The sequence below is a fragment of the Schaalia sp. ORNL0103 genome, from assembly GCF_019429565.1.
Taxonomy (GTDB): Bacteria; Actinomycetota; Actinomycetes; order Actinomycetales; family Actinomycetaceae; genus Pauljensenia.
Genome location: NZ_JAHXSA010000001.1, coordinates 284353 through 340948, shown reverse-complemented (window position 1 = coordinate 340948; position 56596 = coordinate 284353). Strand labels below are relative to the sequence as shown.

Below are 56596 nucleotides of genomic sequence, written 5' to 3'. Positions count from 1 at the left end.
GATCAGCAACGCGGTACCCGCAGCACGCGACCTCAACGAAGGACCCCAGGCCAGGACAGTCGCCTCGTGTTACTTCGACCAAAGTCCGGTGAAGAGCTCACCAACAAACACCATCCCGAGCAGCTATCAGAACGAATTCAAGATGACACTCGACGACAAGAGCAAGCTTGTCCTCGTCATCAAAACAGAAAAACGGGATGAGTTGCAGTCGGCATCGGGTATCCGCGGCACCCTCTACAACGGATGCTTGTCGCACCACCCCTCATCGAAGAAACTGGTCCTCGACCTGTATCCGCGCACGCAGATGATCGCTGACGCGCGCATCGTCTAGCGAGTACCGTCCATGAACGAATGCCCCTGCCAACTCATCAACACCTATCAGTCAGGTGTCCCCGCGCTCGCGCGCACCCATAGTATTGTCGGTGCACGCCCAACATTGAGCCAGCCTCCGCACGAGGACACAACCCCATCGACCAGCGAGACACGATGAGCAACCAATACCCCCACGGTTATCCTCCACAGCAGCCCTTCTCGGGCCAGGGCCCGATGCAGCCGCAACCCGGCCAATACCAGGGCGGCATGTACCCCCAGCAGCCCTTCCCGGGTCAAGCCCCGATGCAGCCGCAACCCGGCCAATACCAGGGCGGCATGTACCCCCAGCAGCCCTTCCCGGGTCAGGGGACCGCTGCGCCGCATGGAGGCACTAACATGGGCCGCCCGGTCATGAACACGAACTACGCGACGGCGCTCAACGTCCTGAAGATCCTCACGATCAGCGGTGTCATTGCCTATTTTGTGCTGAGCAATTTCTACGACGTGGGCGACATCAAACTCAAGTGGCAAAGCATCGCGAGCGCCGTGGGCACCATCAGTATGCTCATCTGTGCGGTCATCATCGTCGTGACAGCTCACCGCATGAACCGAGCAAAGCGCGCTGGCGACAGGACGAACATGCGTAAGCCAATCGTCTCGCTCGCGGTTCTCTCCATCCCCGTCCTCGTCGTCGGGACGATGTCGATCATCGGTTCCGTGCAGTCGGTTGCGGACACGATCGAAGGAACACAGACCGTCACCGTCAAGTCGTGCAGCTACAGTGAGCTCAGAACGCGCTCGCGACGGAGAGGCACCTCGACGTCCTACAGGTTCGATCTCACCCTCACCGACGGCTCGAAGCACACGACTCGCTTGGGCAGCGCCTACGACGCGGCCGGCGTCTACAGCACCCTCTACGAAGCGTGCGCCGACAAGAAGGGCGCCTCACCTCTGACACTTGAGGTCTATCGCCACAGCTGGATCATCGTCAACGCACGGATTGAGTAGGATGCTGCGCGTTCTCACCGACGAGGTGGGTGCACCCGCCCAGCCCACGCCTCGTCGTCACGAGGCCGCGCGGCACCATCACCGAAAAACTCCCCGCCTTCAATCCACACCACGCCACCTATGCAGGTGGGCAGTGACACGGAATGAACAGTCTCGTCCGTCTCCATCCCAGTTGAAACGGTTCTTATGAGCAACGAAGCGCCCCTCTCCCCCGATCACCCCTCCGTTGATGAACCCCGTATCTCGCGCACTGCCATCGCGGTAGCGGCGGGGAGCCTCACCGCAATTGTGTGCTGGATGATCATCCAATTCGCACGCATGTCACCCATCGCCGTTCCCGTCATCATCCCCATCTGCGCGGCTATTATCCTGAGCGGGATCATTGGATGTGCCATCTATTATTCAATCGGTTTCGCTATACGAGACTCGCATAGGCCACGTCGGCACCGCAAAGAACGCGACTGAGCACCGCTACCCGCAGTACCACCGTTGAGGCACCCCATGAGCAAGCGTAAGAACACGTCTACCACACCCGAATCCCGAACAAGTTCGCTGACGAAAGAGCAGAAGCGCTATGGGACAGCGTTCTGGATCGTCCTCACTCTCATCTTGTATGGTTTGGGCCATTTGGCAGACACAATTTCCCCTCATGGCCCCTCTCGGTTCCGCTGGCTGGTTTTCTCCTACGGCATAGCATTTCTCTTCATGTTCGCATGCATCGCCGCCATTTCCTACTTGTTTCAATGGTTCGACAAGCGCGAGAGAGCTGGCACTGCAATGGGCTTGCACAAACGAGCCACAGCCCTCGTGATACCGGTGCTTATTCTGATTCCAAGCGCCTACAACGCTCTAGGTTACGGGACGCGTGTCGTCTTCGATCTCTTCACCGGTCCGCAGACTGTGACCGTCTCATCGTGCACACGCGAAATTGTTTCGCGCCGAGAAGCACATGGACGCTACCGAACCGTGTCCGTAGCTGACTATCACTTCATCATGACCCTGGCCGACGGAACCACCCGTCAGACAGTCATCGATAGCCGCGTATTTCTCGATGACCGACGCGTCGACGAAGTCCTGTACAGCGCTTGCATCAAGAATCCAGGGACAACGTCGATGACACTCGACGTCTACTACTACTCGTGGATCATTGATCAAGCAAGGCTGGATTGACGAGGCTCGCCGTCGCTCCGACCGCGAGTGCGCTTCGGTTGCTTCTCGTCCTCGATTAACGAGGCATGAAATGGGTCGCCTCACGCCTGGATGAGGATCCCCGAGATGAAGCGCGCACTGTGGTCGAGGGCGGCCGCGAGCGGTACTGTGAAGACTGACGAGCACGTCGGCACCTGGTCGCTCACCGCGCACCTGGATCCTCCTGGAAGCGCACCCGTTCCCGAGGAAACACCCTAGGCTCGTCGTCATGCACCCGTCCGACAGGTAGCAGCCATGAGCAATCAATACCCTTATCTCTCCCCCTACGATCCGTCCACTGACGGCACTCAACCCGCCAACCAGCCGCAGGTGCCGCAGCCGCAAGCGGGTGACGCGCAGCCTTCCTTGCCGCCGCTCTCGTACCAGGGTTGGGAATACCAGGGGTCCCCATACGGGGAGGCGTATGCCGCGTCGTCCGACGCCGACGAGGCCTCTCAGAGTGTTCCTTCCCCCACCGATCCTTCCGGCGAGGACGCAGCGCCGAAAAAGCACACGGGGTGGTGGCTTCTCCTCCTGCTCGTCGGACTCCTCGTCGGCATGGTCTTCTATTTCTTCGGCGAGATGTTCGACTTCGGCACGGAACGGATCGTCTGGACCCTCATCAAGTGCGCCGTCGCGCTCGTCTTCGCCCTCGCTATGATTCCCCTCTATGCCGCTACGCGGCGCAACTACCTCATAGCAAGCGCACGGGGCGACGAGAAAGTGGCACAACAACGCCAGCTCGGCCTGGGCATGGTCGGTGTCTTTGGCGTCGGATTCGCCATTTACGCGCTGTCGAACGGCGTTCCCGCGGTGCTTGACGTCGCCGACGGCCCACACACTGTCACGGTCACGTCATGCAGCTTCGACCAGTACAAGACGAGTCGGTCACGCCCCCGCGGCGGAGTCTCGACCGTGTATAAGAACCAGTTCATCATGACGTTTGAGGACGGCTCGACCCACACGCAGACCGTTGAGACGGACAGCAAGGATGAGATTGCGAGGCAAGGGGACGTGACAGCCGTCCTCTACGAGGCCTGCGCCCTGCGCTCCGGCAACGCGACCATGACCATCGGTTACTACACGCATTCGAGGGTCGTCGCGAGCGCGAGGATCAACAACTAATCCGTCGCCCCACACACCCGGCATGCCCGCGCACGCGCCCCGGCCTCGTCCCAACCACTGCGACCCGAAAGGGAACCCATGTCACGCAACCCCGCTTCCTCTCCTCGTCGGGCGTCCTCACCCGCGCAAGGATCGACAGGCGCAGGCGTCCTCAAGAAGATCGCCACCGCCATCGGGGTCATTCTCATGGCTCTGGTCATTGCTGCCATCGCCCTCTTCTGGTTCATCGGAGATCACACAGATTTCGGCCGCGATCGCGTCGTGTGGAAAGTGCAGGCCTGCGGCGGTGGGCTCGTCCTCGTCGCCGGGCTCCTCATCGCGTGCGCGTTCGCGTACCTCGGTGTTCGGCGCGCCAAGCGCGACATCGATATTGAGAAGTACAACCAGCGTTCCTTCGCCATCGTCGTCCTGTGCGTGACCGCGTTGTTCGTGGGGTTCCAGTCGATCAGCCGCGGCCTTCCCGCCTTCCGCGACCTGAAGGAGGGCACCACCACCGTCACTGTCACCTCGTGCAGCTTCGAGCAGACGCCACGGTCACGCAACTGGACGAGCGCTAATCACAGTCCCGATAACGGATGGGACAACGACTTCACGATGACCCTCGCTGATGGCACCAAGCGCGCCACGGTCATCAAAACAGACAATGCTGACGACATCGCCTCGCGCGGCGGTCTCACGGGTGTTCTCTACGAGGCCTGCGCTCGGCGCTCCGGGTCCGCCTCCATGACCATGGAGGTCTACCCCCACACGTGGTCCATCGTCGAGGCACGCATCGACTGAGGCTACCCGCAACCGTCGTCCTCAATCGACGAGGCCGTGAAACAGCGCGTGAAACGGGCGGGACTACGCCTGGGTGAGGATCCCCGAGATGAAGCGCGCGCTGTGGTCGAGGGCGGCCTCGGCCTCGGGAATGGTGGGAACGCCCAGGACATACACGTGGAAGCCATCCGGCTCCACCCGCAAACGCACGTCGACGCCGGCGCGAGCGGCCTTACGCGCAAAATCGATCACGTCGGGGCCCACGATGTCCGCGTCTCCCTGGAAGATGCGCATCGGCGGCAGTCCCGCCGGGTCACCATACAGGGGGCTGACACACCAGTCGGTCGGATCCAGGTCGCCCGCCCACGCGCGGCCCGCCCACGCCAGGCCGGGGACACGCAGGATCTTGTCGCGGAGCTGCACCTTCTCGATCTCGGGGTTCGTCATGGTCACATCCACCCACGGCGCGTACAGGACGAGGCCGTCCACCTGACGTTTGTCCGCGTCGCGTCGCTGCATGGCGAGGGACAGCGCCAGGCCTCCACCCGCCGAGTCGCCGAAGATAACGACGCGGCCGAACTCAGCCTGGGCCTCGTCGACGATGGGCTGGACGAAGTCGAAAGCTTCGGTCGCGGTGTGCTTGGGGGCGAGCGGGTAGTCGGGAATGATGACGGGCAGGCCCGTGCGGTCGATAAGGCCCTCGACGATGCCCCACTGGCCCACGACCATCGGGTACACGTACGCTCCGCCATGCAGATAGATGAGTGCACCGCCCGAACGCAGGCCCCGCTTCGGAAACACGCGGGTAACGCCATTTTCGCTCGTCGCGGTGAAACGCGCACGCATGCGTCGAGGCATCGGATGCGGCTTCGGGGCGTGGAGCGCCATCTGCTCAGTTGCCGTCTCGCTGTGGAGCAACGGAGGCACAAGACCCATACAGAAGTGAACAACGCGCATCTGGAGGGACATGGGGCCTCTTTCGTATCGACGAATCAGTCTGTGCGCGCCGGGACGCACCCGCGCGCCAACATGTACCAGGATACGCTGCGAGGGAGGTTTCCTGCCTCTCGCACAGGCTCGTCGTTGCTCCACAGGGCACGAGTCCAACGTCAGCCGCAGGGGCACTCACTATCATCCGCGCCGAAGCCAAGGCGTCTGTGTTTCCCACAGGAGTACGAGACCCTGTTGTCTCAGGATCGCCACGAGTACATCGGCCGATATCTGGTTCCTCGTCCAGGTGTCTCGCGCGCGTATTCGGCTCACTGGAAATAGTTGCGTTGGCTTATGGATAGGAAACGTCGTTCTGGATAGGAACTACTCATCTGGATAAGAAAATAAGCTATCCAGAACGCAATAACCTATCCCGATTTCCGTTTCCTATCCAGATGGTGTGCGGGGCTTCTCCTCGTTGATCTCTATGGGATGCTCCTCACGCCAACAGCGTGCAATCAGATGTCAGCCCCCTCATACACCCCATCGCTAACAGCTCTCCGCACGCGAGTCCAGCCACCCATCCTGACAGACGACTCCCAACACCTCACTCCTTGCCGTTATGCACAGGGGTAAATCAAGAGAGCCGGTTATCCACAGGCCCTCCTTTTCGACTACGCCCAACTCGAGGCTCTGTTCGAAGCTAGATGCATGAACCAGGTACCTGTTGTCGTCACCGATATCTTCCAGACGCCAAAGAGCCAAGCGTATTCGCCCGTCACCGTGCGCATCATGCGCGGCATTGCAGCTGCTCTCCCACTCCATCCAGACAAGTCAACTCCATGGGAAATATGGAACGCAGTTGCCCTCGCCCGAATCCATGTAGTGAGTGCATCCCTGCAGCACCAAGCACTGTACGTAGGACGTAGTTGCCTTCTACTCAACGGAATTCAGGGATGGTCCGCGAATCCAAAGATAACCATCTACAGGCCGACAAGACGATCTACTTCCCGACTTCCAGCGTGTTCGATCGGCTCAACGACAGTACCCGAAACATGTGTCACCTGTTCCACCATCCCCCCGCTCTCCGAGGAACGCAGACGCACTAACGGATTGGAAACGGAACACCCGTACGATGCACTCATCCGTTGCGTTCAGCAAGAGGAGCCATTGGAGGCTTTCGTCCTCGGATGCATGGCACTGCATCAGTGGAGCAACTTTTCAATGTTTGAGCAGATGGAATCACGTGAACGGGCAGAAGAAATCCGCGTAGCGCTCCTCAAGCGCCTCGAACATTCCCCCACAAAACGAGGACTACGCCGAGCACGTGCCATTCTTCACGCGATTGATCCTGGATGCGAAAATCCTGCTGAAGCAGCCTTGCTTTGGCTTGTGCGCTCGATCAGCCCATTCCCGTCACTGACTCAAGTACATATCGAGGTCCGGGGTCGTCACTATTACGCAGATATTGTCATCGCAGATCTTCGAATCATCATTGAATTTGACGGCATCGGAAAACTAGGCGACAACCAATCCGATCTTGCGCGTGCAAAACGGGAGTGGATCCGCAGGGATGAGGATCTTCGCGATGCAGGGTGGAACATTGTTCGTGTCAGCTGGCCGGACTACAACGACTGGGAGGGTCTACGGTTGAGGCTCATGAGAGCGCTAGGGCGTACGAGCTCATCACTCGATCATCGCCTTCTATGGAGCCCTCCCACCGAGCGTTGTGATGGTCGAAATAGACGTTTCCGGATCGGACGCACCCCACAAGGAGTTCATGTTCTGGATAGGAAACAGCGTACTGGATAGGTTATCGCGTTCTGGATAGCTTAATAACCTATCCAGATGAGTAGTTCCTATCCAGAACAGCGTTTCCTATCCAGAACGAGGGCCGGTGGATTGACACCACCCATAGATGGGTTGCTCACGCTACCACGCGCGCTCTCGGCGTCAGCCCAGTACACGGACAACCTGTTCGCATGAGCGGGCGCGCTTACGATCGGCGGCGGATGAGCCCGCCGCACGTCGCTTTCCGTCGCACAGGGGACGCAAACCAAGCTGCGCGCACCCCGCATGCCACGCGTGCCTCGCGAAACCGCACCTGGCTCCCGCCGGTGACGCAAACAAAACGCATACACGACGCGCATACAAAACGCGCCCGGACCAACCGGTCCGGGCGCGCAACGTATTCGGCTCAGGCGTTAGGACGCTTGCCGTGGTTCGCGCCGTGCTTACGACGATCGCGACGCTTACGACCCCGCTTCGACATGTCATTCTCCTTGGGTTTGTTGTCTAGACTGAAGCATTTTTGCACACATTGGCCCAAACCACCAAGGCACAGGCCGTTCGCGGCGACGAAGGTCACCGAAAAACGGGCGGCAACCCCGTCCTCGTCAGCCCGCGCGGCGCGACGCGATCACGCACTGTCGTAGCGCTCCTAGCGCCAGGTGACGGACATGCTGGTGATCGAAGCGACGACGCGGGCGCGCAGCGCATCGGAGGCCTGCTCGGTCTCGTAGCAGCCGCGCATGAGGGCGCGCACGTGGCGCTCGGCGTCCAGGGCGTCGGTGCAGTGCGCGCAGGTGGCGACGTGCTTGATCATGAGGGCGCGGGCGTGGGCATCGGGCCCGGGCACGGATCCGGCATCGATGAGGCCGCTGCGGCGGTCGCATTCCTCGCAGTCGATCAGTTCGTACAGGGCGTCCAGGACGTCCTGGCAGGTCACGTGAGTATTCACTTGGCTCCTCCGATCCCGTATTCCGCGGCGACGTCGGCCAGCGCGGAGCGCAGGTTCTTGCGCGCCCGGTTCAGTCGGCTCATGACGGTCCCCATGGGAACTCCTAGTTCTTCGGCGATTTCCTTGTAGCTCATACCCTCAACGTCAGCCATGAGGACAACCATCCGGTGTTCCTCTGAGAGCGAATCGAGGGCGTCGCGCAGCTGAGCGGAGGGAAGCGCCTCGAGCGCCTCGACTTCCGCGGATTTGAGGCCGACCTCCGAGTGGGAGGCGGCGTCGGCTAGCTGCCAGTCTTCGACCGTGTCGCTGGAGGCACGCTTGGGCGAGCGCTGCGCCTTGCGGTAGCTGGTGATGTAGGTGTTGGTGAGGATCCGGTAGAGCCAGGCCTTGATGTTGGTGCCGGGCTGGTACTGGTGGAACTTCTGATAGGCCTTGAGGTAGGTCTCCTGAACCAGATCCTCCGCGTCGGCGCGATTGCGGGTCATGCCCAGTGCCGCGCCGAAGAGTTGGTTCATGAGGGGCATCGCTTCGTCCATGAAGCGTGCCTCGAGCTCGGCACCATCCGGGGCGGACGAGGCCGGGGCGGCCTCGGGTGCCTGGGTCGTCGTTGAGGGGGTTGTCGTTTCCATCGCCTCCCAGAGTAGTCGCGCGGGCGTGCGGCGCGAATGGGAGTGGTCGATGGGCAGTCATACTGAGGGCAACGCCTCACGCCCCTCTTTATTCCACAACCCTCTACAATTGTGCGTTGCGCCACTTTCATCCCGTTCTTTGGGAGTGGGTAGGCCGTTCGGCTTCCCCCAGGGGCAAAGGTGTCGAACAATAGGGGTATGAATCTGCTGCGCGTTGTTGCCCGTCCCCTGCTCGCCGCCCCGTTCATCGCCGACGGGGTTGATGCCCTCATGCATCCGCGTTTCCACGTGGAGCGCGCCGCGGGCGTTCGTCCCCTCATCGACAAGGCGACCGACGCGGTCGGCCTGGAGCCGCTGACGGATCAGCAGCTGGCCGTCGCGACCCGTGTGACGGGTGCGGTGACGGTCGTCGCCGGCCTGCGTTTTGCGCTCGGCCGCAAGCCCCGCGTGGCCGCCCTGACCCTGGCTGCGATCGGCGCGCCGATGGCCCTCGTGAACGCTCCCCTGCCGGGCACGACGCGCGGCCTATCCAAGGAGCAGATCAAGCGCCGTCGCTACCGCACGCTGAATAAGGCGGGCCTGGCCGCCGGTGTCCTCCTCGCGTCGACGGACCGCGTCGGTCAACCCTCGGCCCTCGTCGCCCACGCGATGCGCCGCGACCAGCGCCGCGCGATCGCTGCGGCCGAGGCCGCCGTCGTGGAGCGTCTGAGCGGCACCGCTTCGTGAGCGCGCCCTGGCCCGCTCCCCTGGCCACCTCCCCCGTGGATGCCACGGTCGAGGTGCCGGGTTCGAAGTCAATCACGGCGCGTGCCCTGTACCTGGCGGCCGTCGCCGATTCTCCCTCCGTTATTCGGGGTGCCCTGGACGCGCGCGACACGCGCCTGTTTGCGGCTGCCCTGGAGGTGATGGGCGCACGCGTCGAGGACGAGGGGGCGGGCATCCTGCGCGTCACCCCGATGTCGCTGCCGCCGCGCGGCGGTCGCATCGAGTGCGGCTTGGCCGGCACCGTCATGCGTTTCCTGCCTCCCCTGGCCGCACTGTCCCCCGAGGAGACGCTCTTCGACGGGGATGAGCAGGCTTACGCGCGCCCGCTGGGTCCGCTCCTGGACGCCCTGGTGCGCATGGGCGCGACCGTTACGTATCACGGTGAGCGCGGGCACCTGCCCTTCACGATTCAAGGCCCGATCCACACGCCGCTGGGCGCGCAGGCCTGGGTGGACTCCTCGTCCTCTTCGCAGTTCCTCTCCGCGTTGCTGCTCGTCTCTCCCCTCGTGGGTGATCCGCTCTTTGTGTCGGCTCCGGGCGTCGTCCCGTCGATGCCTCACGTGGAAATGACGCTGGCGTCCCTCGCGGGCGCGGGCATCGACCTGGAGGTCGTGGACGAGGGGCGCGCGAACCTGTCCACCTGGCACATCTTCCCGTCGCGTCCGCGCGGCGGCGACATCACAGTCGAGCCGGACCTGTCCAACGCCGGCCCCTTCCTGGCCGCCGCAATGGTGACAGGCGGGCGCGTGCGCATCCCTGCGTGGCCGGGGGCGACAACGCAGGCGGGCGACGCCTGGCGCGCGCTGCTCGGTCACATGGGCGCGACCATCACTCAGGACGAGGAGGGCCTGACCCTGAGTGGTCCCGGCGCCGGCAACTACCCGGGCATCAAGGCAACCATGGCCGAGGTCGGAGAGCTCACCCCCACCCTGGCCGCGATCTGCGCATACGCCTCGACTCCCTCGCACCTGAGCGGCATCGCGCACCTGCGCGGACACGAGACCGACCGCCTGGCGGCCCTGGTCGCCGAGATCAACCGCGCGGGCGGGCAGGCCGAAGAGACCGAGGACGGCCTGATCATCACACCGCACCCGCTTCATGCCGCGCAGATCCGCTCCTACGCGGATCACCGTATGGCGACCTTCGGCGCGATCCTGGGCCTGGTGACGCCCGGCATCACGGTCGACGACATCGCCTGCACGTCCAAGACGCTGCCCACCTTCGAAGCCATGTGGGCCTCGCTCGTGAGCGCTCACGGTCAGGGAAGCACCCAGGCTGCCCCGGCCTCGTCGATCGAGGAGGAGCAGTGATGGCGCGACGCGACACCGGAACCGACGACCCGCGCGTGCGCGTGCGCGCCGGCAAGGGCTCGCGCCCCCGCACCAAGGATCGGCCGGACTGGTCCTCCAAGCCGCTGGGCCGCGTCATCGGCATCGACCGCGGCCGCTACCAGGTGAGCCAGGAGGCGGACGGCACCCGCGTGGTCGCCGTGCGTGCCCGCGAGCTGGGGCGAGGCTCCGTCATCATGGGCGACCGCGTGCGCCTCACCGGCGACCTGTCCGGGCGCCCCGACACGCTCGCGCGCATCGTCGCCGTCGAGGAACGCTCCTCGGTGCTGCGCCGCTCCCTCGAGGACGCGCCGGATCAGCGCGGCGAGAAGGCGATCGTCGCGAACGCCGACACCATGTGCATCGTCGTGGCGCTGGCGGATCCGCCGCCGCGCACCGGCATGATCGACCGCTGCCTGGTCGCCGCCTTCGAGGCGGGCCTGTCCCCGATCCTCGTGCTGACGAAAGCTGACCTGGCCAGCGCGGACGAGCTGATCGCCGCCTACGAGGACTTCGACCTGCGCGTCGTGCTCACGAGCGCCGAGGCCGGGCAGGCCGATCCGGGCGTCGCCGAGCTGCGGGACCTGCTGGCCGGCCACTGGTCGGTGCTGGTGGGGCACTCGGGGGTCGGAAAGTCCACGCTCATCAACCTCCTGGTGCCGGGCGCGGGCCGCGCGACGGGCCATGTCAACGAGGTGACGGGGCGCGGGCGCCACACGTCCACATCTTCGGAGGCCTTCGAGCTGGAGGCGGGCGGCTGGATCGTGGATACGCCCGGCGTACGATCCTTCGGCCTGGGGCACGTGAGCGTCGCCGACGTGCTCGGCGTCTTCCCGGACGTCGCGGAGGCGACTGCCTGGTGTCTGCCGCTGTGCTCGCACAACGAGGAGGAGCCCTCGTGCGCGCTTGACGCTTACGCGCGCGCCACCGGTCCCTTCACCATCGACGAGGCCGGGGATGAGGACGCGGAGCGGGTGATGTCTGAGCGCGCTTCCCGCGTGGCGTCGGTGCGCAGGCTCCTCGAGGCCGTGGCGACGGCGGAGGCTGCCAGCAAGGCAGCCCGGTAAAGAAAAGTGCGCACCGAAAGTACTTGACAGTGCTCCCCCTGCGTGGACAATGAGGGTATAGCGATGGTCGCTATCTCTGGTTCACAAGGTCGTGATCGCTATGTCCACCATCGAGCAGAACCTCATCGGCAACACCGCAGGGCTTTCGCGGGTCGACAAGGTCCTCCGCTACTTCTTCTTCGCGCTGTTGATCGGTACGGTCGTCTATTCGATTGGCGGCACCTTCTTCGGGAAGGACAACCGCCTAACCGACTACGGGCTCGCCGACGCTGCGTTGCTCCTCGCTTCAATGGCCCCTGGCTATTCGCGTCACATTCCTGGCGCACACCGGGCGCTTCGGGCCTGCGAGTGGGTGGTGATGGCTTGTTCCCTCGTATGTACCGCCGCTGTCATCGTCGGTGACGTCACGGACCACGGAGTCCGCCCCGAGCCCTACAACACGCCACGGAACGTCGCCATGGGCGCTGCGCTTGTAGCCTTCTGCTTCTTTACGATTCTCCTCGTCTCCAAGGAGCGGGCGCGCCGCCGCGGGCTGATTCCCCCGTCCCGTTAGACACGCAGACAGGCACCCACGGCGAGAGACCACGGTGAGGGCGCCCCTCGCCCACTAGCTGGCGAGGGGTGCCTGCCTCGCGCCGCGTCCCGCTAGAGTGGTGGGCATGTCGAATCCCGAAAACTCCTCCCCGGAGCGCCCCGACAGCGAGCGAATAATCCGCGTTCTCTTCATTGTTGCTCTCGGCACCATCGTGTTTCTCATGGTGTACTCAATGACCGAACTTGGCCATTTGAGGCCTTCTTCCTTCACCTTGGGCATCTGCGCAACCACCTTCGGCGGGCAGCTGCCGGGATCTGCGCGCCGCATCTTTTGGACAACTCCGGCTTATTTCGTCGTCGAGCGTATCGGCCTCGTCTGTGCGGGCCTGTGCGTCGTCACCTCGATGGTCAGTGCCTTAGTACCCCTGCCAGACAACATGACGGCCTACCGCCACTCAATGATGACGACTTCCGTCCTGGCCATCGTCACCATGGTGATCTTCTTCTACCTACGCCGCAAGGCCCGCTAACTGCACCGCGCAGCGCGGCCCCGCCCGCCGGGCGGCACTCAGCGCTGGAAGCGGCGCACGAAGTTTTGGAGCACGAGGCGCGAGGGATCCGTGTCCACGCTCGCGACCTGGGCGCGGATCGCCTCGGCTTTCTCCACCGGGTAGTAGCGGCCCGCGTACTGGTCGATTCGCACGTTGACGCCGTCGAGGTCCATCTCGGGGTGGAACTGGGTCGCCCACGCGGCCTCGCCCACGCGCACCATCTGGATCGGAGTGTCGTCGCCGGCCAGGAGGACCTGCATGCCGGGGGCCAGCTCGCGCACGGCCTCGTGGTGGCCGACGTAGGAGTGGAAGCGGTCGGGCGTGCCCTCCAGGAGGGGGTCTTCGCGCCCCGCGTCGGTCTTCGTCAGGGCGATGCCGCTGATTTCCTCGCCGTGGTGGGTGTCGATGACGCCGCCCAGGTGCAGGGTGAGGGTGCCCAGCCCGTAGCACAGTCCCAGGATCGGGAAGGACTCGCCCAGCGCCCGGTCGTAGAAGGACCGCAGCCATGCCTCGGCGCGCACCTGGCGTTCTTCCTTGAGGTGGTCGTCGGCGTTCGCGTCCCACGGGGACCCGCACACGAAGGCACCCGAGTACTCGGACAGGTCGAGGTCGGGCAGCTCCCTTTCCATGCGCACCTGGCGGACCTGGTCGGGGGTGAGTCCCGAGAAACGAGGCAGGTCGGCGCACTCGGCAGCCAGAACGGGGCCGTCGTCGCGCGAGGTCAGCATGAGGAAGGGCTTGGTCATGCCCACCATGCTATCGACTACCTGCGCGCATGCAGAAGGTGTCCGTCTTCCAAGCGTGTGTGACGGACGCAGATGTAGGCGGCCTCTGCCACACTGGATACATGTTGATTCTGCACACCTCCGACTGGCACCTGGGGCGCACGCTGCACGGCGCATCCCTGGGAGACAGCGCTGACGCGTTTATCGAGTGGTTGGTGGCCCTGGTGCGTGAGCGCGGCGTGGACGCCGTGCTCATCTCGGGCGACGTGTTCGACCGCGCGGTTCCGCCCGTGGATGCGCTCGCGCGGATGCGCCGCGCCCTGCGCGAGCTGACGGAGATCACGACGGTCATCCTGACGTCGGGGAACCACGATGGGGCCGCGCGCCTGGGGCTGTTCGCCGACATGCTCACCCCCTCGCTGCACGTGGTGACGGACCCCGAGGCGATCGGCACGCCGGTCGAGGCCGGGGGTGCTCTCGTGTACCCAATGCCCTACCTGGAGCCCGACCTCGTGCGTCAAAGCCTGTCGGACCTGGCCCCGCAGGGGGAGGGCGGGTTGCCCGCTCCCCTGCCACGCTCCCACCAGGCGGTTCTGGGGGCGGCGTTGCGCCGGGTGCGCGCGGACCTTTCGGCTCGGCGAGACGCGGGCGACGAGCGCCCGGCCATCGCGATGCCGCACGCCTTCGTGACGGGCGCCCAGTCCTCAGACTCCGAGCGCGACATCCAGGTGGGCGGCGTTCCCTCCGTATCGGGGGACCTGTTCGACACGCTCGGGGACGAGGAGCCCCTGGCCCACGGCCTGGACTACGTGGCGGCCGGGCACCTGCACCGCCCGCAGGACATCTCGGGTGCAACCGTCCCGATCCGCTACGCGGGCTCCCCCATCGCGTATTCATTCTCCGAGGCCGGGGCCACCAAGTCGATCACCCTCGTGACCACGGATGCCACCTCGGTGACCGACATCGAGGTGGTGCCCATCCCGACGCTGCGGGGCATCGCGGTGCTTGAGGGAACCATGGATGAGCTGCTCACGGATCCCGACGAGGCCACCACGGCCTCGTACGTGTCGATCACGGTCACGGACGACGCGCGCCCCGAGCGTATGGTGCCGCGCATCCGAGAGGTCTACCCGCACGCCCTGGTCGTCGTGCACCGTCCCTCCCAGGCGCCCTCGCTGGCTCCCGCGATGGCCGTGCGCGCGTCCCGCGATCCGCGCGAGGTCACGGAGGAGTTTTACGAGGCCGTGGGCGGGCGGGCACTGAGCGCTCAGGAGCGCGAGCTTGCGCTGGACGTGTGGGCGCAGCTTCGAGGAAAGGACATGCAGTGAAGATTCGGTGGCTGCGCATTACGGGCATCGGCCCCTTCGCGGGCGAGCACACGGTTGACTTTTCGGCCTTCGAGGACTCGGGCTTGTTCCTCCTGGACGGCCCCACGGGCGCGGGCAAGTCCACGCTCATCGACGCGATCACCTTCGCCCTGTACGGCGACGTGGCGCGCACGAAGGACGCGTCGAAGGACCGCCTGCGTTCCAACCACATCACGGATTCGGATCCGTCGGAGGCGGACCTGGTCTTCGAGGTGGCGACGGGCATCTACCGGGTGACGCGCACCCCCGCGTACACCCCGGCGGGCAAGAAGTCGCAGCGCAATTCGAAGTCGACGCTGGCGCGCGTCGTGGAGGATCCGGACGCTCCGGACGGGTGGCGCACGGTGGAGCCGATCGCATCGGGTCCGCGCGACGTGGGCTTTGAGATTCCGGCAATCGTGGGCCTGGATAAGGACCAGTTCCTGCAGACAATCGTGCTCCCGCAGGGCAAGTTCTCCCAGTTCCTTAACGCCACGTCGGATGCTCGCGAGCAGATCCTGCGCGACATTTTCGACACGCAGATCTACGTGGACTTTACGAAGGCCCTCGTCGATGCGGCCGCCTCGTCGAAGCGCGGCATCGAAGAGCGGCGCGTGGCTGCCATCGGCGCTTTCGAGCGCGTTTGGTCGCTGGACGCAGCCTTTGCCGAGAACGGCGCTGAGGACGGGTCCGCCGCCGACGGCCGGGCGGCCGCCGCCGAGGAGGCCGATCAGCTGGATGCGGGCGCGGAGGATTCCAGCGCCGTGACGCGCTGGGCCGAGGACGCATGCGAGCGCGCACGCGAAGCGCACGCGCAGACCCTGCGCGTTGCCGAGGTGGCCACGGCAACCGCTCGGGAGGCTTCCCGCGCCCTGTCCGAGGGACGAGCCCTGGCTGAGGCCCAGGCGGAGCACGCGCGCGTGAGCGCGGCACTCGCTGAGTTGACCGCATCGGAGGGAGCAATCGCATCCAACCGGGAGCTCGCGGGTCAGGCCCGCCGGGCGCTGGCCGTGGCGCCCCTCGACGCGGCCGAGGCCTCGGCACGCGCTCGTCTGGAGGCTGCGGGAGACCAGGTCGCCGCCCTGTCCCCGGTTCTGGGAGACGAGGATTCCATCGATCCTGCATCCTTGACACCCGAGGCCGTGGCCCCTCTCGGCGCGCGGGCGCAGGACCTGCGCGACGAGGCGACGCGCACGCGCGGTTCTCTCGAGGAGGCCTTGGCCGTCGAGCGCTCGCTGCCCGAAGCGCGCACCCAGATCGACTCGCTGCGCTCCCAGCATAAGCAGGCATTGGCGCGCATCACGTCGATCGAGGCGGAGCGCGAGGCGTTGCCCCTGCGCATCGAGCAGGCCTCCGAGGCTCTGCGCCTCATGCGAGCGGATGCCGACACGCTGCCCGAGGCCGCGTCCGCGCTGCGCGCCATCAACGAACGCCTGGATGCCTCCATGCAGGCGGACCTGCTGCGCTCGGCCCTCCTCGGAGCATCGGATGAGCTGCGCGAGGCCACGGTCACCGCAAAGCTTTCGAATGCCGCGGCGGCGGACGGCCACGACCTGTGGATCGCGCAGAGCGCATCGGCGCTCGCACGCGAACTCGAGGAGGACATGCCCTGTCCCGTGTGCGGGTCCACCGCTCACCCCAATCCGGCACCGGCCGCGGAGGGGGAGATCACGCGCGAGCAGGTCGCGGAGCTCGACCAGGCGCGAGACCGTGCGGAGGCCGCGCTTCGGGAAGCGCAGGCGCGCCACCAGGATCTCGTGCGTCGTATCGCCCAGCTCAACGAGGTGGCCGGCGCCCCCACGCCGACTCTCGAGACCGAGCGGGATCGGGCCGCTGAGCTCGTTGCGAAGCTCGAGGCTCTCAGCCCGCAGATCACAGAGATCGAGGCGGCCCTCACGCAGGAGCGCACCCGCCTCGACGGCCTGACGGATGCCCTCGCGAGCGCCCGCGAGGCCGCTGCGTCCCTCGCGTCCACCCTTCAGGAGCGCGAATCCGCTCTGGCTGCGGCTGAGGCCCGCGTGGAGACTGAGCGCGCCAACTTCGCCTCCCTTGATGCGCGCGCTGCAGCCCTGGATGAGCGCGCACACCGGGCGGCGGCTTTGGCCGGGGCCTGCGCCGATTGGGATAACGCCCGCGCCGCGCTCGCGCAGGCGCAGCGTTCCCTTGCGGATGCGCTTGAGGAACAGGGCCTCGAAGCGGACTCGTGGCGCACACTCCTGCTTCCACTCCCCCAGGTCGAGGCTCTCGAGGCGCGCGTGGCCGCGCACGAGAAGGCGCTCTTCGCGGCACGCGAAGCGCTTGCTTCGGAGCGCCTGACCCGCGCGGCAGCAGCGCCCGCGCCGGACCTTGAAGCTCTCACCGAGGCCTCCCGCAAGGCCGAGGAGGACGCCGCTATGGCGGCCCGGGCCTCGGGTATTCTTGAGCAGCACTGCGCGCAGCTGGACGCCGCCCGAGCTTCCCTTGAGCAGGCGTTGGAGGCGCTTAGCCGCGCCCGGGAGCAGGCCGGTCCCATCCGACGCCTGGCTGACATCGCCGCCGCGTCCGGCCCGGAGAACCTGGCCTCCACTCCCCTGTCGGCGTGGGTGCTCATCGCACGCCTGGAGGAGGTGTTGGCTGCCGCGAACCCGCGCCTCGCGGCAATCTCATCGGGACGCTACGAACTCGTGTCTGTCCCCGACGACGGCACCGCCTCGCGCAAGTCCGGCCTGGGCCTGGCGATCATCGATCACGACACGGACGCGCTGCGCAGCCCGCGCACGCTGTCGGGTGGGGAAACGTTCTACACGTCGCTCGCGCTGGCGCTCGGCCTCGCGGACGTCGTCTCAGCCGAGGCCGGAGGCGTCGAGCTGCGCACGATGTTCATCGATGAGGGCTTCGGATCGCTCGACTCGCACACGCTGAGCCTGGTCATGGCGCAGCTCCAGGCGCTGCGCTGCGCGGGACGCACGGTCGGTGTCATCTCGCACGTTGAGGAGATGGCGACCCAGATCGCGGATCAGATCCAGGTGCGGCCTCTGCCGGAGGGTGGATCGACCCTCAGCGTGCGCGCGTAGGTGTCAGCCCTGGTGCAGGGCCAGGACGGCGGGGCGCTCGGAGCGGTCGAACCACGCCAGGGAGGACTCCCACAGGGCGGCCACGGCCTCGTCGGCGTCCTCCTGTGTGTCGGCGCTCAGGACGGCCTGCACTGCGGGTGAGGCGTCGGGCAGGTCCGCGAGGATGGCGGCCACGTCCGACCAGGTGTATTCGAAGGCGGGGGCCTCGAAGATGTGGGGTTCGATCTGCTCGCCGGGGGTCAGCGTCGTCGAGGTCGGGGTGTCGACGGCCAGGACGACGCGAGCGACGCCCGCGCCCTCCGTCTCGCGCGCCAGCTCGAGGGAGGACAGCGCCGCCTCGGTGATGGCATCGTCCTCGAGGACCTCGACGTCCTCGCCACTCATGCCGGCCTCGGGCACACACAGGACGCCGCTGCGCACGGGCGGCAGCGGGACGGACAGGTCGGACAGGACGGCGGGAACGTAGACGCGCATGGTCACAGTGTAGGCACCCACCGCTCGACAATCGCCTGCAACGCGTCGGAGGCGTCGCAACGCGCACCGTTTTCGCCCAGAGCCTTGCCTCGCAGGGATGCCCGCCCAACGCCCTCATCCTCGGGAACGACATGGAAAATGCAGTCGGGCATAAAGGCGCCGATCGCCGCCTGCAGGGAGGGCACGGGGTGCGGGCCGATAGCTGCGGTGCTTACGCGGTTGACGATCACCTCGACCGGAATGTCGCGCTCTTGCTCCTCCCACCACCGCGCCAGGAACGAAAGCCGGTTGATGCCGACGATGTCACCGCGCGCAACGATGACGAGCCGATCGGCGCGCTCGAGCACCCCGAGCGCGGCATCGTCACGGTTGGCCCCGCGCGAGGCCTTTTCCAGCGAGGTCGACGCAATGTCAACGACCGAGTAGCGGGCGCTCAGGCGCAGTGCCCCGACGATGGATTCGATGCCGGGTTTGCTCACTTCGCGCCAGCGGTGTGGCGTCACGAGGCCCGTGATGACGTGCAGGTTCTCGGAGCGCATGACGGCTGCCCCGAGCGTGTCCGCGGGCGTGATGGGGCCGCGCGAGGCCGTCCGCGCGAGGGTTGACAGACCCGACGCATGGACGGGAAGGCCCAGCAGGTGCGCGATCGTCGGGTTGGCGGTGTCCGCATCGACGAGGAGGGTGGGCCCGTGGGCGGACAGCGCGGTCGCGATGCCGACGGCGAGGGTCGTGCGCCCGGGCGCGCCGGATGTCCCCCAGACGGCCAGCACGCTGCCCGGAGCGGAGGGCGGAGGGGGCGGCGGGGGCGCGGACGAGGCAGGGGCAGGGGTCGAGCGGCGCGTGCGCGTCGCCGCGATGAGAGAGTTGACGACCTGGTCGGGGCTGCCGGGCGCGGCGACCGAGGCGACCCCCAGGGCGATGAGGCGGGAGCGCTCGTGGTGCGCAGCGAGGGCGACGACGACCATCCCGCAAGCGCGCAGCGATTCAACGGTCTCGATCGTCAGGTCGGGGTCGGATCCGTCGATGACCGCGAGGTCGGCGAGGCCGGCGCGGGCCGCGGCGACGACCTCGGCCAGGTCAGCGCAGCGCCGGACGATGGCGAGGACATCCGATCGGCTCTGAATCGCCTGGATGAGGGGTGCCTCGTAGCGTTGATCGGCGAGGACGACGACCCCGTGGACGGAGCTCACGGCGCCCCCACTGGGACGGCGGCCAGCTCGTCGGTTGAGGACTGCGCGGCGAGGAGAACCGGCATGGACTGGGCGTTCGCGAGGATCTCGATCCGCTGGCCACGGTGCGACTGGGACGAGGCCTCGATTCGGCGTACGAAGGTGAAGGTCCCCTCGATCTCGCGCGCCTGATTGCCAGCCTGTCCCTGCGTGCGCGCGGGGATCGTCCACAGCCGGATCCGCGTTCCATCGGCGACCCCGTCGGGCAGCCCAGCGCTGACCGTGACGGCCACGCGCAGCATGTCTGTCTGCGCTGTTCCGCTGTCCCCGTGCGACAGATCCGTGCGCATGACGATCTGGCCGGGGGTGATCTGGCGAGTCGCGACGGACCCCATGGGAGCCTCCGACGTGGGAACGTAGACGTCCGAGTCGACGCTGAGGACAACCTCGCGGACGTTGTCGGCGGTGAGGGCGTCCCCCGGGGCGATGGTCGTCGTCGCGGTGTAGACGCGGCTTCCTCCCCGTAGGAGGCCGCTGAGGGCACTGAAGGCGAGCACGGACGCGATGATGAGGACCAAGCCGATAACGAATCGACGGTCCATCTTGCCGGGGGCGCGCGTCGGGATCGACACTGAAGCTGAGACGCGTTTCACTCTTCTATGATGCACGCTCAACCGAAAAAGCGGTAGGTTGCCGACTATTCATCAGAACCAACCGATCCGATCGGCAAAATGACGCGTAAAAAATTGCCGACTCAAACCAATCAAACGAAGCAACCCCAACTGATAGCATGTTGCCATGGCAACACGATTCCTCACTCTCGCTGACGTCGCCGAGACCCTGAATCTCACGATGTCAGCCACCCGCGCCCTCGTTTCCTCCGGCGAGCTCCCGGCCATTCAGGTCGGCGGCAAGCACGTGTGGAGGATCGAAGAATCGGTCCTGGAGCAGTTCATCCAGGATCAATACGCCGCGACGCGCGAGCGTCAGAAGGCGGAAAACGCTCACTAGTCGGCCAACCATCGCTGGCCGAGCACGCGGAGTCGACGAAGCCCCGCAAGTGCCAGCGACACGGTCATGCCACCTACTTCATCCCGGCCGTCATAGGTGAAGGCCTCTCCATCCAGGGCGACATCGACGTGGTCCGCGTAGACCGCGTCGATGACTCCCCTGTGGTCACCCCCGTCGGATTCGATGACGACTCCGACACCGCGTGCACCTAGTTCGCGCAGAACATGGCCAACACCCACGCCTCCTCGCACGGAGGACTCGCGCGCAACACTACGCCCGAGTGGCCAGGCCGCGACGATTGCGGAGAGCATGATCAGGCTGTCGTCGCGACTTCCACGCAGGAGCACCCACGAGCGGGTCGAATCGAGCACCGATCCGGTGATCGTCGAGCCGCCTCGCAGCGCCAGCGTAATATCGCCGTCCGCACCGGCCAGGCGGGCAGACAGGGTAACCGAGGCACGCTCGGCATCGGTGAGCTCGTCGATGAGCGCATCGAGATCGCGACCGCGCTCATCATCGAAGCGCGCTTCCAGCTCGGCAATGAACGCTGACATATCCATGCCCCTACGATGCCACATTCATGCGCCACACATCACATTTAGATAACATGAACTGATATCTATTGACATCTTTCACTATGAAGCGGATAGTTAATGCATCGAATCCGTCCACTCAATGAAGAGTTCACCATGACTGATGATTCACTGACCGTCGCCGGCCAATCACACCTCACCGACGCATTTCTCTGGCTCGTTGGTGCCCCGCTGTGCCTCCTCGACGCACTCTATCTCTCCCACCTCGCTCCACCCCTGAGCGCAGAGCGTCCCGAGACGCTCATCCTCTGGGTTCTCGGCATTGCTGCCCTCGCGCTCCTGGCGTGGAGTCTCCTATGCTCAGCGTGCGCTCACCTCGCGCTCCTGCGCGTTGCTCCGCCCGCGGCGCGCGCTGCTGCACGTTTCTTCGTCTCCCGTTGCGGCACCCGTCTCTCTCGCTCTCTGCTAGCGCGCGCCGGAGCCAGCGCATTGATCGGCTCCGCACTCGTCACCGCAGCGCCCGCAGCGGCTTCCCTGGCGGCTCCGCAGGAACAGACCTCCCCCGCCGTCTCATTGACATGGGCGGATACCCCCGGAGTTCCTTCCCCCGACCAGGAGGCGACACAGCCTGCTCCGGCCACATTGCCCGTGCCCGCGCAGGATGCACCGGCGCCGGACACGCCCGCTGGCCCTACCACGATCACAGTCACGCCGGGCGATTCACTCTGGTCGATCGCTGCCTCCCTGCGCCCCGATGCGGACAACGCACGTATCGACGCCACCTGGCGGGCAATCCACGCGGCCAACTCCGAGTCGGTCCACGACCCCGCTCTCATCTACCCCGGACAGACACTCGCCATCCCCCAGGACCTGCCATGAGCACCCAAATCGCGCCCCGGCCTCGCGCCTCCGAGGCCCCCAGACGACGGACCAGCACGAGGCCCACCCCCACCCGTCCGATCCAGCCCGCCCCGTTCCGGTGGAGTCAGGATCCTGAGTTGGCCTACAGGGCAGCCCCGTTGCCGACACCAACCCACTACGTCACCCTCCCGAAAGAGAGTCTCCCAGACCCCGGGCCGTGGGCGGCGAACCTCGCACGCGCCATCGTCGAGGTCGTCACGGGCGTTCGCCAGGCACCCCAGCTACGCCGTTGGATGTTGCCCGATCTCTACGGGGCTCTCGTGTGCGTCCACATGTCCCCGTGCGCACGGGGAACGAGGCCCGTCCACGTACGCACGTGCCCCGTCGACGAGCGCACGACAGAGGCCGCCGTCATCGTCTCCACGGTCTCGCGTACCTTCGCCCTCGCCCTGCGGCTCGAGGAGTACCACGGGCGATGGATCACGACGGCCCTCGAACTCGCCTGACGGACCGGCCACGCGGCTCGACGGATACACAAACGGGTGAGGGGGCTCCCGCAGGAACCCCCTCACCCGTGACGTGTACCGATCAGCGGCGGCGACGCTTCTTAGCGGCAGCGCGACGCTCCGCGCGGTTGCCGCTCGACGAGGACGCGGCCGACTCGGTGCCCTCAGCGGAGCTGTAGCTCACACGGCTGGGCGCCTTCGCGCGGCCCACGTTGCCCATCACCGAACGGGCGTGGGCAACGGCCTCACGCGCGGCGGCGGAGGCCGCAGACTCGGCGGCGGCAACGTCCTCAACGCTGGGCTCGGAGGAGGACGACGAGGCCTCCTCCTGCGCGGGAGCGACGCTGGCTGCGGCGATCGAACCGCCGGCTTCCTCCTCGGCGGCGGCCAGGGCGCGCTCGAACTGCTTGGCGTAGGAGAACACCTGCTGGACGGACTCCTCGCGGATGCGCTCGACCATCGCCTGGAACATCTGAGCACCCTCGTCCTTGTACTCGACGAGCGGGTCGCGCTGACCCATCGCACGCAGGCCGATGCCTTCCTTCAGGTAGTCCATCTCGTAGAGGTGCTCGCGCCACAGGCGGTCCACCACGGAGATGACGACGCGACGCTCGAGAGTACGAATGGGCTCATCGCCCAGCTGCGCCTGCGCCAGCGGGTTGGCGTTCAGGCGATCCTCTGTGTCCGCGTAGACGGCGTGGATGTCGCCGACCAGCTCGGTCACCAGATCGTCGCGCACGAGGGACGCAGCACCACCGTGCTCCTCCTCGACCTCTTCGATCGTGACCGACGGCGGGTAATAGGCGCGCAGGTGCTCCCACAGGGTGGGCAGATCCCACTCGTCCACGGGCTTGTCGGCGATCGCCTCGTCGACCAGGCCGGTCACGAGGGACTCCATGAACGCGCGCATCTGCGGGCCCATGTCCTCGCCCTCGAGCACCTTGCGGCGTTCGGCGTAGATCGTCTCGCGCTGACCCGTCATGACGTCGTCGTACTTCAGGACGTTCTTACGGATCTCGAAGTTGCGGGCCTCCACCTGACGCTGGGCCGACGCGATCGAACGCGACACCATGCGGTTTTCCAGCGGCATGTCCTCCGGGTAGGCGCCCGAGGCCATGATGCGCTGGGCCATGCCCGAGTTGAACAGACGCATCAGGTCGTCTTCCATCGACAGGTAGAAGCGGGACTCGCCCGGGTCACCCTGACGGCCGGAACGTCCGCGCAGCTGGTTGTCGATACGACGCGACTCGTGGCGCTCCGAACCGAGCACGTACAGGCCGCCCAGCTCGCGCACCTCCTCGCGCTCGGCCTCGACGGCCTCTTCCGCAGCCTCGAGGGCCTTGGGCCACGCCTCGCGGTACTCCTCCGGGTTCTCCTTCGGGTCGAGGCCCTCGGCCGCCAGGTTCGCCTGGGCGAGGAACTCCGAGTTACCGCCCAGCATGATGTCGGTACCACGGCCGGCCATGTTCGTGGCCACCGTGACCGCGCCCTTGCGGCCGGCCATCGCGACGATGGCGGCTTCGCGGGCGTGCTGCTTGGCGTTGAGCACCTGGTGCGGAATGTGCTTCTTCTTGAGCATCTGCGAGAGCAGCTCAGACTTTTCGACCGAGGCGGTACCGATGAGGACCGGCTGGCCGGCCTCGTGGCGCTCCACGACGTCCTCGATGATCGCGTTCAGCTTGCCCTTCTCCGTCGGGTAGACGAGGTCGGACTGATCCTTGCGGATCATCGGCTTGTTCGTGGGGATCGGGATGACGTCGATCTTGTAGGTCGACGCGAACTCCGCGGCCTCGGTCTCGGCAGTACCGGTCATGCCGGAACGCGAGCCCTCAGGGTACAGACGGAAGTAGTTCTGCAGCGTGATCGTGGCGAGCGTCTGATTCTCGGCCTTGATCTCCACGCCTTCCTTGGCCTCGATCGCCTGGTGCATGCCGTCGTTGTAGCGGCGGCCCGGCAGGACACGGCCCGTGTGCTCGTCGACGATGAGGACCTCGCCGCCGTCCACGATGTAGTCGCGGTCCTTAAAGAACAGCTCCTTGGCGCGGATCGCGTTGTTGAGGAAGCCGATCAGCGGGGTGTTCGCAGCCTCATAGAGGTTCTCAACGCCCAGCTGGTCCTCGACCTTATCGATGCCCGGCTCCAGGATGCCGACGGTCTTCTTCTTTTCGTCGACCTCGTAGTCCTCGTCGCGCTTCAGCAGACGCGCGATGCGGGCGAACTCCACGTACCAGCGGTTCAGGTCGCCGTCAGCGGGACCCGAAATGATGAGGGGGGTACGGGCCTCATCGATGAGGATCGAGTCAACCTCGTCGACGATGACGAAGGCGTGGCCGCGCTGGACCATATCCTCGGGCACCTGCGCCATGTTGTCGCGCAGGTAGTCGAAGCCGAACTCGTTGTTCGTACCGTAGGTGATGTCGCAGGCATACATCTCGCGGCGCTCGGCAGGCGTCTGACCCACGAGGATACAACCGCAGGTCAGGCCCAGGAAGTTGTAGACGCGGCTCATGATGTCCGACTGGTACTTCGCCAGGTAGTCGTTGACCGTCACGACGTGCACGCCCTTGCCGGTCAGCGCACGCAGGTACGACGGCATCGTGGCGACCAGGGTCTTACCTTCACCGGTCTTCATTTCGGCGATCTTGCCCTGGTGCAGGGCGATACCACCCATGACCTGCACGTGGAAGGGACGCATGCGCAGGATTCGCCACGAGGCCTCACGGACCGTCGCAAACGCCTCGACCAGGATGTCGTCCAGGGTCTCGCCATCCTCGAGGCGATCCTTGAACTCCTGGGTCTTAGCCTGCAGCTCCTCGTCGGTCAGAGCCTCAAAATCCTCCTGCAAGGCATCAACCTGCGACGCAAGCCGATCCAGCTTGCGCAGCATACGCCCTTCGCCAGCGCGAAGGATCTTGTCAATAATCGACACGAATAGCTCCTGACGTTAATCGCCCGCCCCCTTGTAGAGCGGACAGTCAAATCCACCCATTAGTTTACGAACTAACTGCCCAAAGTGGAAACGCCCGCGCGAACTATGGACGTATTTAACGCTCACAGCGCACACGGGAGCGCCCCGGGCATGGTGCCCGGGGCGCCGCGGTCCTTCAACCGTCAGATTGTCGTGTTCAAGCGAAGCACGCCGTACGTCCACCCGTGGCGGTGGTAGACGACGCACGGCTGGTTCGTGTCCTTGTCGACGAAGAGGAAGAAGGGGTGGCCAACCATCATCATCTGATCCAGGGCCTCATCCACGCTCATCGGCGGGGCCTCGTGCACCTTCTGACGGACGATGATCGGGGTATCACCCCACTGCTCCTCGCGAGCCTCTCCGACCTTCAGGTCCTCAGCGCTACGCAGCGGCTTGGGAGCCTCGGGTTCGAATGTGGCCGTCTCTTCGACGACGGGAGCTTCGAGGATTTCGGCTTCGGCCAGGTCGCGCGGGTACCGGCGACGGTGGTCCTTCACGCGATCACGCAGGCGGCGCAGGCGCTCGTAGAGCTTGCCGGCGGCGATGTCGACGGCCGCGTAGCGATCAGCGGACTGAGCCTCAGCGCGGATGATCGGGCCCTTACCGTAAACGGTCAGCTCGATGCGCTCGGCAGTGTCGGCCTGGCGGGGGTTACGTTCGTGAGTCAGCTCCACATCGACGCGCTGAGCGCGGGGGTAGAACTGAGTGATCTTCGAAACCTTCTCCTCCACGTATTCCCGGAAATTCGGGTGAATCTCGGCATTACGTGCGACGACGGTGATGTCCATGTGTTTCCTCCATGGTGTGCGGCGGGCGTCGTTGCCCGCAGGTGGGGATTGTTCGGTGCTCACTGCCCGAACCGTGGTCTGAGCTATCACCTCCCGCACTGACGTGAGGAGCGTCCCTGCTGCTCACGCTATCGAAAGTCTGTACGCACATCATACCCCAGCCGGTGACCTGCGTCATGAGATAAGCCCGGGTCGGCACAGAGTCACAACCGCATCAAGCCCACCCAACACACGCTCCATTTCCCGAACCGTCGCGCCCGTCGTCACCACGTCATCCACCGCAACAACACGCACGCCAGGCCCCGGGACCGCGAGCGCCCGCATCGACCCCATGCGCCCCACCGTGCGCTGCGCCCCGGCCTTGCCCGACTGGGAGGTCGCACCCACGCGCAGCCGCACAGCGTCCACCACCCGCACGCGCACACGCACACCCGGAGTCGCGCTCGCCGCGAACGCCCGAGCAACAGCGCGCGCCAGCGGCAGCGCCACCTGCCTACCCCGCAGGCGCCTCTTCCACGACGAGGGCGCGGGCACCACCCACACCTCCACCGCTCCCCCGGTCGGCGTTGCCCTCCCCTCCAACGAACCCACAGCGGCAGCGGGCGACCCAGCCACGCCCAGCACCCCACCCAGCGCGGTGCCGAGGCGGGCCCCGGCCTCGTCGAGAAAATCGGTGACGTCCGTACGTGCGGAGTGCTTGGCGGCAAGGACGATGCGGCGCAGCGGCCCGTCGTAGTCCCCCATGGCCACCAGGGGAAGGGGGCCTCGCACGCCCTCAAGCGATGCCACGTGCGCGGGGCCGCCAGCCAGGGAGCGACACGACGGACACAGGACCTCGTCCCAGGCGCGGCACCCGGCGCATTGCACGGGAAGGAGCGCGCCGACCAGCCCCCGTATCAGGCCCCAGACTCCGCTCCCGCCCACCACGGTTCTTACCCCGCGTATCGGGCGGAGGTGAGGGACTCGGGGGCGTTTTGCCACAGGGCGCCCGAGCGGATGAGCACCTGCGCCTTACCGGCGGCATCGGTGCCCGAGATGACGACCGCGGAGGAAGACCCACCGGCGCTCATCGATGTCACGCGAATCGGGAGGGACACGTTCGAGGGCAGACCGCCGAGGGGCAGCGTGACCAGCTGGTCGTCCTCGCCGGTCGCGCGCACAACGAGCACGATGCCCGTCGATGTCGTCCATGACGCGTCGACAACCGAGCCGTGTTCGAGCGGGATTTGTTCGAGGGCACGGATCGCCAGCGGGCGCCCGGAGGCTCCGCGTTCGACGACACCGACCCACGCGCTCGCGTCGCTTCCGCGCAGGACGAGGGCGCGCGTGCCGTCGGGAGAGATGCGCACCGCGTGGATCTCCCCGGCGCTCTCGGACTCCACGCTCACGCTGAACGCGCCATCGACTCCCCCGCCGACGCTCACCGACGAGGCCGTGGCGGGGCCCCACACCCATCCGAAGCGATCCACCGACGGGCCAAGAGGCGCCTGTCCGGGCAGGAATGCGACCGACGTTCCGCCGCGCTGCGCGTACACACCGTCGGTACCGCTCCAGGCAACCAGCGAGGGGTCCACTGGCGAGACTGTCGGGTTGGAGGCATCGGTGGTGCTGGTCAGGCTCGTCAGCCCCGACGATGACACGATCCCCACCCCGTCGGGGCCCGCCCCCACGAGAGTGTCGAGAGAGTAGGTCGGGGGCACCGGGATCCCCTGCGTATCCAGCACATCACCGGACAAAGAGACGCTCACCTGCGTCACGTCCGCCACCTGGGTGAGGGTGCGGGTGAGCTCCCACGCGAGGTTCGCACGCGCCCCCTCGGTCGCGGGCAACACCGCGTTCAGTTCCACGCGCGCCACCCCGTCGACGACGTCGAGTCCCTGGGAGGGCACGGTCGTGCCCGGCGGGATTGCGTTCGCCGTGACCGGCTCGAGAGATTGACGCGGCCCTTCGACGAGGCCCGCGAGCAGGTGGGAGGCCAGGCGTCGCGACGGATACCAGCGAGGATCGGCGACCAGGTCCCCGCCCTCTGTCGTCGGGAAGTAGAGATTTGCGAGCGAGAACGAGGCCGTGAAAGACGCCCGACTCATGAGGACCATGTTCTCGGGGTTGTTGATGCGCCACTGTCCGTCTTCGCGCACAAGGGAGAAGGTGCGCGTCACGGTCGAGGCAGCCACGCGGGTCAGCACGCCCGACGCGTCGATGCTGGCCACGCCGAGCACGGAAACCGTCACGTCTACCTCGGAGCCATTCTCAGATCCGGCTGTGACCGCAGGGGCCGTGTCCGTGTCGTAGATGAGGATTTCCGTCTCCGGCTGCCACGAACGCGCCGAGGTTGCGCTCAGGAACAGGCGCGCGGTCGCGTAGTCATCCTGGGGGCCGGCGGCACACGCCAGCAGGAAGTCACTCACCAGGGTCGCGGCGTCCGCCCCATCGGAAGGGCCCTCCGCGGAAAACTGGATGCCGCTGCCGTCCCGAGCTGACACGTCGAAGGGCGCGGGTGCCGAGGAGGTGGGCAGGGAGGTACATCCCGCGAGGGCCAGGCATGCGGCGACGGCAAGTGGCATCAGGCGGTGTCTCATTCTTCCTCCCACAGGGCAAGGGGGCGGCTGGCGATCTCTTCGCCGGCACGTTTGGGCAGCGTCATGAGGAAGGACGCGCCGCGACCGGGTTCTCCGTACGCCTGCAGGCGTCCTCCGTGGATGGCGACGTCCTCAGTTGCGATCGCGAGGCCGAGGCCGGTACCGCCAGTCGTGCGGGCCCGGGCGGTGTCGGCGCGGTAGAAGCGATCAAAGACGTGGTCGGCGACCTCCTGAGTCATGCCGACCCCGCGGTCGCGCACGCGGCATGCGACGTCGGTATCGGTCGCGGCGAGCGTGATCGTCACGGGCGTGCCGTCGGCATGCTCGATCGCGTTGACGACGAGGTTACGGATGACGCGCTCGATACGGCGTTCATCAATCTCGGCCGCAACTCTGCCCTGTGCCACGATCTCGACGCGCACGTTCTGTCGCTGCGCGAGCTCCGCGCAGCCTTCGACGACGCGCAGGACGATCGGTCGCAGGTCGCGGTCCTCGGCGTCCAGCAGGGCGCTGGCAGCGTCGTAGCGGGAGATCTCCAGCAGGTCCGCGAGCATCTGCTCCATGCGTTCGGTCTGGTCATGCAGGAGCTCGGCGGATCGACGCGCGTGGGCCGGCAGCTCGTCCCGGTTGTCCCACACGATGTCCTCCGCCATGCGGATCGTCGTCAGCGGGGTGCGCAGCTCATGGGAGACATCGGAGACGAAGCGCTGCTGGAGCTTCGCGAGCTCGTCGTAGCGCGAGATCGTGTCCTGGAGCGAGGAGGTCATCGCATTGAAAGCGTGCCCGAGGTCGGCCATCTCGTCGTCCCCATGCACATCCACGCGCACATCGAGGTCTCCCTTCGAGGCCTTCGTCGCAGCTTGGGCGGTGACTCGCACGGGCAGCAGGAGGCGATGCAGCAGCGCGAACACACCTATCGGCAGGGCCACGATGATGGGAAGCGCAGAAAGGACGAGGACCCGCAGTACCACGTCGACCTGCGCCTGATCGGCGGACAGCGAGTAGAGAATGTAGAGCTCGTGCGTGCCTGCGCGAGGCAGCTGCACCTGAGTGCCGACGAGAATTCCGGGGACCACCTTGTCGGAGTCGCTCGAGCGGATACCAACCGACTGCCACTGCGCGCCCCCGCCCGAGACCGCGGTGCGCATCTGCGGGGTGATCAGCGCGCGCATCTGCTCATCCTCGATCTGGTTGATACGCAGCGACGCCGCGGCTCCCTCCGAGCGCAGCAGCGCCACGTTCGTCGCACCCGCGCCGGCCGCCGAGGCCTTGAGCGATGCCAGCGCACCGCGCGCGGACTCCTGAACCTGCGCGGGAGAAGAGGCCGTGGACGAGGAGAACACGGATTGCGCGGATGAAAAGCGCAGGGACGCGTCAGCCAGGATTGCATCCTTGCGCGTCTCGAACATGGAGGTGCGCAGCTGGGAGGCGATAATCACCCCAAAAACGAGGAGAATAACGAGCGCGGCGACCGTAATCGCCAGGGCGATGCGGGCGGACAGGGAATGCCGAATACGACTGGCGAGGTGAGAGGAGGCGAGAAGGGACCACGGCCTCGACGATGCGACGGCACGCAGCAGATCCTTGAGCGCGTCCCTACGCCCCTGCGCCGGCACGGTACCCAACCCCGCGGACTGTGACGACCAGCTCGGGACGCTCCGGGTCGCGTTCGATCTTGGAGCGCAGGCGCTGCACGTGGACGTTGACGAGCCTGGTGTCGGCGGCATGACGGTAGCCCCACACCTGCTCAAGGAGTTCCTCGCGCGAGAACACCTTCCACGGCGAGCGCGCCAGGGTCACCAGCAAATCGAATTCCAGAGGAGTCAGCGCAATGACGCGCCCCTCACGCTTGACGATGTGGCCGGCAACGTCAATCGACAGGTCCTGGAGGGACAGGCCCTCATCGGCCTGCGATTCCTCACGGCCCCGCAGCCGCGCGCGCACCCGAGCCACGAGTTCCTTGGGCTTGAAGGGCTTGGGAACATAATCGTCGGCACCAGCCTCGAGACCCGTCACGACATCAGAGGTATCGGAACGGGCGGTCAACATAACGATCGGAGCGTCCGAAACCCGACGGATCGCGCGGCACACGTCAAAGCCGTCCATACCGGGCAGCATGACGTCCAGGAGGACCAGGTCCGGATTGTGCTCTTGAAATTGAGCCAACGCAGCGGATCCGTCGGCACAGAAGACGACGTCATAGCCCTCGTTCTGGAGGACAATGCCGATCATCTCAGCCAGGGCGACGTCGTCGTCGACGACGAGGATGCGCGAACTCATATCACGATAGTGTCACGAAATCGTCACGAACGCAGGAGACTCGCGCAGCCATCCCTCAATTTCTCCCCGAGATAAGGTTTCGCGCAAGTTGCGCATGTGGCAGGATGGACACTGTAGAAGCACCATCAACACGGAGGCATCAATGAGCTCCCCCTGGACCTCTCCCGATCCGTCCGCCCCCTACCAGGGATGGACGCCGCAGCCCGAGTCCGGCGCACCGACGCCCCAGCAGGGCTACGGGGCCCAGCCGGGCTACGGCGCTCAGCAGGGATACACGGCCCCCCAGGCCCCCCAGGGATACGGAGCCCAGCCGGGCTACACCGCACCCCAGGCCCCCCAGGGATACGGAGCCCAGCCGGGCTACACCGCACCCCAGGCCCCCCAGGGATACGGAGCCCAGCCGGGCTACACCGCACCCCAGGCCCCCACCTACGGCGCACAGCCCACTTATGGCGCACAGCCTGGCTACAACGCCCAGCCCGGAGCATCCGGCTACTCCACCACCAACCGGTGGGGGTGGCAGTCCAAGCCCGGCATCATCCCCTTGCGCCCTCTCACGATCGGTGACCTGTTCAGCGGCGCCTTCGAGGCAATCCGTTCGAACCCGAAGGTTCTCTTCGGCTTCACCGTCGTCATCATGCTGCTCGTGTCGCTCATTGCCAGTGTGTCGATCCTGCTTTCGGGCCTCGGATACGAGTCCGTCGCCAATACTGACTACGATCCCCAGGCACTCCAGCAATCGTTGGAGGATCGGTCCAACGTTCTCCTCCTGCAAATGATTTCGAACTTGGTGCAATGGATCGTCACGTTCGCGGGAACGAGCATCCTCACGGGCCTGCTGGCCTCGACTGTCTCCCAGATGACGGTCGGCAGGAAGCTGACGTTGAGCGAAGCGTGGGCGATGACGCGCAAGCGACTCGGATCGCTCCTTGGCTCCTTTGCGTTGACCGCGGTCATCACAATGATCCCGGTCGTCCTCTGGATCGTCGCCGTCTTCGCCTCACTCGCCGCATTGATGGGTGGCAACGATGATTTGTGGTGGCTCGTTCTTGTCGCCTTCGCTGCTATTATCCCCGTCTTTATCCTCATCTATTTCTTCCAGATCAAGCTGCTGTTCGCTCCTATATGCGCGGTGCTGGAGGAGATCGGTCCCGTCGCTTCGCTGAAGCGTTCCTGGTCGCTCGTCAAGGGTGAGTTCTGGCCGACTCTCGGCCGCTTCCTGCTGCTGAACCTCGTCGTCGGCTTCATCGGCGGATTCATTGGATTCGTCATCGGCCTCATCGGCGGCCTGGTCTCCTTCGCGGCGACGTCCGACCCCTCAAGCCCGATCGGCTCTGCCATCGCCATGTTCTTCGTTATGCTCGGCTCCTCGCTGTTGCTGCCGTTCTCTGCATCGTTCGAGACGCTCATGTACACGGATCTGCGCATCCGTAAGGAGAACTTCGCCGCGGTCCTCGCCCAGGCAAGCGCACAGCAGCAGTGATCACCCTGCTCTCCTGCGACGCTCCGCTGACCCCCGATGAGGGGGAGGCGCACGAGTGGATCGTTGAGGAACTCTCTCACAGCGAGTACGCGAATGTTCCCAACCCCATCGCGCGCTGGGTTGCGTCGCTCATTGACTGGTTCTGGGACGCCCTGTCCTGGAAGGGGCAGGGCACTCCCCCGGTCTCCCTGATCTTTATGATCGTGGGAATTATCGCGGTCGCCGCAATCATCATTGCGCTTATCCTCAACCCGATCCGCCTCGCCAAGCGCGTCTCTCCGACCGTGTTCGAGGAGGAGGCCAGCGAAACGGAGGCTCAGGCCTCGTTCGACGAGGCCGTGGCAGCCCAGGACTGGGACCTGGCCTACGTGTGGGCGTACCGTCTCATGGTTTTGGGCCTGGACGCTCAAGATGTCGTGACTTCCACGCCCGGCTTGACGGCGCGCGAGGCGGCACACGCTGCGACGCGAGTCGCGCCCATGTTCGGCCCCCAGCTCGATCAGTTTGCACAGGCCTTTGACCAGGTGCGCTACGGCCGCTCCGGCGTTTCATCCGATCAGGTTGAGGCGTTGCGCCGCTTCACCCCGGACCTCCTGCGCGCGTGCCACGATGCGGAGGTGGCATCGTGAAAGCCACACAGGTCGCTGTCGTCACTCCGACGGCGCGCGAGCGCTTCGCCGCGGCACGTCCGATGATCATCATCGTCGTATTCTCGCTGCTGTTAGTGATCGCGGCGTCCATCCTGCCCACGGCTGGGTACAACAACGCCCCCGTCGGTATTCGGAATAAGGGGGGCGACGGGGCGCGCGCCCTCGCCCAGGTGCTGGGCGACCACGGTATTTCCGTGCGTGACGTGAACGCGCAGCAGGCGGCGTCGGTCGACGAGAATACAACTCTCGTCGTTATTTTCCCGTCGCGTATGACCGAGGAGATGGCGAAGGCTATCGAGACGCGCACGAACGTCGTCTACGTGGGCCTCGAGGAGGATCACGGGTCATACTCCGTCTACCTTCAGGGCTTGCGTTCCAGTCGCAAATACAGCAGCAAGACGTGGCTCACCCCCGGCTGCACCTCCGACATTGCGGACCGTACCCAGCATCTGCAGGCCTCGGACTACGTACTGTCCGGCACGACCGACGGATGGAATCTGTGTTTCTCCGACGACGGCAGGAACTACGCGTACGCCGAGCGCTCGGACTCTGGCCGATTCCGCGCTCTGATCCCCGACTCCCTGCGCCTGCGCAACCGCGCGATCTCCGAGGGAGGAAATGCCGCGCTGGCAATCAACGCGATCGGCCGGACCCCGAAGGTCGCATGGTATTCGCCGACGCGCACCGATACCCCGACGGGCACATCGACGCAGGAGATGCTCACATCCCCGTACCTCATGCCCGCGTTCCTCATGGTCATCGCCGCCTGCCTGCTGGCTGGCCTCGCGCGTGGTCGCAGGCTCGGCCCCCTCACCTCCGAACGCCTCCCCATCGAGGTCCCGGCCTCCGAGACGCTTATCGGCAAGGCCCGCCTCATGCGTTCCCAGCGCGCCTACGAGCACGCCGCGCAGGCACTGCGCAGCTCCACGGCCTCGCGCATCGCGACCGCCCTGGGCGTTGCGCACACCGCCGACCGGGAAGCCCTCACTCACGCGATGGAACAGCGAGGCCTGCCCGCCTCGCGCTGCTCCGCCCTCCTGTGGGGTCCGCCCCCAACCTCCGAAAAGGCGCTCATCCGCCTTGCCAATGACCTCGACGCTCTCGAAAAGGAGATTCGCCATGACTAGCCCGATCCCCGGCCCCGCGCCCGAGGGCATGCCCCAGCCCGGCCCCATCCCCGCCGCACCGCCGAACGGCTACGCTCCGCAGGGCGCGCCGGCCCCCTACGCACCCCAGGTGCAGGTCGCCCCGCAGGACGCCCGCGCCTCGTTCTCTGCGCCCACCGGCGAGGGCTGGTCGGGCCGCGCGCTCAATGAGACCGAGAAGCGTACTCAGGAGGCGCTCCTTGCCCTGAAGGCGGAGATCGGCAAGGCGGTCGTCGGCCAGGATGCCGCGATCAGCGGGCTCATCGTCGCCCTCGTCGCGGGCGGTCACGCGCTCCTCGAAGGCGTGCCCGGCGTCGCCAAGACGCTGCTCGTGCGTACCCTGTCGCGCGCCCTCGACGTGGACATGGCGCGTATCCAGTTCACCCCCGACCTTATGCCCGCCGATATCACGGGCTCGATGGTGTGGGACGCCGGGCAGTCCGAGTTCGTCTTCCGTGAGGGCCCCGTCTTCACGAACCTGCTGCTCGCAGACGAGATCAACCGTACGCCTCCGAAGACCCAGTCGGCCCTCCTCGAGTCGATGGAAGAGCACACCGTCTCGATCGACGGCGAGACCCGTCAGCTCCCCGAGCCGTTCATGGTGATCGCGACGCAGAACCCCGTTGAGTACGAGGGCACCTACCCGCTGCCCGAGGCCCAGCTGGACCGTTTCCTGCTCAAGCTCGAGCTGCCACTGCCGTCGCGTGAGGCCGAGATCGACATCATCGCACGTCACCAGGCGGGCTTCAGCCCGATGGCGCTGGCCGAGGCAGGCATCCGCCCGGTCGCCAGCGCAGCCGACATTCAGGCTGCCCACGCGGTGGCATCCCACATCGAAGTCTCACCGGCCGTCATGGCCTACCTCGTTGATCTGTGCCGCGCGACGCGCACCTCCCCCGCCGTGCGTCTGGGCGTGTCTCCCCGAGGCGCGACCGCGCTGCTGCGCACCTCGCGCGTGTGGGCGTTCCTCCAGGGCCGCGGCTTCGTCACCCCCGACGACGTTAAGACGATGGCTCCCGTGACGCTCGCACACCGCCTGGGTCTGCGCGCCGAAGCCAACCTCGAGGGCGTTACCGCCACGGACGTCGTCGCCGGTGTCCTCGCGGCTACCCCCGTGCCCCGCTGAGGCCCCCGTGGCGATTTCAGCGCGTAGCGCGCTCCTCGTACTGGTCGGGCTTATTCCCCTCGCCTTCGCCCCGTCCCGCGCTCTGGCGTGGGCGTGGTGTGGCCTCGTCGTGGCCGTGTGCCTCCTCGATGCCTTCGCCGCGCCCTCCCCGCGCACCCTGCGTCTCAGCCGTGACGTGACCGGGCCGATTCGCGCTGACCAGACCACCGAGTCCCGCCTGCGGCTGACAAACACGACGAAGCGCCACATGAACCTGGATGTGCGCGACGCGTGGCCCCCTTCGCTCGATCCGTCGCCGGTGCGCCAGCGAGTGCGACTGCGCCCGGGCACCTCCGAGCGCGTCTCCACGGTGCTCGCCCCGACCCGGCGCGGCACCCGCGAGGCCGACGTCGTCACGATTCGCTCGTGGGGTCCCCTGCACCTGGGAGCGCGCCAGGTGAGCCTGTCCGCTCCCCTGTCCCTGTCGGTGCTCCCCGAGTTCAAGGCGCGCGTCCTGTTGCCCTCGCGCCTGGCCCGCCTCCACGAGCTTGAAGGAACCACACCGACGACGCTGCGCGGCGCGGGAACCGAGTTCGATTCCCTGCGCTCCTACGTCGTGGGCGACGATCCGCGCGACATCGACTGGCGCGCGTCCGCGCGTTCGACGGAACTGATGGTGCGCCAGTGGAGGCCCGAACGCGACCGCCACGTCGTGATCGTCGTGGACTGCGGGCGCGCCTCTTCGGCCCTGCTCGGAGCCCCAGAGCACGAAGAGGTCGACTCTATCGCGCTGGGACGCGCCCCGCGCCTCGACTCCTCTATCGAAACCGCCCTGCTTCTCGCTGCCCTGGCCGACCGTGCGGGCGACAAGGTGCACCTCATCGTCCTCGACTCGGCTGTCCGCGCACGCGTGTCCGGCGTGCGAGGAGCCAAGGTCATCGAGACCCTGGCCCACACGTTTACGGATATTTCGCCCCGCCTGGACGTCACCGACTGGTCGGAGATGGTCAGCACGGTCGAGCAGACCGTTCATCATTCCGCGTTCGTCGTTATCGCAACGAAGATTCCGCCGGCCGGCATGGAAACCGAATTCACCGACGCGCTAGCGCGTCTCAGCGACCGCCACACGGTGCTGGTTGCATCGGCAACCGATCCGGACGAAATCCGGGCTCGGGCAGGACGCGAGGACGCCGAGCAGGTGTTCCTTGCAGCCTCCGCTTCCCTCGCCGAGCGATCCGACGAGGCGGGAGCCACCGACGCTCGCCTGGCCGGCGCTCTGACCGTGCGCGCCTCGGCGGGTCTGCTTCCCGCCCGGACCGCGGACCGCTACATCGAGCTCAAGAAGAGCGGCCGACTCTGAGCCGGGCCTGCTTCGCGCGCGTTGACGCCGCGTGAGAGCCTCACCCCGAGACGGGCTGGTAGTAGCCGGCGTCAATGCCGACGTCGGCGCTACCGCCCGCCTGGTGCGCGCGCCGCCCGAGGATGAGGATGTATGCCCACACGGCGGCCGTCATGAGAGCACCGAGGGTGATCTTGACGGCGTCAGGCAGGTCGGAGGGCGTCACGAAGCCCTCCAGGACGCCGGATCCGGCCAGGAGGATGGCACAGCCCGCCGCGACCGTCATCGCGCTACGAGCCGCCTGTCCGACAGCCTGGAAGCGCGTCATCGGACCCGGCACGAGCAGCGACCAGAAGACGCGCAGGCCCGCCGCAATCGAGATGAAGACGGCGGTCAGCTCGGGAAGTCCGTGCGGCAGGATGAAACGGAAGAAGTGCCAGACTCCGCCGTAGCTAAAGACGATGGCCGTTGAGGTGCCGATGCTCGTGGCGTTCTCCCACAGGATCTTCAGCGGGTAGACGCCCGTAATCCCCGTGGCCACGCCCACCAGGGCGATCCAGGCATTGTTGGCCCACACAGACAGGCCAAACTCCGCGTTCGTGTCCTGGTGGTAGTACTCAACGAACGCGCTCTGCGCATAGTACTTCAGTTCCTCAGGGGTACCCAGCTCGTTCATGACGTCCGGGTGACTCATCAGGTAGTGCGCTTGGACGCCGGCGATGGCAATGAACGCTGCCATCACGGCCACGATCACCCAACGGATCCGGTAGAGCGTGAGCGGCAGGGACACCGTGAAGAAACGCGCGATAACGGTTCCGGAGAGGCCGCCGGTGCCCGCGAGACGCCCGCGCGCGGCGGACAGGATGCGCGACAGCTCCGCGATCACGTCGGGATCGGGGTTGAGCGTGCGAACGCGCGCCAAATCCGTTGTGGTCGAACGGTAGAGACGGTCGAATTCGTCAATCTCGTCGCCAGACAGCGAGCGCTGGCGCGTCAGCTGTTCCAGCCGTTTCCATTCCGTTTCGCCACTTACCCGCAGCACATCAATGTCCATTGGACTAGCGTGTCATATATGAGCACGCAACGCAGTCAATCGAGCGCCATTCAAGACGACTTTGTGCGCACGGGCGAGGCAGTCACCCTGGACGTGACGCCAGCCTCGCCTCCGGAGCGCTTCGCCGCCGCCGTGATGGATGCGACGACGTACTTGATGTGCACGGTCGTGCTGTTACTCATGGCCGTCAGGTTTACCTCGCCGTCCCCGTCGATCCAGCGCGTGATCATCATCGGCTTCTTCTCGACGACGATGTTCTTCCTGCCGCTGGTCGTCGAGATCGCGACCCGTGGGCGTTCGTTTGGGAAGTGGGCATTTAACCTGCGGGTCGTGCGCGACGACGGCGGTGCGATCACCGCCCGCCATAGCGCAGTGCGCGTCTCGACGGGCATTCTGGAGAACTGGGCGACTTTCGGTGGCCTCGCGGCACTCGCGGAGATCATGAGTTCAAAAGGCAAGCGCCTGGGCGATCTGGCGGCCGGGACGATGGTGTGTTCGCAGGGCGCATCCGTGTTCTACCCGCCGCTCGTGCTGCCGCCGGGCCTCGAAGACTGGGCACGCACAGCGACGATCCTCCCCCTCGACGATGCCCTCGTCGCGGAGGCTCGTGCCTTCCTGCAGTCGAATCGCTCGTTGAAGACGGACGTTCGAGGACAGGTCGCCGTCTCGCTCGCACAGCGTCTGTCGCGTCGCGTGCAGACTCCCCTCCCTGATGGCCTCCACCCGGAGGTTGTGATTGCGGCCGTGCTGGTGGCCCGCAGGGATCGCGACTGGGGTCGGGAGGCTGAGCGTCGCTCGCGAGGCCAGGCTCGTTTCCACGAGGCGACGCAGGCTCGTTTCGGCCTGTAGCCCTAGTCGTTGTCCTCGGTGTCCGTGCCGTCGACGACGGTGAACTGGGCGCGGCGTCGCGCGTAGGGGCTCGACGGATCGAGCGGGCTCGAGGTGTCGGGGGTCCCCACGGAACGCGCCGGCCCGAACGGTCCGGTAGTCGGCTTGCGGGTCTCCTGAGGCGGTGCCGGAGCTGCCTGCGCCTCCTGGGCGACCCTGCGCACGGCATCGACGAGCGCCGCGAGGTCATCCCCCGAGGGCGGAGCGGGTTCGAAGGTGGTTGCCAAACGCACGACCTGCCAGCCGAGCGGCGCGGTGAGGTTGTGCGCGTGTTCGTCGCACAGGTCGTAAGAGTTAGGGTCGGCGACAGTCGCGAGGGGGCCGACAACGACCGTCGAGTCGCGGTAGTCGTAGGTCAGAGTGGCGACAGCGACCGTGGAGCAGCCGGGCTTGGAGCAGTGGCGTTGGGCAATCACGCCCCTAAGAGTACGACACTCTGTGCCCGTATCGCCCGCTTCGGCGCGCCATACGCCTACCCTGAGGGGGTGTTTCCTACGCGCCGCCATGTCTCGAGTCGCGACCGCCACGGCCGCGGTCCGCGCGGTCCCCTATTTTTCCCGGGAACTCCGGCGTGGAGGACGCGGCGTGAGGACTTCGATCTGATGGTCGGCGAACTCGTCACCGAGCTCATTCGTCGATGGCCGCAGGTGGCCACGATCGAGTTTGCGGTCGAGGATGTTCCCCCGTCGAATCCTGCTCCCTGGGAGTCTCACAACGTCGTCGTCGCGCGTATTTTCCCGGCGGATCGGCGTCGCGGTCTGCACGATCGTATCGTCGTCTATCGCCTGCCGATCACGCTACGGTGCGCCCCGGAGGAGGTCGCGGTTATGACGCGCAGGGTATTGATCGAGCGCATCAGCCACATCCTGGCGTTGCCGCCGGACGAGATCGACGACGCGATGCACTGAGCGGCGCTTCAGTTGGTGGTGCGGATGGCGCCGCTGACGGCGCTGATGCCTTCTGTACCCACGTTCCACGTCGTGGTCATGCGACCCACAGCTGTGTCCGCAGAGACGACGATAGCCGCCTGGATCGGAGAGTCCGCGCTGAGGGTTCCACCGTTGTCAGGCAGGTCCACGAGGGTGGGGATCCCGGGTGCAACGTAGATGGTGCGCCCGCCCACGCGCACGGCGACCGCTCCGGGTGTGGAAGCAGACGTACCGCTCGACTGTGGGTCCTGATCGGCGCCGGACTGGCTCGTCCCGGACTGCCCACCGCTCGGCGAGGGTGAGGCCCAGATGTCAGGGGTTGCGCTCGGACTGGGGGCATCCGATGAGGCGACGCCTTGATCATTCGACGAGGCCTGGGCGTCCGCGGGTGCGTAGAGCAGGAGGCTCGCACGCACGTTGGTGACGCCCGAATTGGTGGCCAGGGAAGTGGCACGGATCGGCGTCGTGGAGAGGACCTGGCGTCCCATGCCCTCAATCTGGGTGGCGCCGGGAATAGTCGCCTCAGTCAGGGCTGTGGCGGGAGTCGCGTTGGACCGCATGATCCAGGCACTCGCTCGCTGCGCCCACGGCGCACCGAGGGTGATTGTCGTCGTCTGAGCCACGACCTCGCGATCGGAGGTCACGATGAGCGTGATCGGACTGGAGTCGCTGGACGCGCCGTCGAGGGGCATGTCGAGGGTCGTGCCTTCGGCGACCGTCGCCTCGCCTCCAGCCAAGGGGTGCACGCCGGTCGAATCGGCGACGGAGACGCTCACGTGGGCATCTCCCGACGGCGAGGCAAGGCGCAGCAGGGAGGTTCCCTTCGGGTCCACGCCGAGGACGGTCTGCGTGGTTGCGGGCACGACCGCGGACGCCAGGGTGGTGCCCTGCGGGATTTCACCGTTCATCAGGGAGGCCTGCGCCCAGGCGGCAACCCCTCCCCCGTCGGCGGTCACATGCACGGCCAGTGCGCTCTCGTCGGGGAACCATCCGGCGAGCAGCACCGAGGCCGAGGAACGTGCGGGGACTGTCACCTGACGCGGCGCTGCGTTGAGCGGCCCCGACGCGCCGTACCCATCGATGCTGACGACCGAGGCTGTGGGGCCGGGGTTGGACAGGATCAGGACCATGTCGGCACCCGCGGTGGTCGCGCCGGTCGCGATCCACTGAGATGTGCGAGCGGCCGCACAGCCGACGGCGCTGAGGCCGGCGAGTTCACCGCCGCCCTGACCGGCGAGGGTGAGGGCCGTCGGGATGACACCGCCCTGCCCTGTGACAGAAGCGGGTGCGGGAGATACGGGAGCCGTCGCCAGCGAGGACCAGGTGGTGCCCGCCGCGACGTTCGTGGTCTCAAAGGGATTGACAATGCCGGAAGGGCAAGCGAGCTGGACCTGTGAGGGGTGCGCGCTCTGCGCAGTACCTTCCACCATGGCAGGAGCAGACGACACCCACATGGACGCCGAGGCCACAACCGCAGCGGCGATCCCCGCTCCCATCAGGGTGGTCAGGGAGTTGGCTGGGCGCTTCGTCATCTCTTCCTCCACGCGGATAGGGCGCTTGCTGCGGCGACGACCAGGCACACGCCAGAGGCAATCCGCCAGGGGATGATCCACCACGCGCTGTAAGTGAGCGTCAGGTGCCCTGCGGTAGGCATCTCGAAGGCTTGAGACCATCCGTCGGCTGCTTCAGTGGCGGCCAGGGCGGTGCCGTCGACGGATGCGCGCCATCCGGAGTCGGCGCGCTCGGCGAGGATCAGGGTGCCGCTCGCATCAACGTCTCCTCTGACGCTGAGCTGGCTGCCGCCGACCGGGGTAGTGACGCCGGACGCCGACTCGACGCGGACGCGCGATGGGGTCACGCCGCCCGGGCGCACACGCCAGACGGTGCCCGAGTTCGTGTCGCCGACCTTTTCGAGGCCGGAGGCGCGGTCGAGTCCGGAGGTCAGGGCCTGGGATCCGCTGGCGCCCAGGGGCACCAGAATCGTGTCGATATCGTGGGCGGCCAGGGTCGCCACGGTCTCGTCATCGGGGTAGACGACGAGCGTGTAGGCCGCCTGAGCAAGTGACGACGTCGCGGGGTCGCGCAGGACTCCTTCCGCAGCGCCCGAGCGAGCCTGAGCGAGGGCGAGGGCGCGCGTTGCCGGCGACCCATCGGTCAGGGAGGGGCCCGAACCGCGCCACAGGAACGCGTTGACTGTGCCGTTCGTGGGGTCGCCGTCGAGGACGAGGATGCGTCCCGCGCGCGTCGAGCGCTGAGCCTGCGAGGCGACAGCGGAGACGATCGGCGAGGACATCGGGGAAACGGTCGAGCGCTGCGCGAGCGTGAAGGTCGGGGTGTCCGCTGCGTCGCCACGTGCGGCGAAGGCGGAGGCCGCCGCGCCTCCTCCTGCTCCTAGCAGAACGAGCGCGCTCAGGGCGCCGAGCGCTCGCACGGTGAAGGGATGCGAGCCGTCCCATGCGGGGCGAGCATCCTCGGCCTCATCTTCGTTGCCCGAACCAGATCGGGCGGCGAGCACGAGCAGGGCACCGACAGACAGGGACAACGCGGGGGAGGTCCATGCGTGAGCGACGAACGCCCCAGAGATTCCCACGCCGATCTGTGCGGCTGCCCAGCCGGCCGCCGCGGCCACGAGGGCTCCGCAGAAGGCGAGCGCAGCGAAGCGAGTACGCAGGCGCAGGAGAGCAATGCCCGCGGCGGCAATCACGCCGGCACCGATAATGCCCAGGGCAGCAGCCTCGAGGGGCGTTGACGGCGCGGCGGGCATGCCGAGCATCGCCATCCACGAGTCGGCGCGCGTGTAGGCGTGCACTCCCCCGCTCGTCGAGGCGAGCGCCGGCCATGCCGAGGGGCGCGCCACGATCGAGACGTAGGTGGGAACGAGGAGGACGACGGCGGGCAGTGCCACGAGGAGAGACCGACGCGACCGCCACGCCAGCACACCCGCACCCAGCGGGAGTGTCCAGGGAGCGCAGCAGGCCAGAACGACGAGGGCAAGAGCGGCGCATCCGCCGTTGACTCCACGCGGACGCAGCGGGGCCTCATCGACGCCGCCGGCACCGGCTACCAGCAGAGGCTTCGGCTGACCCACACAGTAGGCAACAAAGACCGGCAGGGCCGCGTGCGCGAGGGTCGCTGCGAGAACGCCGTGCGTGGCGCTCATGAGCAGGGAGGGGGCGAGTGACCAGGCAAGGGACACGAGGAAGCGGACGCGTAGCGACGAGGCGAGCACCCGCGAGGGAATCCATGCCACCATCGCGGCGATCGGCGTTGATGCGACAAGCAGGAAGGTAGCAATCGCTCCCGGGGTGATGCCCATGGGTACAAACGGAGCGCTGAGAATCGCCATGAGGATCGTCAGCGGATCAGCCCCGCCGGCGTACCCGTCACCACCCGGAATCCACGCAGACCACGCGGCGGCCCACAGCTCGGACCACGAGGAGGGCAGGGACACCCACGCGCCACCCACGAGGCCCCCCGCCGTCCCCCACCACTGCATGAGTGCCAGGGCGGCAGTCAGGATGAGGAGCCCCAGGGCAGTTGATGCCGAGCGGAAGCGGTAGCGCCGCATCGAGGCAACAACCAGCGGATCGATCCGCTCTCCGCGCTCATCTTCGTCCACGCCTGCGGGTTCCTTGCGCAGCAGGGCGGGAGCCGTCTCAAGCGCGCGCAGGGCCGAACGGGGAACGCGGCGCGACTTAGCTGCGCGTGCACGCCCCGCCAGCAGGCGCGGGGTCGCGCCAATCAGGGAGACGAGGGCGCCGATTTCGGGCAGGGCCAGCGAGGCACGGCCCGTCAGGATGCGTCCGAGGGCGCGGGCGGGGCTCCACACGATGAGCCACAGCGCCAGGAACGGCAGGATGAGGGCGGGCACTGCCTTGCACCAGTTGTACATCTGGGCGTAGCGGCGCTTGCGGAACGATCCATCGGTCGCATCGTTGCCGTCGACGAGGGCATCGGAGACATCCCCGGTCGGTTCACTGTGGTCCGTGTCCGAAGCGGCGTCGAGGCCGGAGTAGAGGGAGACGCGGGCGTGACGCACGCGCGCCTTGGGGGCCACAATCACGCGATATCCGGCCAGGTGCAGGCGCCGCCCTAGGTCGAGGCCATCACCGAAGGGGCCGAGCGCGGGATCGAATCCGCCGACTGCCTCGTAGGCCTCGGCACTGATGAACAGACCGGCGGTGCCGACGCCGAGGACGTCGCTCGTGCCATCGTGCTGGCCCTGGTCGATATCGTCGTCACCAATACGCTCGAGTCGGCGGGCGCTGGCCGTAGCAAAGATTCCGAGTTCAAGGAGACGGCTGCCGTCCCAGCTCATCTGCTTGACGCCGACAGCTCCGACGGTCTTACCGACGGCGGCGGTCTGGATGAGCTCGTCAAGACACTCGGGTTCGGGGGCGCTGTCCTCGTGCAGGATCCACCACCACTGCTCCGACGCAAAGCGGGCACCCTGCGCGTGGGCGCGACGAATCGCGTCGCCGAGGTTGCGGGCGCGGCCGACGCGCACGAGCTCGGCACCGTCGGGAACTCGATCAGCGGGGAAAGGTGTGACGTGGCGCCCTGCGACGTCAATGATGGTCAACGAATGCGGGGCCACCGATTGCTTCTCGATGGCCCGCAAAACGGACTGGGTCAGCGGCGCTTCCCCCCTTGTGACAAGGATCGCACCGACGGAACGCTGCGTCGGACTCAACCGGCCATACGGCGCAAGCGCCGCCTCTCGCGCTCGGACATGCCGCCCCAGATACCAAAGCGCTCGTCGTTAGCCAGCGCGTATTCCAGGCATTCTTCGCGCACCTGGCAGGCCTGGCAAACGGCCTTAGCCTCGCGAGTGGAGCCACCCTTTTCGGGGAAAAACGCCTCAGGATCCGTCTGCGCGCACAGGGCGTGCTGCTGCCACGCAAGGGGGCCGTCAATGCGGGCGTACTGCGCCGCGTCGGCATCCTCGGACCACTCCAGGGGTCCGTCACCGAAGATGTTCCACATTGCGGGAGCTCCTTATAACGAATCGATCAATACGAGAATTACACGCGTGTCGTTGTCGGAAGTCAAGCCGTTTCGCGATATTGAGACCTTTTCCGTAGCACTTGACCCATCGGTAAAACAGTGCCCTATTTCAAGGACTTCACAGTTACTAAGTACTTGGGTCGCTTGGGACCTTCGATATACTTGAAACCATGAACAATAAGTCCTTAGAAACTATGAGCAGGCTCACCCACTGTATCACAGTGATTAACGGATGGTCAGGTCCAGCACTCACCCAATACGGCCAGGAGCGGGTTGAACTGGGAGGACCCGTGGTCAGCCGGTGGTTAGCGAAGATCGCGAACTACCTGACAAACGAACTTGCGGCCGATCTGTTCGGCACGGGCGAAGCGACACCAACACGTATCTACACGACGCTTCAGCCCTGGCAGGACACCCTCTGGCAGATCGCAGCACGGGCGATGGGATGGGAGGTTCTCGATACGCGACGTCCGCTCCCCGGAGACCTTTTCGTCACGAATATTCTCGGTTCCGAAGCATCCGACGCGCTGGGCGCCGGGGCGCACGTGCTCGCGCAACCCGCGCAGTACCTGTCGTTCGCATGGGATGGTCCCCTGGATGGAGCTCTCGACGGCCTCGCGGAAATCGCCATGCAGCCGGATGCCCTCGTCGTCGACACTCCCCCGCTGCTCGTCCAAGCCCGCGACGAGGCACTGGCTGGGACCCGCCCGTCGGCTCCGGTTCAGGGAAGCCGCGTCGCGCTGCTGTGGGATGCGCGTACGGGTGCGGGCCAGGTCTTGGATCAGTGGATGCAGGGACGTTCTGTCGTCATCATTGATCCGCACGCCGTCTCGCCGGATAGGCTGACGCAGATCCTGGCGACGGAGGACGTGGACGGCGGGCTCGTCACCTATCAGAGGTAGAGGGTCACCACACGCCCAGGACTCGCGCAGCAGCGAGTTTGAGGCCCTCCATGCGGTCGCGGCGGATCTGACGCCAGCGCAGGGCGAAGCGCAGCCTCGAGGCGGCACCCTGCCCCTCGAGCTCGCGCAGGATGGCGCACAGCTGGCGCGCGCGGCGCTCGTCGAACGTGCCGACCTTCTGGGCGGTGCGGGCAGTCAGAATAAACTGGTTGCGATAAAAACCGTTCCGCAGCTTGGCCATGCGGGCGTCGCGCGCCCCGGAGCCGGAGTTCGCGCCCTGCACATTGCCGCCATGCTGACGGTATTCAAGCGTCGGCTCCTCGCCAATCACCCAGATCAGGCCGATTGAGCGAGCCAGCGCGTAGACATACCAGTCATGCACGCCAATCTCGCTGTAGTCGAGGCCGTCCAACACCTGCACGAGAGCCTCGTGAGCCTTCGGACTGAAGACGTAGGTGGAGCCGGGACCCGCGGCCTCAAAGAGAAAGTCCCAGGCCCTCTGAGGCTGCGACTTGCGAATGAGGCGGCGCTCCCCCACCGCCCCGCCGGGCAGCCACTGGAAGGACGTCACGTTCGATGACACGACATCAGCCCCACGATCGGCCATGAGGGCCAGCTGAGAACTCAGCTTGTCCTCGTGCCACACGTCATCCTGGTCGGTGAAGGCGACGTAGGAGCCGTCGGGGGCATGCGTCGTAAAAAGGTGCAGGAAGTTGCCCGTCACGCCCGGCGTACCATCGCGCTGGGGCAGAACAGTGATCCGAGGGTCGGCAGCGGCGCGCTCCTCCAAGTGCGCACGCGTCCCGTCGCTCGACGCGTCGTCGGACACGACGAGACGGACGTCCACGCCCACCTGGGCGAGCACGGAGTCCACCTGTTCGTCGAGCCACGCCCCGCCCTCGGCCATACCGTTGTAGGTGGCCATGAGGACGGTGACTCGGGGGCGAGGCACGGCCTCGTCTCGGGTCACGCGATCCAAGGACTCAGTGTCCTTCGGCGGCGTACTTCGCCTCGACGGCTTCCTTGAGGGGAGCCCACCACGCCTCGTTCTCGGTGTACCAGGCGATCGTGTCGGCGAGGCCGTCGCGGAAGTTCGTGAACTGGGGTTCCCAACCGAGCTCGGTGACCAGCTTGGAGTTGTCGATCGCGTAGCGCAGGTCGTGGCCCGGGCGGTCGGTCACGTGATCGAAGTCGTCGGGGGCGTAGCCCATCAGCTCGTTGAGGATGGCAACGACGTCGCGGTTGTTCGTCTCGCCGTCGGCGCCGATCAGGTAGGTCTCACCAATGCGGCCCTTCATAAGGATGTCCCACACGGCCGTGTTGTGGTCGCGCACGTGGATCCAGTCGCGCACGTTCAGGCCGTCGCCGTACAGGCGGGGGCGCACACCGCGCAGGCGGTTCGTGATCATGCGGGGGATGAACTTCTCGATGTGCTGGTAGGGGCCGTAGTTGTTCGAGCAGTTCGAGATCGTGGCCTCAACACCGAAGGAGCGCACCCACGCGCGCACCAGCAGGTCCGAGCCCGCCTTGGACGAGGAGTAGGGCGAGGAGGGGTTATAGGGCGTGGTGGGCGTGAACTTCGCGGGATCGTCCAGCTCGAGGTCACCATAGACCTCGTCCGTGGAGATGTGGTGGAAGCGGACCTTGTGGCGGCGCACGGCCTCCAGCAGGGTGAAGGTGCCCACCAGGTTCGTCTGGATAAAGGGCGAGGGGTCGAGGAGGGAGTTGTCATTGTGCGACTCGGCGGCAAAGTGCACGACCGCGTCGGCACCGGCGACGACACCATCCACGAGGTCGGCGTCGGCGATGTCGCCCTCGACGACGGTCAGGCGAGCGGCGAGCTCGGCGGGCACGTCGGTCAGGGACGCACGGTTGCCCGCGTAGGTGAACTTATCCAGGACGACAACGTCGACGTCCGGGTGGTCCTCCAGCAGCGTGTGAACGAAATTCGCTCCAATGAAGCCGGCACCGCCGGTCACAACGATCTTCATGAGGTCTTCTCCTTTGCGCGCCCGCAGGCGTCCGAGGGTGTTACTCACCCTATTCCTGCCCCTATTATGCCGTAGTTCTCACGCATTCCTCGCCACTGACCTCCACTTACCCGTCGGATACGTCACTATTCGCCACGCTGGAGGTACCCTGAAGGGCCGCACGCGCTGATAGATTGGAAGCATCCCCCAACAGAAACGGACCTCTCGTGACTCGCCTCGTCCCCTCGCTCGCGCTGCTCGCCCTGTGCGCTGTTTCCACGGCCTCGTGCTCCATGCTCGAGGACACCCAGAGCGCTCAGTCGACGCCCGCGGCCTCCGTTTCCGCGGGAGACCCCGGCCAGCCGTCGAGCTCGGCGATGCCGACCCTGCACGCGGCCTCCCCCGGATGCGCCACCATGGACGAGATCTTCACAGAGGCGCTCAACGGCTCCGAGACCGGCCAGGCCTACAGGTCTCTGGCGGCCAAGCGCTCGGGGGAAACGAACGCAGAGGAGCGTCACCGCGCGTGGGAGGCCTTCGCGGCCGCCTTCAAGAACGACTACTCCGATCGCCTCACTCAGGCGGCCACGGACGAGACCTCCCAGCAGGCCCTCGCTGCCCTCGCGGTCTACGTCGAGCGTAACGCGGCCCTCGACTCCGGCGCGATCCCCGAGTTCGCCGATCAGCAGGGAGCCGAGGAGGCCCTTAAGCGCGGTGAGAACCCCGAGGTGAACCCCGCCTACACGCAGGCCCTCGCCGAGGCCACGACCGCTCACGCCACGCTGACGACCTGTATGCCTCACTGGCCCGTTGTTTTCTAGCCTCTGGGCGGACTCGCACCCGCCGGGCCACGCCCGGACTCGTGTACATTAGACGTACCTATCCCGGACAGATTGGCTCATTTCATGGCACGTGCGCTCGTCGACCACCTCGCTCCCGCGCGGGATCGTTTCGTCTCTACCGCAGCGCGGCCCCTGGCCTTCGTCATCCTGGCCCTCGGTATCCTCTCCGTGGCCACGGGCTGGATCTTCGCCTCTCCTCCGGGTTCCTCTCCGGACGACGACTACCACCTCGTCTCCACGTGGTGCCCGCGCCCCATCGAGTCCACTGGCTGCGACACAACCACGATCGACGGCGATCTCTACGTCATGGCCCCCGTGACCACCTCCCACGCGCAGTGCGAGGCCTTCAGCAGCGACAAATCGCACGCGTGCATCCATGACTACTCGGACGACACGATGTTCCCGTCGTACCGATACAACGACGGCCAGTACCCCTACGGCTTCTACCAGTTCCACCATCTGTTCGCGGGCCACAACGTGGAGCACTCCGTGTGGATCATGCGCTCGATCAACGTTGGCATTGCGATGGTGCTGATCGGCGCCGTCTGCGCGCTGTCGACCCGCGAGGTGCGCCGCGCAACCGCGCTGGCCGCGCTCGTCGCGTGGACGCCAATGGGCCTGTACTTCATCGCCTCCAACAACCCCTCCTCGTGGGCGATCACGGGCGTCTTCACCTACGGAGCGGCTCTCTACGGAGCGCTGAACGCACAGGGGTGGCGCCGCTGGACGCTCCTCGGCGTGGGCGCGCTGGCCTCCCTGCTGTGCTACGGCTCGCGAGGCGACGCCGCCTTCTACGTCTTCGTCGCCTCCCTCGGCGTCCTCATCCTGGCAGCCCGCCGCCGCCACCTACCCGAAATCGGCATCGCGTCCGTCCTGAGCGTCATCGGCATCTGGTGCATGCTTAGCTCCGGCCAGTCCGGTCACATCGCCCAGTCCGAGGCCTCGGTGACCCTGCGCGAGCGCATCGAGGTCGCGATCATGAACATCCGCTACCTGCCCGAGTACTTCGCGGGCTTCATCGGTTTGTACTCCGGCCCCGGCTGGCGCGACACTCCTCTGCCGGGCTACACGACGATCCTTGGCCTCCTCGTCCTGGGCGCGGTCCTCTTCTACGGGGCACGCACGATGAGCCTGCGCAAGATCTTGGCCGCCTTCGTCGTCTTCGGTGCGATGGCGGGTATCCCGCTGCTGATCGCGACCCCTCCGACCTTCCCCAACCTCGGCGGATACCACTCCCGCTATGCCCTGCCGCTGCTGGGCACGTGGCTACTCATCTGGCTCTCCTGCGCCGTCAAGAAGTCTTCGATAACCCGTGGCCAGATCGTCATGTTCGTGTTTTTCCTGAGCGTTGTCGACGCGGTTGCGATGCACACGACGATTGCCCGCTACGTCCGAGGCCTGCTGTCGATCCGCCACATGGGGTGGATCGCACCGGGTAACCTGAATGGTGACATCCAGTGGTGGTGGGCCGACATGCCGCTGAGCCCGATGGCCCTGTGGGGCCTAGCCTCCCTGGGATACGCACTTGCCCTGGCGAGCGCCATCTACCTGCTGCGGAACCGCCAGGTGGAGGCGCCTGCCTCGACCACTCAGACCGAAGAGGAAGAAACTGCATGAGCGCAACAGTCACCGTCGTCGTGCGCACGCGTAATCGCCCGGCGATGCTCACCCGTGCCCTCGCATCGATCGCTTCTCAGACCTTCGACGACTACGAGGTCGTCATCGTCAACGACGCCGGCGACGAGGCCGAGGTTCGCGAGATCGTCAAGAAGCAGAAGAGCGCCGTGCGTTCGAAGATCACGATCGTCACGAACGAGGTCTCGAACGGCCGCGAGGCCGCGCTCGAGTCGGGCCTGGCGGCGTCACACAACCGCTACTACGCGGTCCACGACGATGACGACTCCTGGCACCCGCACTTCCTGAAGAAGACAGTCGCCTACCTGGACGAGCACCCCGAGGCGGGCGGCGTCGCCACCCGCTGCGAGATCATCCGCGAGCGCGTGCGCGCCGACGGCACCTGCATCGAGATCGAGCGCGAGGTCCTGTCGACGGATAACTACGGCCTGTCCCTCGTGGACATGATGGTGGAGAACTACACGCCCCCGATCTCTCAGCTGATCCGCCGTGAGGTTGCGGACCGCGTGGGTCACTGGGACGGGTCCCTGCAGACGCAGGCGGACTGGGATTTCAACCTGCGTCTGCTGGCTGCCTCCCCGGTCGGCTTCGTCGATGGGGAGCCTCTGGCCTACTGGCACCACCGCGACACAATGGATGCCTCGCTGGGCAATTCCGTCGTCACGGACGCGTACCTGCACAAGTGGGACAATCTGCACATCCGTGACCGCTACCTGCGTGCCATGCTGGCGACGGAGGATCCTTCATCCCCGCGCCTGGGCCAGGCGCTGCTGTCGGCGGAGTACTACCGACGGATGCGCGAGGAACTCGCGCGCGTAGATTCGGGTTTCCATTCGTCGTTGAATCTCGTCCACGTCGACATGCTCAACACGATGACGGCCCTGCACCAGCAGGTGCATGAGCTGCGCGGAGAGGTGAGTGCCCTGCGCGAGCAGCTTGATGCCGGCTCGTCCCTGCAGCAGTCGCTGCGTCGCACGGCATCCCTGCCCAAGCGCATCTTGCGTCGCCTTCTGGGGCGCTGAGGAACACCTATCTCAGACAGACGGGCCGGCCGGGGAACACTCCACGGCCGGCCCGATTCTGTTTCTGTCCTAGGGCAGCGGGCGCACGACGTCTGGCGTCATGCGGTCCCATCCGTATCCGGCGGTGATGTGCTGCATGCGGGCCGGGCGCCCCATCCAGTCGGTGTGGACGATCATGTCGTCGCCCAGGTAGATGGCGACATGCGTGACGGTGCCGCTCGTCGTGTAGAAGATGAGGTCGCCGCGTTGGCGCTGGGCGAGGGGCACGTGCTGGAAGCGCGGGTACGCGTAGAGCTCCTGCGACGTGCGGTAGGAGGGCCACGCGTGCTTGATGACGTCGATGGGCTGGGGATCCAGGCCCGCAGAGTAAAGGGATTGGAGGACGAGGCCCGAGCAGTCGAATCCCTGGTCGTAGGGGCCTGCCCCTCCCCACGTGTAGGAGGAGCCGGTCTGGTTCCACGCGTACCCGATCATGGCCTCGACGCGCTCGGAGCGCGTGGCCGTCAGGGGCAGGGGCGTCGCCTGGTACTGGTCGACGGTCCAGGGGTAGCCGGTGTCCATGGCATCCCAGGTGGCCTTGTCGACGACGCCGGTGACGGGTAGGCCTGCACGCTGCTGGAAGTTTTTGACGGCGGCGACGAAGGGCGCGTCGACGGAGGCGAGTTTGTTTGCATGCCACAGGCCGAGGCGTACCTGGACGATGCGCACCTTGGTGCCGTTCATGCCCCAGGTGAGCGTGTTGGTCGCATCCCCGAGGCCCGTGATGTGGTCGGTGGGCTGCAGGTAGCCGGCCGGCGCCTCGTACCCGCGCCATGCTCCCGAGGAGTCGAACTCGTAGCGGCGGCCGTTCAGTTCCAGGGGCGCGGTGCGCATGATGCCGGTGTCGGGGTCGAGGTAATACCACTCTCCCCCATCGCGCACCCAGCCACCCAGCTGGGCGCCGCTGGACGCGAAGTAATGCCAGCCGTCGGCCAGGCGTACCCAGCCGGTGCGCATCGCACCCGAGGAGTCCAGGTAGTACCACGTGCCATCCACGCCGGTCATGCCGGTGTGCATGACTCCGCTGTTCGGGTCGAGGTAATACCACTGTCCCCCGTCGCGCAGCCAGCCACCCAGCTGGGCGCCGCTGGACGCGAAGTAATGCCAGCCGTCGGCCAGGCGTACCCAGCCGGTGCGCATCGCACCCGAGGAGTCCAGGTAGTACCACGTGCCATCCACGCCGGTCATACCCGTACGCATGACACCGCTGGCGGAATCCAGGTAGTACCACTGTCCACCGTCGCGCAGCCAGCCACCGACGAGAGCTCCGGACGGAGCCAGGAAGAACCAGTCGGCACCGTCGCGCAGCCAGCCGGTGGCCATGTAGCCACTGTCGTAGAAGAAGTAGCGGCTACCCCCGATCCCCACCCACTGGTCAGCCGGGTACGATCCGTCGGCGCGCCGCCACCACCAGCCGACCGAGTCACGCATCCAGGTGCCCCGTCCGGTCTCGTCCTGCGCGCCCATCGTCGGGGGTTCGTCGCTCTCGGACGAGGCACTGGGCGCCCTGTCCTCCCCGCTCGCGCTGGGGGTCGCGGGCTCGGACGCGTCCTTGGCCTCGGGGCTCGGCGAAGCCGACGGCGCGGCGGGCGAGGCGGACTGGGCCGCGGTGGAGCTCTCTGCTGCAGACTGCGGTGTGGCCTCGTCCCCTGCATCGGCGCGGGCCTGCGCGGGCAGGGCGATGAGCGCGAGGGCCAGGGCCGCGGTGAGGGCGCGAGCGAGCGCGCGGCGGGCGAGTGTGGGCGTCGATGCCATGACAGTGCCTTGTCGCTGGAAAACAGTTCTCCTATAAGTGTAGGACACTCCTCACACTGCGTGGGCGCGTTTGAGCCACCCACTCAACAAAAAGCCGGGGCCCGGCGGCATCACACCGCTGGGCCCCGGCCTCGAACGCCGTTGCGTCCGTCAGTCCTCGTTCTCAAGCGCGTCGGCCTGCTGGGCCTGCATGCGCGCGAGGTGCTCGTAGTCGGCGGCGCCACGCCTGGGCACGTCGCGCATGGGGCGCGCGGGCGTCAGGTCCGTGAACGACGCTCCCAGGTTCACCAGGCCGCCGGACTCCATGCCCGGTCCGGGCAGGACGTCGAAGCGGCGAGCCTTCTGCAGGGCATCGATGACGCTGGTCATGTCCTGATTCTGGATAGCTGCGGAGATCGTGTATGCGCCCGGGTTAAAAGTCAGACGCGGAATGTCGATGTCGAGGTGACCGGTGCCAGGCTCGATCGACGTCGGCACGTAGCAGGCATCCATGCCGTGCAGGCCCCACACGAAGACGCCCTCGCGGGTGTCGATGGAGGCGCCAAAGACCGGGGACTCGATACGCTCGTTCGCGCGGTAGTGCAGGCGCAGGCGCACGGGATCGCCCGGGTACACGAGCGACGTGGGCTCACCGGACGCGGACAGCAGCTCGATGCGCTCGATCATGGCCTCGCCGCTACCGAATCGCGTGCCGCCACCCTCGACCTCGATGGCGTGGTGAGCGACGTCGGAGTAGGTGTCGATGACCTCGGCGGCCGCGCCCACATCAACGAGCGTGCCGTGATCCAGCCAGGCGGCCTGGTCACAGAAGGTGCGCATCTGCTCGAGGCCGTGGGACACGACGACGACCGTGCGCCCCTGGTCCTTGAGCTGGGCGAACTTGTCCATGCACTTGTTCTGGAATTCCATGTCGCCCACGGCCAGGACCTCGTCAACGAGGAGGATGTCCGGCTCAACGTGGATGGACACGGAGAAGCCCAGGCGCACGTACATGCCCGAGGAGTAGTTCTTCACCGGCTGATCGATGAAGCGCTCGACGCCGGAGAAGTCGATGATCGCATCCAGCTTGGAGTCGATCTCCTTCTTGCTCATGCCCAGGATCGCGCCGTTGAGGTAGATGTTCTCGCGGCCCGACAGCTCGGGGTGGAAGCCGGAGCCGACCTCGAGCATGGCGGCCATGCGCCCCGTCGAGGAGATCGTTCCCCTGTCCGGGGTCAGGATCTTCGCGATGCACTTAAGCAGCGTCGACTTGCCTGAACCGTTGTGTCCGAGCAGGCCGAAGGTCTTGCCCTGCGGGATCTCGAAGGAGACGTCGTCGAGAGCCCAGAACTCCTCGAACTGCGCGCGCGACCGCTGCAGGAACGCGCCCTTGAGGGACTGGTTGCGGTTCTTGTAGATGCGGAAGCGCTTGGAGACGCCCTCCACCGAAATCGCGTTCGTCATCAGAGTTCCTCCACGATTCGTGCCGAGAAGCGGCGGAAGATCAGCGAGCCGAGGCCAAAGATGCCGAAGGCCCAGGCGGCGCAGCCGAGCCACACCTGCCAGGACGGCATCGCGAAGCCGTACAGCGTCGAGCGGTAGGCCTCGAGGAAGAGCTCGGCGGGGTTGAGACGGAAGATCGTGACGATCGGGAGCGGCTCGCCTCCCCAGGTCCACCCCTTGGCCGCCAGGTCGGTCTGGACCTTGTTGAGCATCGAGAGCGAGAAGACGACGCCGGAGGCGTACATCCAGATTTGGTTGAAGATCTGCCACAGGTGCGAGATGTCGCGGAAGTAGACCGAGGCAACCGACAGGATCAGGCCCATCCCGATCACGAAGAGCATCGCGAGCAGCGTGATGACGATGACAGCGGGGATCATGAGCAGCACGCCGGGGCCGCCGGCGATGCACATGATGAGGATGATGACGCCCAGTTCGAAGGCAAAGTCGTAGGCCAGGGCCAGCACCGAGGAGTAGATGAGAACCTGACGCGGGAAGTAGACCTTGGTGAGCAGGCCGGAGTTACCCACGAGGGAATCCATGCCGCGCTGAATGCCGCTCGACATGAAGTTCCAGGCGATGACGCCCACGCCGATCCACAGCGCGAAGGAGGACAGGCCCGAGTTCGCGCCCTTGTCGGCCTCGCCGCGGAAAACGACGCCGAAGATCAGCGCGTACACGGCGATCGTGGCGATCGGGTTGATGAAGGACCACAGGCGGCCGAGCGCGGTGCCCTTGAACTCCGAGGAGATCGAGCGCTGCGCCATGCGCATCGTCAGGTCAATGACCCGTTTCGTCTCAGACACGGCTACTCCCATCGCTTCTGTCGTGGTCAGGAAATCTATTCTACTTACCGGCGGCCGGCGTGAGCGCGAGGTAGCGCTGCGTGAACTCTACGATCACGACGCTGGGCTTATAGGCATCGATGAGGGCGGCGACGTCCGTCGGCTGCTCGGAGTCGAGGGCGTGGCCGACCTGGATCGTGTATTCGAAGGTGGCGGCCACGTCGGGTCCCAGGTTGTTGCCCTGGGAGTCACGCACGATGAGCGCGGTGCCGCGTCCGTTCGGGTTATAGGTGAGCGCCGGCTTGTTCTGGAAGTCGACGGGGCTGGCCAGGGACACCTCGGGGGCACCCGTGACCTCGGCCAAGCGCGCGGCGGTGTCGGCCAGCTCATCACGGCTCTCTAGCTGCAAGAGGTGAACGCTGCCCGGGTCCTGCTCGTAGGTGGGCACCGCCCACGGCCCCGTCTGGGCGGGGGCACCCAGGGCCTCGTACTCGTTGGGGGCGTCCACGCCGCTCACGCCGGACGGCGTCAGGGAGGGCAGGCCCTCAAGCTGCGGGTTCACCGCGGCCAGGCAGGACAACGTCTGGTTCCACGCGACGTGCGCGGCGTAGGGTGACCAGTGGGGGTTGACCGCCGAGTACAGCGGAGCCTCGCTCCCCTCGCGGGCCTCGCGCAGGCCCTCGCGCACGTCCACCCACGCGTGGGTGGGCAGCGCCGAGCGCATGAGATCCAGGGAGGTCGTGCCCATCAGCGGGTCCGCCCACTGGGGCAGCTTGTCGGAGTAGACGTCCCACGTGGCCGGGGCAGGCATGAAGAGCGCGGTCGCGCCCTGCTCGTTCGCGGTGGTCTCGATGCCACTCATGTAGCGGTCCCACGCGCTCACCTGCTCGGGGGTGGGGCGTACGCGGCCCAGCGCCTGAGAGAAGTTCGCGTTGAAGACGTCGGAGAGGAACAGATAGCCGTCGCGGCCCTCAACGTACGTGGTCACGCCGGTCATGGACTGCTCGAACGAGGCCTGGGCAGCGTCCGTGGGCAGGTAGCCCGCAGTGCCGGCGACGCCAGGCGTCCACGGGCCCACGTCGGCGCGCGGGGTGGGGGCACAGACCTCGGGCAGGGATTGGGGCGTGGTGCGCGCAAAGGACGAGGCCTGGGCAGCGGGTGCCGCAGCTGGCTGAGGAGCGGGATGGGTGGCCTTGTACCACGTGCCCACGCCGGTGGCCGCGCACGCTCCCGCAAGCAGGACAGCGAGGGGCACGTAGTGGAGGCGGCGCTTCCACGAGCCGGCGGGAACGCCCTCGTCGAAGGAGACGTCGCGCAGACCGGACTCGGATTCCTTGA

Annotated in this window: 54 protein-coding genes (2 of these 54 running past the window's edge); 28 read left to right on the top strand and 26 right to left on the bottom strand. The window is 66.5% G+C overall.

Features of this window, described 5'->3' with window-relative positions; translation table 11 throughout:
- The 6 genes from JJJ16_RS10160 to JJJ16_RS01525 all read left to right on the top strand — a co-directional run.
- Nucleotides 1-331, top strand: the 3' portion of a protein-coding gene (locus JJJ16_RS10160; RefSeq protein WP_225904958.1) for a hypothetical protein. Its footprint begins 677 nt before the window's first position; only the last 331 of its 1008 coding nucleotides appear in the window; its start codon lies off the left edge, out of view; it ends in the stop codon at nt 329-331.
- Between the two features lie 155 nt (nt 332-486).
- Nucleotides 487-1320 (top strand): hypothetical protein, encoded by an 834-nt coding sequence (locus JJJ16_RS01540; protein WP_219751117.1) that lies wholly within the window; start codon nt 487-489, stop codon nt 1318-1320.
- A 501-nt stretch (nt 1321-1821) separates the two neighbouring features.
- Nucleotides 1822-2490, top strand: coding sequence for a hypothetical protein (locus JJJ16_RS01535; RefSeq protein WP_219751116.1), 669 nt, complete (start codon nt 1822-1824; stop codon nt 2488-2490).
- A 105-nt stretch (nt 2491-2595) separates the two neighbouring features.
- Entirely contained in the window at nt 2596-2727 is a 132-nt protein-coding gene (locus JJJ16_RS10230) for a hypothetical protein (protein WP_264081510.1), read from the top strand.
- A 36-nt stretch (nt 2728-2763) separates the two neighbouring features.
- A complete protein-coding gene (locus JJJ16_RS01530; RefSeq protein WP_219751115.1) occupies nt 2764-3633 on the top strand; it encodes a hypothetical protein in 870 nt (289 codons plus the stop codon).
- Between the two features lie 78 nt (nt 3634-3711).
- Nucleotides 3712-4413: a hypothetical protein gene (locus JJJ16_RS01525; protein WP_219751114.1), complete on the top strand. Its 702-nt coding sequence runs from the start codon at nt 3712-3714 to the stop codon at nt 4411-4413.
- A gap of 63 nt (nt 4414-4476) precedes the next feature.
- Here the strand turns inward: JJJ16_RS01525 and JJJ16_RS01520 are convergent, their stop codons facing one another.
- On the bottom strand, nt 4477-5361 hold the full coding sequence (locus tag JJJ16_RS01520; RefSeq protein ID WP_009054052.1) for an alpha/beta hydrolase: 885 nt from the start codon (nt 5359-5361) through the stop codon (nt 4477-4479).
- Nucleotides 5362-6516: 1155 nt separating this feature from the next.
- Here JJJ16_RS01520 and JJJ16_RS10155 point away from each other — a divergent pair.
- A complete protein-coding gene (locus tag JJJ16_RS10155; RefSeq protein WP_225904957.1) occupies nt 6517-7134 on the top strand; it encodes an endonuclease domain-containing protein in 618 nt (205 codons plus the stop codon).
- 385 nt (nt 7135-7519) lie between these two features.
- Here the strand turns inward: JJJ16_RS10155 and JJJ16_RS10275 are convergent, their stop codons facing one another.
- From JJJ16_RS10275 to JJJ16_RS01505, 3 genes are all read right to left on the bottom strand, one after another.
- A complete protein-coding gene (locus JJJ16_RS10275) occupies nt 7520-7594 on the bottom strand; it encodes a 50S ribosomal protein bL37 (protein ID WP_106406425.1) in 75 nt (24 codons plus the stop codon).
- A gap of 168 nt (nt 7595-7762) precedes the next feature.
- The gene (locus JJJ16_RS01510; RefSeq protein ID WP_219751113.1) at nt 7763-8062 is read right to left on the bottom strand and encodes an anti-sigma factor; all 300 of its coding nucleotides are present in this window, start codon (nt 8060-8062) and stop codon (nt 7763-7765) included.
- On the bottom strand, nt 8059-8691 hold the full coding sequence (locus JJJ16_RS01505; RefSeq protein ID WP_219751112.1) for a sigma-70 family RNA polymerase sigma factor: 633 nt from the start codon (nt 8689-8691) through the stop codon (nt 8059-8061). The genes JJJ16_RS01510 and JJJ16_RS01505 overlap by 4 nt, the downstream gene beginning before the upstream one ends.
- A gap of 198 nt (nt 8692-8889) precedes the next feature.
- Here JJJ16_RS01505 and JJJ16_RS01500 point away from each other — a divergent pair, with 198 nt between their 5' ends.
- The 5 genes from JJJ16_RS01500 to JJJ16_RS01480 all read left to right on the top strand — a co-directional run bounded on the left by JJJ16_RS01500 (nt 8890) and on the right by JJJ16_RS01480 (nt 12915).
- Entirely contained in the window at nt 8890-9417 is a 528-nt protein-coding gene (locus JJJ16_RS01500) for a DoxX family membrane protein (protein WP_219751111.1), read from the top strand.
- Nucleotides 9414-10766, top strand: a complete 1353-nt coding sequence (gene aroA / locus JJJ16_RS01495; protein WP_318836509.1) for a 3-phosphoshikimate 1-carboxyvinyltransferase — start codon at nt 9414-9416, stop codon at nt 10764-10766. The genes JJJ16_RS01500 and aroA overlap by 4 nt, the downstream gene beginning before the upstream one ends.
- A complete protein-coding gene (gene rsgA / locus JJJ16_RS01490) occupies nt 10766-11851 on the top strand; it encodes a ribosome small subunit-dependent GTPase A (protein WP_219751110.1) in 1086 nt (361 codons plus the stop codon). Before aroA ends, rsgA begins: the two co-directional genes overlap by 1 nt.
- 100 nt (nt 11852-11951) lie before the next feature.
- The gene (locus tag JJJ16_RS01485) at nt 11952-12404 is read left to right on the top strand and encodes a hypothetical protein (protein WP_048673261.1); all 453 of its coding nucleotides are present in this window, start codon (nt 11952-11954) and stop codon (nt 12402-12404) included.
- A 106-nt stretch (nt 12405-12510) separates the two neighbouring features.
- Complete coding sequence (locus tag JJJ16_RS01480; RefSeq protein WP_219751109.1) at nt 12511-12915, top strand: hypothetical protein; 405 nt, start codon at nt 12511-12513, stop codon at nt 12913-12915.
- A 38-nt stretch (nt 12916-12953) separates the two neighbouring features.
- Here JJJ16_RS01480 and JJJ16_RS01475 read toward each other — a convergent pair whose 3' ends face one another.
- Nucleotides 12954-13682 (bottom strand): glutamine amidotransferase-related protein, encoded by a 729-nt coding sequence (locus tag JJJ16_RS01475; protein ID WP_219751108.1) that lies wholly within the window; start codon nt 13680-13682, stop codon nt 12954-12956.
- 101 nt (nt 13683-13783) lie between these two features.
- Here JJJ16_RS01475 and JJJ16_RS01470 point away from each other — a divergent pair, with 101 nt between their 5' ends.
- The gene (locus JJJ16_RS01470) at nt 13784-14989 is read left to right on the top strand and encodes an exonuclease SbcCD subunit D (protein ID WP_219751107.1); all 1206 of its coding nucleotides are present in this window, start codon (nt 13784-13786) and stop codon (nt 14987-14989) included.
- On the top strand, nt 14986-18060 hold the full coding sequence (locus JJJ16_RS01465) for an AAA family ATPase (protein WP_219751106.1): 3075 nt from the start codon (nt 14986-14988) through the stop codon (nt 18058-18060). Before JJJ16_RS01470 ends, JJJ16_RS01465 begins: the two co-directional genes overlap by 4 nt.
- 3 nt (nt 18061-18063) lie before the next feature.
- On the opposite strand, the gene JJJ16_RS01460 is transcribed toward JJJ16_RS01465, so the two are convergent.
- From JJJ16_RS01460 to JJJ16_RS01450, 3 genes are read right to left on the bottom strand one after another with little or no spacing between them, the layout of a single operon-like run.
- Nucleotides 18064-18534 carry a DUF6912 family protein gene (locus tag JJJ16_RS01460; RefSeq protein WP_219751105.1) on the bottom strand — a complete coding sequence of 157 codons (471 nt, stop codon included), beginning with the start codon at nt 18532-18534 and terminating at the stop codon, nt 18064-18066.
- A 2-nt stretch (nt 18535-18536) separates the two neighbouring features.
- Nucleotides 18537-19724: an AAA family ATPase gene (locus JJJ16_RS01455; protein ID WP_048673268.1), complete on the bottom strand. Its 1188-nt coding sequence runs from the start codon at nt 19722-19724 to the stop codon at nt 18537-18539.
- Nucleotides 19721-20305 carry an SAF domain-containing protein gene (locus JJJ16_RS01450; RefSeq protein WP_219751940.1) on the bottom strand — a complete coding sequence of 195 codons (585 nt, stop codon included), beginning with the start codon at nt 20303-20305 and terminating at the stop codon, nt 19721-19723. The genes JJJ16_RS01455 and JJJ16_RS01450 overlap by 4 nt, the downstream gene beginning before the upstream one ends.
- Nucleotides 20306-20501: 196 nt before the next feature.
- Between JJJ16_RS01450 and JJJ16_RS01445 the strand changes: the two genes are divergently transcribed.
- A complete protein-coding gene (locus JJJ16_RS01445) occupies nt 20502-20714 on the top strand; it encodes a helix-turn-helix domain-containing protein (protein WP_003793271.1) in 213 nt (70 codons plus the stop codon).
- Here the strand turns inward: JJJ16_RS01445 and JJJ16_RS01440 are convergent.
- Nucleotides 20711-21274 (bottom strand): hypothetical protein, encoded by a 564-nt coding sequence (locus JJJ16_RS01440; RefSeq protein ID WP_219751104.1) that lies wholly within the window; start codon nt 21272-21274, stop codon nt 20711-20713. The two genes, JJJ16_RS01445 and JJJ16_RS01440, sit on opposite strands and share 4 nt — an antisense overlap.
- 129 nt (nt 21275-21403) lie before the next feature.
- Between JJJ16_RS01440 and JJJ16_RS01435 the strand changes: the two genes are divergently transcribed.
- Both JJJ16_RS01435 and JJJ16_RS01430 read left to right on the top strand, forming a co-directional pair.
- Nucleotides 21404-22126: a LysM peptidoglycan-binding domain-containing protein gene (locus tag JJJ16_RS01435; protein ID WP_219751103.1), complete on the top strand. Its 723-nt coding sequence runs from the start codon at nt 21404-21406 to the stop codon at nt 22124-22126.
- Nucleotides 22123-22614 (top strand): Rv3235 family protein, encoded by a 492-nt coding sequence (locus tag JJJ16_RS01430; RefSeq protein WP_225904956.1) that lies wholly within the window; start codon nt 22123-22125, stop codon nt 22612-22614. Before JJJ16_RS01435 ends, JJJ16_RS01430 begins: the two co-directional genes overlap by 4 nt.
- Nucleotides 22615-22696: 82 nt before the next feature.
- Here JJJ16_RS01430 and secA read toward each other — a convergent pair whose 3' ends face one another.
- The 6 genes from secA to mtrA all read right to left on the bottom strand — a co-directional run bounded on the left by secA (nt 22697) and on the right by mtrA (nt 31229).
- Complete coding sequence (gene secA, locus JJJ16_RS01425) at nt 22697-25543, bottom strand: preprotein translocase subunit SecA (RefSeq protein ID WP_219751102.1); 2847 nt, start codon at nt 25541-25543, stop codon at nt 22697-22699.
- Between the two features lie 182 nt (nt 25544-25725).
- Nucleotides 25726-26370 (bottom strand): ribosome hibernation-promoting factor, HPF/YfiA family, encoded by a 645-nt coding sequence (gene hpf / locus JJJ16_RS01420; protein WP_003793282.1) that lies wholly within the window; start codon nt 26368-26370, stop codon nt 25726-25728.
- A gap of 174 nt (nt 26371-26544) precedes the next feature.
- Nucleotides 26545-27159 carry a competence protein ComF gene (locus tag JJJ16_RS01415; protein ID WP_318836508.1) on the bottom strand — a complete coding sequence of 205 codons (615 nt, stop codon included), beginning with the start codon at nt 27157-27159 and terminating at the stop codon, nt 26545-26547.
- 143 nt (nt 27160-27302) lie between these two features.
- Entirely contained in the window at nt 27303-28934 is a 1632-nt protein-coding gene (locus JJJ16_RS01410) for an LpqB family beta-propeller domain-containing protein (protein WP_219751101.1), read from the bottom strand.
- An 11-nt stretch (nt 28935-28945) separates the two neighbouring features.
- Nucleotides 28946-30565, bottom strand: a complete 1620-nt coding sequence (gene mtrB, locus JJJ16_RS01405; protein ID WP_219751937.1) for an MtrAB system histidine kinase MtrB — start codon at nt 30563-30565, stop codon at nt 28946-28948.
- The gene (gene mtrA, locus JJJ16_RS01400; protein ID WP_219751100.1) at nt 30546-31229 is read right to left on the bottom strand and encodes an MtrAB system response regulator MtrA; all 684 of its coding nucleotides are present in this window, start codon (nt 31227-31229) and stop codon (nt 30546-30548) included. The genes mtrB and mtrA overlap by 20 nt, the downstream gene beginning before the upstream one ends.
- A gap of 142 nt (nt 31230-31371) precedes the next feature.
- On the opposite strand from mtrA, the gene JJJ16_RS01395 reads away from it, so the two are divergent.
- From JJJ16_RS01395 to JJJ16_RS01375, 5 genes are read left to right on the top strand one after another with little or no spacing between them, the layout of a single operon-like run.
- Complete coding sequence (locus tag JJJ16_RS01395; protein WP_219751099.1) at nt 31372-32712, top strand: glycerophosphoryl diester phosphodiesterase membrane domain-containing protein; 1341 nt, start codon at nt 31372-31374, stop codon at nt 32710-32712.
- Complete coding sequence (locus JJJ16_RS01390) at nt 32709-33341, top strand: DUF4129 domain-containing protein (RefSeq protein WP_219751098.1); 633 nt, start codon at nt 32709-32711, stop codon at nt 33339-33341. Before JJJ16_RS01395 ends, JJJ16_RS01390 begins: the two co-directional genes overlap by 4 nt.
- Entirely contained in the window at nt 33338-34489 is a 1152-nt protein-coding gene (locus JJJ16_RS01385; RefSeq protein WP_219751097.1) for a DUF4350 domain-containing protein, read from the top strand. Before JJJ16_RS01390 ends, JJJ16_RS01385 begins: the two co-directional genes overlap by 4 nt.
- Nucleotides 34482-35633, top strand: coding sequence for an AAA family ATPase (locus JJJ16_RS01380; RefSeq protein ID WP_219751096.1), 1152 nt, complete (start codon nt 34482-34484; stop codon nt 35631-35633). The genes JJJ16_RS01385 and JJJ16_RS01380 overlap by 8 nt, the downstream gene beginning before the upstream one ends.
- Before the next feature lie 7 nt (nt 35634-35640).
- Nucleotides 35641-36972: a DUF58 domain-containing protein gene (locus JJJ16_RS01375; protein ID WP_219751095.1), complete on the top strand. Its 1332-nt coding sequence runs from the start codon at nt 35641-35643 to the stop codon at nt 36970-36972.
- 40 nt (nt 36973-37012) lie between these two features.
- Here JJJ16_RS01375 and JJJ16_RS01370 read toward each other — a convergent pair whose 3' ends face one another.
- The gene (locus JJJ16_RS01370) at nt 37013-38005 is read right to left on the bottom strand and encodes a stage II sporulation protein M (protein ID WP_219751094.1); all 993 of its coding nucleotides are present in this window, start codon (nt 38003-38005) and stop codon (nt 37013-37015) included.
- 18 nt (nt 38006-38023) lie between these two features.
- On the opposite strand from JJJ16_RS01370, the gene JJJ16_RS01365 reads away from it, so the two are divergent.
- Nucleotides 38024-38854 carry an RDD family protein gene (locus JJJ16_RS01365; protein WP_219751093.1) on the top strand — a complete coding sequence of 277 codons (831 nt, stop codon included), beginning with the start codon at nt 38024-38026 and terminating at the stop codon, nt 38852-38854.
- Between the two features lie 2 nt (nt 38855-38856).
- Here the strand turns inward: JJJ16_RS01365 and JJJ16_RS01360 are convergent, their stop codons facing one another.
- On the bottom strand, nt 38857-39309 hold the full coding sequence (locus tag JJJ16_RS01360) for a DUF3499 domain-containing protein (protein WP_219751092.1): 453 nt from the start codon (nt 39307-39309) through the stop codon (nt 38857-38859).
- Nucleotides 39310-39495: 186 nt separating this feature from the next.
- On the opposite strand from JJJ16_RS01360, the gene JJJ16_RS01355 reads away from it, so the two are divergent.
- Nucleotides 39496-39801, top strand: a complete 306-nt coding sequence (locus JJJ16_RS01355) for a metallopeptidase family protein (RefSeq protein WP_219751091.1) — start codon at nt 39496-39498, stop codon at nt 39799-39801.
- Nucleotides 39802-39809: 8 nt separating this feature from the next.
- On the opposite strand, the gene JJJ16_RS01350 is transcribed toward JJJ16_RS01355, so the two are convergent.
- The 3 genes from JJJ16_RS01350 to JJJ16_RS01340 are packed head-to-tail and all read right to left on the bottom strand — an operon-like array spanning nt 39810 to nt 44808.
- Nucleotides 39810-41354 carry a DUF5719 family protein gene (locus tag JJJ16_RS01350; protein WP_219751090.1) on the bottom strand — a complete coding sequence of 515 codons (1545 nt, stop codon included), beginning with the start codon at nt 41352-41354 and terminating at the stop codon, nt 39810-39812.
- Nucleotides 41351-44515: a glycosyltransferase family 2 protein gene (locus tag JJJ16_RS01345; protein WP_219751089.1), complete on the bottom strand. Its 3165-nt coding sequence runs from the start codon at nt 44513-44515 to the stop codon at nt 41351-41353. The genes JJJ16_RS01350 and JJJ16_RS01345 overlap by 4 nt, the downstream gene beginning before the upstream one ends.
- Complete coding sequence (locus JJJ16_RS01340; protein WP_003793312.1) at nt 44512-44808, bottom strand: WhiB family transcriptional regulator; 297 nt, start codon at nt 44806-44808, stop codon at nt 44512-44514. The genes JJJ16_RS01345 and JJJ16_RS01340 overlap by 4 nt, the downstream gene beginning before the upstream one ends.
- A gap of 311 nt (nt 44809-45119) precedes the next feature.
- Between JJJ16_RS01340 and JJJ16_RS01335 the strand changes: the two genes are divergently transcribed.
- On the top strand, nt 45120-45731 hold the full coding sequence (locus tag JJJ16_RS01335; RefSeq protein WP_219751088.1) for a hypothetical protein: 612 nt from the start codon (nt 45120-45122) through the stop codon (nt 45729-45731).
- A 4-nt stretch (nt 45732-45735) separates the two neighbouring features.
- Here JJJ16_RS01335 and JJJ16_RS01330 read toward each other — a convergent pair whose 3' ends face one another.
- A complete protein-coding gene (locus JJJ16_RS01330) occupies nt 45736-46710 on the bottom strand; it encodes a glycosyltransferase family 2 protein (protein WP_219751087.1) in 975 nt (324 codons plus the stop codon).
- A 4-nt stretch (nt 46711-46714) separates the two neighbouring features.
- Nucleotides 46715-47722, bottom strand: a complete 1008-nt coding sequence (gene rfbB, locus JJJ16_RS01325; RefSeq protein WP_003794562.1) for a dTDP-glucose 4,6-dehydratase — start codon at nt 47720-47722, stop codon at nt 46715-46717.
- A gap of 206 nt (nt 47723-47928) precedes the next feature.
- Between rfbB and JJJ16_RS01320 the strand changes: the two genes are divergently transcribed.
- The 3 genes from JJJ16_RS01320 (at nt 47929) to JJJ16_RS01310 (ending at nt 51200) form a co-directional block, all read left to right on the top strand.
- Nucleotides 47929-48522, top strand: a complete 594-nt coding sequence (locus JJJ16_RS01320; RefSeq protein WP_219751086.1) for a hypothetical protein — start codon at nt 47929-47931, stop codon at nt 48520-48522.
- Nucleotides 48523-48606: 84 nt separating this feature from the next.
- Nucleotides 48607-50160: a DUF2142 domain-containing protein gene (locus JJJ16_RS01315; protein ID WP_219751085.1), complete on the top strand. Its 1554-nt coding sequence runs from the start codon at nt 48607-48609 to the stop codon at nt 50158-50160.
- Entirely contained in the window at nt 50157-51200 is a 1044-nt protein-coding gene (locus tag JJJ16_RS01310) for a glycosyltransferase family 2 protein (protein ID WP_219751084.1), read from the top strand. The genes JJJ16_RS01315 and JJJ16_RS01310 overlap by 4 nt, the downstream gene beginning before the upstream one ends.
- 69 nt (nt 51201-51269) lie before the next feature.
- Here the strand turns inward: JJJ16_RS01310 and JJJ16_RS01305 are convergent, their stop codons facing one another.
- The 4 genes from JJJ16_RS01305 to JJJ16_RS01290 form a co-directional block, all read right to left on the bottom strand.
- Nucleotides 51270-52994 carry an NlpC/P60 family protein gene (locus tag JJJ16_RS01305; protein ID WP_219751083.1) on the bottom strand — a complete coding sequence of 575 codons (1725 nt, stop codon included), beginning with the start codon at nt 52992-52994 and terminating at the stop codon, nt 51270-51272.
- A 150-nt stretch (nt 52995-53144) separates the two neighbouring features.
- The gene (locus JJJ16_RS01300; protein ID WP_219751082.1) at nt 53145-54437 is read right to left on the bottom strand and encodes an ABC transporter ATP-binding protein; all 1293 of its coding nucleotides are present in this window, start codon (nt 54435-54437) and stop codon (nt 53145-53147) included.
- On the bottom strand, nt 54437-55279 hold the full coding sequence (locus JJJ16_RS01295) for an ABC transporter permease (RefSeq protein ID WP_318836507.1): 843 nt from the start codon (nt 55277-55279) through the stop codon (nt 54437-54439). The genes JJJ16_RS01300 and JJJ16_RS01295 overlap by 1 nt, the downstream gene beginning before the upstream one ends.
- Nucleotides 55280-55319: 40 nt before the next feature.
- On the bottom strand, nt 55320-56596 hold the 3' portion of the coding sequence (locus tag JJJ16_RS01290) for an alginate O-acetyltransferase AlgX-related protein (RefSeq protein ID WP_219751080.1). The gene runs 28 nt beyond the window's last position; only the last 1277 of its 1305 coding nucleotides appear in the window; its start codon lies off the right edge, out of view; it ends in the stop codon at nt 55320-55322.

Bases quoted from the DNA above. Each gene is read 5' to 3' on its own strand.
- rsgA (WP_219751110.1), top strand. From the start codon at position 10,766: ATGGCGCGACGCGACACCGGAACCGACGACCCGCGCGTGCGCGTGCGC.
- JJJ16_RS01525 (WP_219751114.1), top strand. From the start codon at position 3,712: ATGTCACGCAACCCCGCTTCCTCTCCTCGTCGGGCGTCCTCACCCGCG.
- JJJ16_RS01520 (WP_009054052.1), bottom strand. From the start codon at position 5,361: ATGTCCCTCCAGATGCGCGTTGTTCACTTCTGTATGGGTCTTGTGCCT.
- JJJ16_RS01500 (WP_219751111.1), top strand. From the start codon at position 8,890: ATGAATCTGCTGCGCGTTGTTGCCCGTCCCCTGCTCGCCGCCCCGTTC.
- mtrA (WP_219751100.1), bottom strand. From the start codon at position 31,229: ATGAGTTCGCGCATCCTCGTCGTCGACGACGACGTCGCCCTGGCTGAG.
- JJJ16_RS01485 (WP_048673261.1), top strand. From the start codon at position 11,952: ATGTCCACCATCGAGCAGAACCTCATCGGCAACACCGCAGGGCTTTCG.
- JJJ16_RS01395 (WP_219751099.1), top strand. From the start codon at position 31,372: ATGAGCTCCCCCTGGACCTCTCCCGATCCGTCCGCCCCCTACCAGGGA.
- JJJ16_RS01300 (WP_219751082.1), bottom strand. From the start codon at position 54,437: ATGACGAACGCGATTTCGGTGGAGGGCGTCTCCAAGCGCTTCCGCATC.
- JJJ16_RS01315 (WP_219751085.1), top strand. From the start codon at position 48,607: ATGGCACGTGCGCTCGTCGACCACCTCGCTCCCGCGCGGGATCGTTTC.
- JJJ16_RS01445 (WP_003793271.1), top strand. From the start codon at position 20,502: ATGGCAACACGATTCCTCACTCTCGCTGACGTCGCCGAGACCCTGAAT.
- JJJ16_RS01530 (WP_219751115.1), top strand. From the start codon at position 2,764: ATGAGCAATCAATACCCTTATCTCTCCCCCTACGATCCGTCCACTGAC.
- JJJ16_RS01340 (WP_003793312.1), bottom strand. From the start codon at position 44,808: ATGTGGAACATCTTCGGTGACGGACCCCTGGAGTGGTCCGAGGATGCC.
- JJJ16_RS01380 (WP_219751096.1), top strand. From the start codon at position 34,482: ATGACTAGCCCGATCCCCGGCCCCGCGCCCGAGGGCATGCCCCAGCCC.
- JJJ16_RS01350 (WP_219751090.1), bottom strand. From the start codon at position 41,354: ATGACGAAGCGCCCAGCCAACTCCCTGACCACCCTGATGGGAGCGGGG.
- hpf (WP_003793282.1), bottom strand. From the start codon at position 26,370: ATGGACATCACCGTCGTCGCACGTAATGCCGAGATTCACCCGAATTTC.
- JJJ16_RS01440 (WP_219751104.1), bottom strand. From the start codon at position 21,274: ATGGATATGTCAGCGTTCATTGCCGAGCTGGAAGCGCGCTTCGATGAT.
- JJJ16_RS01480 (WP_219751109.1), top strand. From the start codon at position 12,511: ATGTCGAATCCCGAAAACTCCTCCCCGGAGCGCCCCGACAGCGAGCGA.
- JJJ16_RS01470 (WP_219751107.1), top strand. From the start codon at position 13,784: ATGTTGATTCTGCACACCTCCGACTGGCACCTGGGGCGCACGCTGCAC.
- JJJ16_RS01435 (WP_219751103.1), top strand. From the start codon at position 21,404: ATGACTGATGATTCACTGACCGTCGCCGGCCAATCACACCTCACCGAC.
- JJJ16_RS01370 (WP_219751094.1), bottom strand. From the start codon at position 38,005: ATGGACATTGATGTGCTGCGGGTAAGTGGCGAAACGGAATGGAAACGG.
- JJJ16_RS01365 (WP_219751093.1), top strand. From the start codon at position 38,024: ATGAGCACGCAACGCAGTCAATCGAGCGCCATTCAAGACGACTTTGTG.
- JJJ16_RS10155 (WP_225904957.1), top strand. From the start codon at position 6,517: ATGGCACTGCATCAGTGGAGCAACTTTTCAATGTTTGAGCAGATGGAA.
- JJJ16_RS01310 (WP_219751084.1), top strand. From the start codon at position 50,157: ATGAGCGCAACAGTCACCGTCGTCGTGCGCACGCGTAATCGCCCGGCG.
- JJJ16_RS01355 (WP_219751091.1), top strand. From the start codon at position 39,496: ATGGTCGGCGAACTCGTCACCGAGCTCATTCGTCGATGGCCGCAGGTG.
- JJJ16_RS01410 (WP_219751101.1), bottom strand. From the start codon at position 28,934: ATGCCACTTGCCGTCGCCGCATGCCTGGCCCTCGCGGGATGTACCTCC.
- JJJ16_RS01540 (WP_219751117.1), top strand. From the start codon at position 487: ATGAGCAACCAATACCCCCACGGTTATCCTCCACAGCAGCCCTTCTCG.
- JJJ16_RS01450 (WP_219751940.1), bottom strand. From the start codon at position 20,305: ATGGACCGTCGATTCGTTATCGGCTTGGTCCTCATCATCGCGTCCGTG.
- JJJ16_RS01460 (WP_219751105.1), bottom strand. From the start codon at position 18,534: ATGCGCGTCTACGTTCCCGCCGTCCTGTCCGACCTGTCCGTCCCGCTG.
- rfbB (WP_003794562.1), bottom strand. From the start codon at position 47,722: ATGAAGATCGTTGTGACCGGCGGTGCCGGCTTCATTGGAGCGAATTTC.
- JJJ16_RS01475 (WP_219751108.1), bottom strand. From the start codon at position 13,682: ATGACCAAGCCCTTCCTCATGCTGACCTCGCGCGACGACGGCCCCGTT.
- JJJ16_RS01430 (WP_225904956.1), top strand. From the start codon at position 22,123: ATGAGCACCCAAATCGCGCCCCGGCCTCGCGCCTCCGAGGCCCCCAGA.
- JJJ16_RS01535 (WP_219751116.1), top strand. From the start codon at position 1,822: ATGAGCAAGCGTAAGAACACGTCTACCACACCCGAATCCCGAACAAGT.
- JJJ16_RS01505 (WP_219751112.1), bottom strand. From the start codon at position 8,691: ATGGAAACGACAACCCCCTCAACGACGACCCAGGCACCCGAGGCCGCC.
- JJJ16_RS01305 (WP_219751083.1), bottom strand. From the start codon at position 52,994: ATGGCATCGACGCCCACACTCGCCCGCCGCGCGCTCGCTCGCGCCCTC.
- JJJ16_RS10230 (WP_264081510.1), top strand. From the start codon at position 2,596: ATGAAGCGCGCACTGTGGTCGAGGGCGGCCGCGAGCGGTACTGTGAAG.